This is a genomic window from Rubrivivax sp. A210 (genome assembly GCF_904426505.1).
Lineage (GTDB): Bacteria > Pseudomonadota > Gammaproteobacteria > Burkholderiales > Burkholderiaceae_C > Rubrivivax.
The window spans coordinates 1-53,033 of sequence record NZ_CAJGBN010000016.1 but is presented as its reverse complement, the minus strand read 5'-3'; the positions used below and the strand labels follow the sequence as shown (position 1 = coordinate 53,033).

Genomic DNA, 53,033 nt, shown 5'->3' with positions numbered 1-53,033 from the left:
ACGACCACGACCTGGCCAGCTTCGTGGCCATAGGCAGCGCGACGGTCAGCGAAGACGGCTCGAGCATCACCAGCGACCTGGGCGCCGGCGTCATCAAGGCCGGCTGGCACTGCGGGGGCAATCCCAACACCACCGGCAGCGCCGGCACCTGCCCCACTTGCAAGAAGTGCCAGGGGGCCAGCTGCGTACCGGTTGCCGGCACGCCAGCTTGTGATGACAAGGACGGCTGTACCGCCAATGACCGTTGCCAGAACGGCGCATGCAAAGGCGACCCGATACGCCTCAACTCCGTCGAAGCCGGTGTGAGCGGCGAAAGGCGGGTGTCTGCCAAGTCAGCATCCGGAAAGATCGACGAGTGCCCGTTGCCGCGCAATCCGTCGTTCTCGTTCTCGGCCGCGACGCAGCAGGAAAACTGCGTGCCGCGTTACAACTGGACTTTTGGCGACGGTACCTCGTCGACGGTACAGAATCCGACTCACGAGTTCCGCGCTGTCGGCACCTACCAGGTCTCACTCGTGGTGCAGTGCGAGGGCTGTGCCATTCAGCAGAAATCCGACAGCGTCTCGATACAGGTCGAGGAAGGCCGCACCTACAGCAGCATCGAGGCCGACTACAGAACCATGGCCACCAATGCGCGTTTCATCGGTTGGGATGTCGCTGCGGGCAATCTCGAACACTTCCTTGGTGCCAGCGGGAACCCGTTGGTCCTGAATTCGGGCTGGCTTCTGGGCTATGGCGCCATTACCGACGCAGTGGCCGTGAACCAGGGACGGTTCATCGACAACAACTTGGCTCCGACAATTGCCGGCCTCGCTCCTGGGCAGTCCGTGCAAGTCGTCGATCATTGGGACCGGCAGATATCGACCAATCCCTTTAGCGGCGAAATCTTCTACGCCAGCGGCAGCAGCACACTCACTTCGACCGGAACCTTTACCATCTCGAAGGCTGCCGACGGTACGGTGACCGTCACGGGAACCGTCGTCCACGACTGGCGCGATCCCTACGACTGGCATGACGGCCTCACGGCCCCGATACCAGGATTTGGCAATGTTCCGGACGCCGATGCAAACTGTCTGGTCGCGGCAGGTCGGGCGAAAACCTTCAACATGACATCTTCGTGGCAGCAGCGCGTCAACAGCGCGCCCGGGGGCGGAGGCTACACATGGTCCAACTAGCACGTCGACAAATCTTGGTGGGCCTGATGTGCCTGCTGACCTCGTTGTCGGGCGGTTGCGCGCCCTCGAACTATCCGCAATGCACCACAGGAGAGTTCGTGCCGCTCCGATTCGTAAACGCTGACCTTTCTTCGGCAACCGTTGTCTACATCGCCGACGAGCAGTTGCCGCAGGGCGAGGCCTTGGCCCGTTACCTCTTCGTGCTGCAGCGTTATCGCGTCGAAACACGTACTGCCGGTGCCGTGGTAAGTCTGCCATGCTTGGTCTGGCGCGATGGGGACCTGATGCACAACTACACCAAGAAGTCGCGTGACCAAGTTTGGCTTCAGGCGAACGGGTACAAGTTGAATTGATGGCTACGAAGACTTCGGCGCTGGTCACCTTTGTGTGGTCGGAAGTGTGCGGCCGGAAAGAAGGCGAACTGCCGTGAAGCGTTGCCGTCATTTCCTGCTGTGCGCGCTGGCCCTGTCGGCGCTGCCCTGCCAGGCCCAGCCGGCTGCCGAATTGCGCCTCGTCGATGGCCTGCCCGTCGATGTCGCCGAAGCCGAATTCACCAAGGCGCGTCCCGAGGCCAAGGTGCTCGCGCGGGTCAAGGGCAACCAAGCGGCCGCGCGCTACTTTCTCTACCAGACCCGCGGCGTGGCGCTGCTCGGCCGCCCGGTGGCCACGGTCGGTCGCGGCTTCGAGGGCGGTCGAGGTTGCGCCGTCGGGGTGAGCATGGGCGAGTTCACCGCCATAGAGGCCAAGGCCTTGCTGGGCGAATTCGGCAAGCGCTTTCGCGGCCTGGCCTCGCAGCGTGCCGATTCCCGCGGCAACCACTGGTCGTACTTCGACGCCGACGAATGGTTCGGCGCCGCGATGGTGGCGCCGGCCTCCGAATTGGGCCGCCAGGGCGTGACGCTGAGTTGGTCTTCGAAGAAGTGCGACGAGGCGCTGGCCGCCAGCCGCTGGCAGACCCGCCCGCGCTGAGGTCGAGCAGGAAGCGGGTAGGGCGCCGTCGGCCGACGGGTGCGGTGCGGTCACCGGCATGGAAGATTTTTGAGGGGCAAACGGCATGGTCAGCATTCTTGGCAGGCTTGGACGCAGGGCGCTGCGCGCGACGCTGGTGGCCGCTGCGTTGCTGGCGGCGCTGCCCTGGGCGCAGGCCCAGATCGACGCCTCGGCGCCGCGCTCCCACATCGGCCGAGAATTCGGCCTGCCCCGGCATCTGCAGGACGACCAGGAATTCGTCATTCCGCTGCCTCAGCTGCTGGCCCACGGCAAGCGCGTCTTCACCGCCAACTGGACGGCCGAGGAGGGCGGTGGCCGCCCGCTCACCAAGGGCAATGGTCGGCAGCTGTCCGACCCCAAGTCGCCGCTGACCGGCTCGCGCGGTTTCAACCGCATTTCCGGCCCTGACGCCAATTCCTGCGCCGGCTGTCACAACCAGCCGGGCGGCTTGGTCGGCGGCAGCGGGGACTTTGTCACCAATGTCTTCGTGCTCGGCCAGCGCTTCGATTTCGCCACCTTCGATCAGAAGGACCGCCTGCCCACGCGCGGCGCGGTCGACGAGGCCGGCAAGCCCGTGACCCTGGCCAGCGTGGGCAATTCGCGCCACACGCCGGGCATGTCGGGCGGCGGCTACATCGAGATGCTGGCGCGCGAGATGACGCGCGACCTGCAGCGCATCCGCGACGGCATGCGGCGCGGTGAGTCGCGCATCCTCATCAGCAAGGGCGTCGAGTTCGGCCGCCTGACGCGGCGCGACAACGGCCTGTGGGACGTGAGCGAGGTCAAGGGCCTGCCGCGGCAGAGCCTGATCACGGCCACGCCACTCGATCCGCCCACCCTGGTGCTGCGGCCCTGGCACCAGGCCGGCAATGCGGTGTCGCTGCGCGAGTTCACCAATACCTCGTTCAACCACCATCACGGCATCCAGACCATCGAACGCTTCGGCGCCAACCAGGATCCGGATGGCGACGGCTACGTCAACGAGCTGACGCGCGCCGACGTCACCGCCGTCACCGTCTTCCAGGCCGCGATGGCCGTGCCCGGCCAGGTGGTGCCCAACCAGCCCGAGGTCGAGCGTGCCGTGCTGCGCGGCCAGCGCCTGTTTGCCGAATGGGGCTGCAGCGGCTGCCATGTGCCGGCGCTGCCCTTGTCGCGCCAGGGCTGGACCTACAGCGAGCCCGGGCCCTACAACCCGCCCGGCAACCTGCACATGGGCGACGCGCCGCTGTTCAGCCTCGACCTCAGCGACCCCGCGTTGCCGCTGCCCCGCCTGGCGCCGGCCCAGCCCCGAGACGAGGTGCTGTGGGTACCGGCCTACACCGACATGAAGCTGCACGATGTGTCGGATGCGGCCGATGAGATGCCGCAGGAGGCGCTGGACATGAACTGGCCGGTGTGGGCGCCCAAGTTCAGCGGCGGCAACAGGCGCTTCATGACGCGCCGGCTCTGGGGCGTGGCCAACAGCGGGCCGTATTTCCACCACGGCCTTTTCACCACCATGCGCCAGGCGGTGCTGGGCCACGGCGGCGAAGCGGCGGACTCGCGCAAGGCCTTCCAGGCCGCGGCCGCGACTGACCAGGATGCGATGATCGAGTTTCTGAAGTCCCTGCAGGTGCTGCCGCCCGGCACGCCCGATCTTGTCGTCGATGAGCATTTCAAGCCCAAGCGCTGGACCCTCCAGGCCGCAGCCCCCTGAGGCCGGCTGCGGCGGCGCCGCACGGGCATGACTGCGCAGACCGCCTTCCGGCTGCGCGTCGTCGATGGCGGCGGCGTGCGCCAGGTCGTTGACCTCGCCGCGGCCGATGCCGCCGGCGCGGTGCGGCGCGCGGCCCAGCTGGGCCTGGTGGTGCTGGCCATCGAGCCGGCCACCGCGCCAGCCGCAAAGGCCGGGCCGGGCGGCAGCTTCTCGCTGCTGCTCTTCAATCAGGAGCTGCTGTCGCTGCTGGAGGCCGGGCTCAACCTCACCGAGGCCCTGGCCACGCTGCTGGCCAAGGAAAAGCAGGACGGCGCGCGCCGCCTGCTGCAGGCCCTGGCCGACGAGCTGTCGCGCGGGCGCAATTTCTCCGACGCCCTCGCCGGCCACGCCGAGCACTTTCCGCCGGTATTCGTGGCCATCGTGCGCGCGGCCGAGCGCACCGGCGACCTGCCGCGTGCGCTGTCGCGCTTCATCGCCTACCAGTTGCAGTTCGACCGCGTGCGCAAGAAGCTGGTCACGGCCTGCCTCTACCCGGCCCTGCTGCTGGCCGTGGGCGGCGCGGTGACGCTCTTCCTGCTGGCCTATGTGGTGCCGCGCTTTGCCAGCGTCTACGCCTCGGCCGGGCGCGAAATGCCGGCGCTGTCGGCCGGCCTGCTGCGCCTGGGCAGCTTCATCCAGGGCCATGCCTTGCTGCTGCTGGCGGCCGTGCTGCTGGCCGCCGCGCTGGCCGGCTGGCTGCTGCGGCGCGCGGGCTGGGGCGGGGCGCTCGGCCTGCTGCTGCGCCTGCCGGGTGTGGCGCCGCGTGCCGCACAGTTCCGGCTGGCGCGCTTTTACCGCGCCGTGGGCCTGCTGGTCTCGGCCGGCGTCGCGTTGCCGCGTGCGCTGGGCATGGTTGACGGCCTGCTCGCGCCGGCCGAGCGCCAGCGCCTGCTGCGCGCCCGCGCCCTCGTCGACCAAGGCCAGCCGCTGACGCAGGCGCTGGCCGCGCACGGGCTGGCCAGCGAGGTGGCAGCCTCGCTGCTGACGGTGGGCGAGCGCTCGGGCCAGTTGGCCGAGATGCTGGAACGCACGGCGCGCTTCCACGATGAAGACCTCGAGCGCTGGCTGGACTGGGCGACGCGGCTGATCGAGCCGGCACTGATGGCGCTGATCGGCGTCGTCGTCGGCGGCGTCGTGCTGCTGCTCTACCTGCCCATCTTCGAGCTGGCCGGGGGCTTGTGATGGCGCGCGTGTGGGTGGACGAGCCGCCGGCCATCTCGACGGCCAGCATGGCGGCGATCACGCCGGTCATCACGCCGGCCCAGGTGGCGCAGGCCCGCGCCGAGGCGGCGCGCGGCGGCCAGCCGCTTGTGGCCTGCCTCCAGGCGCTGTGCGAGTGGCACCAGCCGGCTTTCATGCAGGCCCTGGGCGAGCTGATGGGCTACCCGGTGCTGGAGATGGCGGCGCTGCTGCCGCTGCAGGCCCGCTTCGATCTCGTCGACTTCGGCGAATGCAGCCAGCACGGCCTGCTGGTATGCGGCCAGCCCAGCCCGCTGGCGGCCGCAGCAGACGACGGCGGCGTGCTGCTGGTGCTGGGAGACCCCTTCGACGGCGCCATCGAGAACTGGGCCCGTCAGCGCCTGGCCGGCCGCGGCGTGCTGCGGTTTGAAACGGCGTTGGCCCATCCGCTGGATCTGCAGGCCAGCCTGGCCCGGCTGGAACGACAGCTGCGCGCGATGGACGGCATCGTGCAGGTCGAGCATGACCCGGGTGATGCCGACCTCGCCGCGGTGATCTCGCTCACCAGCATAGGCCGCGACGACAGCGCGGTGATCAAGCTCGTCAACTCCACCCTCTACGACGCGCTCAAGATCGGCGCCAGCGACATCCACCTCGAATGCGACGCCGGCTGCCTGCATGTGCAGTACCGCGTCGACGGCGTGCTGATGCCGGTGACCACGGTGGCGGGGCAGGAGATGGCCGAGCAGATCGTCTCGCGCATCAAGGTCATGGCCGAGCTCGACATTGCCGAGCGCCGCGTGCCCCAGGACGGCCGCTTCAAGGTGCGCGTGAACCAGCGCGACATCGATTTCCGCGTCTCGGTGATGCCCAATATCTTCGGCGAGGACGCGGTGCTGCGCCTGCTCGACCGCCAGGCACTGACCGAGCGCGCCAGCGCGCTGCGCCTGGACAACCTGGGCCTGGATGCCGAGGCCATGGCGCAGATCAGGCGGTTGTCGAACAAGCCGCACGGCATGCTGCTGGTGACCGGGCCTACCGGCTCGGGCAAGACCACCACGCTGTACGCCACCATCAGCGAGATCCACAGCGGCCGCGACAAGATCGTCACCATCGAAGACCCGGTCGAATACCGGCTGCAGCGTGTGGTGCAGATACCCGTCAACGAAAAGAAGGGCCTCACCTTCGCGCGGGGCCTGCGTTCCATCCTGCGCCATGACCCCGACAAGATCATGGTGGGCGAGATCCGCGACAGCGAGACGGCCCAGATCGCGGTGCAGGCCGCGCTCACCGGCCATCTGGTCTACACCACGGTACACGCCAACAACGTCTTCGACGTGCTCGGCCGCTTCCTGCACATGGCGGTGGACGCCTACAGCCTGGCTGCTGCGCTCAACGGCATCGTCGCCCAGCGCCTGCTGCGCCTGAACTGCCCGCACTGCGCCGTGCCGGTGGTGCCCGACGCCGCCGCGCTGCAAGACCTGGGGCTGGACGCCGCGGCCGTGGCGGGCTGGACCTTCAAGGCCGGCAGCGGCTGCGGCCACTGCCGCGGCACCGGCTACAAGGGCCGCAAGGCCGTGGCCGAGGTGCTGACGGTGAACGACACGCTGCGCGAGCTGATGGCGCGCCCGGCCCCGGTGGCCCAGTTGCGCGAGCACGCCCGCCTGGCCGGCATGGTGCCGGTGCGCGAATCGGCACTGGCCTGCGTGGCGCGCGGCGAAACCACGCTGGAAGAGGTGCAGCGTGTCGTCGGCTAGGCGCGATGGCTTGCTGCTGGTGCTGCGTGCCGACGCGGCCGATGCCTGCTGGTCGCCCACGGGCGGCGCGGCGGAGGCCGATTGGCGGTCGCTGCACCTGCCGCTGGCCGCGGGTGGCAGCCTGGCCGAGATCAAACACGCGTTGCTGGACCCGCGCCGCGGCCCCGGTGCGGCACCGCGGCGCCGGCTCACGGTACTGCTGGCCAGCCCCTGGGGCGCGGCGGTGGCGCTGCCCTGGTCCGACGAATGGCTGGACGCCGACAGTGCGCGCCGCCAGGCCCGCGCCGAGCTGCAGGCGCGCGGCTTTGCCGCCGAAGCCGACGACGCCTATGCGCTCGACCAACGGCCGCCGCTGGGCCAGCCGCGCACGCTGTCGTGGGCGCCGCGCGCCCTGATGGCCGAACTGGAGGCCCTGGCCCAGAGCCTGGGGGCCGAGCTCGCCTCGGTGCAGTCCCTGGCCGTCGTCGCCGCGCGCTGGCTGCAGCGGCGCGAACGGCGCGCGCCAGCGGGCACGGTATCCGGCCTCATCGATGCGGGCGGCTTGCAATTGCTGGCGGGTGCGGGCGCGAGGGGTCTGGGCGAAGCGTTGGCCGAGGCCGCCGCTGGCCCTGCTCTGGCGCAGCGCGCTGCCACGCTGTGGCGGCGTGCGCGCGTGCGCTTTCCGGTGCTGGCGGCGGCGGCTGGTCTGCGCTTGCTGGCGCTGGACGAGGCGCCACCGTCGGCCGAGTCGACCGCGGTCGACGGCGTCGAATTCCTGCCCTGGCCCGTCGGCGCCGCCTCGCGCAGCGCGCTTGATCGCGCCCTGTGGCACGAGGCGCTGTCCGCGCCCGGCCTCGAACTGCGGCCGGCGGCAGCTGGCTCCGGTGCCGGTCAGCGTTCGGCCGCTGCGGCCTGGACGCTGGTGGCGCTGGCAGGCCTGGGTGCGGCAGCGGCCCTGGCCTGGTCGGCGCTGGCGCAGCAGGACCAGACGCGGCAACTGCTGCAGATGGCGCATCAGGCCGACACCGCCGCCGCGCCGCCACTTGCCCAGCCGCCCAGCGCCGCCGAGGCGGCCGAGTTGCGCGCCGTCGACGCCGCGGTGCGCCAGCTCAATCTGCAGCTGCCGGCCCTGCTGCGCAGCCTGCGGCCGCCGCGCGACATAGTCGTCACACTGCTGGCGCTGGACCTGGTCGGCCGCGAGACGGCCGCACCGGCCGGCGCTGCCGAGGCCGGCGCCGTCAAGCTGGTGGCCCAGGCCGGCAGCAGCCAGGACATGACGCGCTATCTGGGCTATCTGGCTGGCCGCCGCGGCGTCGCCTCGGCCCAGCTGCTGCGCCACGAGATCGAGGCCGCGCCGGCGGGCGCCGGCTTCTACCGCTTCGAGGTCGACCTGCAATGGCAGCGCTGAACCCGGCCCTGGCGCTGTCCCGCCTGCGCTGGCGCCTGCGGCGCTGGCTGGGCCTGCCCGCCTTCGGGCCGCTGGCCTTGCTGGCCGCGCTGGTTCTGTTGGGGCTGGCCGCGCTGGCCTGGCAGCAGGCCGCGGTGCGGCTCGAAGCAGCCCGCACCGCCCAGGCCGAGGCCCAGGCGCGACGGCAGCCGGCCGCGCCCGCCGCTGATGCCGGCCGCCAGGGCGCCAAGGCCTTTGTCGACAGCCTGCCGCCGCTGGACGAGCTGCCTGCCGTGCTGCAAGCCCTGCTCGACCTGGCCGACCAGCAGGGCCTGCGCCTGGTGCGTGGCAGCTACCGGCTGCAGCCCGAACCGGCGGCGCGCTTCGGCCGTTACCGCATGAACCTGCCGCTGCGTGGCGACGCGGTGCGCGTGCAGCGCTTCGTCGAGTTGGCCCTGTTGGCCCAGCCCGCGCTGGCGGTCGAAAGCATCCAGTTCAAGCGCCTCGAGGAGACCGGCCAGGTCATCGAGGCCCAGGTGCAGTGGGTGCTCTTCGTGCGTGGCGTGCGGCCCGAGGCCCTGCCGCCGGTCGCCGCCGAAGCGGCTGCCGACATCGCCACGCCGGCATCCGGAGGCCGCCTGTGAAGCCGCGCCGCCCGCTGCTCTGGGGTGGCCTGCTGGCCGGTGCCGCGGCCTTGCTGGTCCTGGCGCCGCCCGAGGACGGCGATGGGGGCGTGGCGGCCCAACTCACTGCGACGGACCCGGCCGCTGCGGGCCCGGCCCGCAAGACCGTGCGCCGCAGCGCCGGCGAATGGCCATCCGCGCGCCCTTCCCGCAGCGTGCGCTTGGCCGAGGCCGACGAGCCCGATCCGCGGCTGTGGTTTGGCGCCCGCGTCGCACCACCGCCGCCAAGGCCGGCACCCGCGCCGCCGCCCGTCATCCAGGCGCCGCCGGCCGCGCCCGCGGCGCCGCCGCTGCCCTACCGCCTGCTCGGCCGCTATGCCCAGGGGCCGCGCGAGGGCGTGGTGCTGCAAGGCCCCGACGGCGTGCTGATCGCCCACGCCGGCGACGCGCTGGGCGAGGACTACCGCGTCGAGACGCTGGCCGGCAATCTGCTGGTCATCCGCCACCTGCCGCTCAACCAAACGTTCACCATGGACATCGGCATCGCAAGATGAGCCTGCTTCAGACCCCCCTCCTACGCGGCCTGGCGGGCCTGCTGCTTGGCGCGGCCCTGCTCGCCGGCTGCGCCAGCCAGAAGCTCTTCGACGAGGGCAGGGCGCAGTTGCGCAGCGGCCAGGTCGACGCCGGCCTGGCCAAGCTCGAAGAGGCCGTGCGGCTCGAGCCCGGCAATGCCGAGTACCGCATCGCCCTGGCGGTCGAGCGGGCCTCGGCGCTGCAGCGCCTCTTCAACCAGGCCGAGGCGGCGCGCCGCGACGGGCGGCGGGCCGATGCCGAGCGCGGTTACCGGGAGGTGCTGCGGCTGGAACCCCAGCATGCGATGGCTCAGCAGGCGCTGGCCGCGATGGCCCAGGAAGACCGCCACCAGGCCCTGGTGGCGCAGGCCGAGGCCGCCTGGCGCGAGGGCGGGGCGGCCCAGGCCGGCGCGGCGCTGGAGCGGCTGCGCAGCGTGTTGGCCGCCGATCCGCGCCACAAGGCGGCGCTCAAGCTCAAGGAGCAGATCGACGATGCGCGCACGCGCGAACAGGCCGGCCCCACGGCGCTGGCCGAGAGCTTTCGCCGCCCCATCACGCTGCAGTTCAACGATGCGCCGCTGCGCCAGATCTTCGACGCCATCTCGCGCATCTCGGGCCTGAACTTCTATTTCGACAAGGACGTGCGTGCCGATGCCCGCGGCACCATCCTGGCCCGCAGCACCACGGTGGAAGACGCGGTGCGCCTGCTGCTGCTGACCAACCAGCTCGACCAGAAGGTGCTGGACGACAGCAGCGTGCTCGTCTACCCGAACACGGCGCAGAAGCAGAAGGACTACCAGACCCTGGTGGTACGCAGCTTCTTCCTGGCCAACGCCGACGTGAAGGCGGTTTCCAATGCCATCAAGGCCATCGTCAAGACCAAGGACCTGGTGGTCGACGAGCGCCTGGGCACCATCCTCATGCGCGACACCGCCGACGCCGTGCGCGTGGCCGAGCGCATCGTCGCGCTGCAGGACCTGGGCGACCCCGAGGTCATGCTGGAGGTGGAGGTGCTGGAGATCAAGCGCTCCAAGCTGCAGGAGCTGGGCCTGCAGTGGCCGGGCCAGCTGACGCTGTCGCCCCTGCCCGGCAGCGGCGACGCGACGACGCTGAACGACGTGCTCAATCTGCGCTCGACCACGGTGCGCGCCAATCTGTCCAGTGCCATCGTCAACCTCAACCAGCAGGACCAGAACGCCAACATCCTGACCAACCCGCGCATCCGCGTGCGCAACAAGGAAAAGGCCAAGGTGCTGATCGGCGACCGCATTCCGGTGATCACCACCACCACCTCGGGCACGGCCAGCTTTCTCAGCGAATCGGTGACTTACGTCGATGTCGGCCTCAAGCTCGAGGTCGAGCCCACCGTCTATCTCGACGACGAGGTCGCCATCAAGATGAGCCTCGAGGTTTCGAGCCTGGTGCGCGAGGTGCTCAGCAAGAACGGCACGCTGACCTACCAGATCGGCACCCGCGGCGCCAACACCGTGCTGCGCCTGAAGGACGGCGAGACCCAGGTGCTGGCCGGCCTCATCAGCGACGAGGCGCGCGCCGCCGGCAACCGCATCCCCGGCCTCGGCCAGCTGCCCATGCTGGGGCGGCTGTTCGGCAGCCAGAAGGACGACGACCAGCGCAGCGAGCTGTTGCTCTCGATCACGCCGCGTGTGCTGCGTTCGCTGACGCGGCCGGCGCTGGCTGCCGCCGAGTTCGAATCGGGCACCGAGAGCGCGGTCGGCGTGGCCGCGCCGCGGTTGCGGCGGGCCGAGGGCTTGGCGGCGCCGGCGGCCGGGCCGACTGCCGGCGGTGCTGCGCCACTTGCAGCGCCGGCAATCGCAACGCGCCCAATGGCCCCCACTGCTTCTACGGCGCCGCCGCCTGCATCCACTGCGCGCCCCGGCGCCGCCAGCGCCGGCTTCGCCTCGCTGGCGCCGGTGGCGGCGGCGCGGCTGTACTGGCAGGGCCCGGCCCAGGTGCAGGCCGGCCAGGAGTTCAGCGTCATCGTGCGCGGCAGCGGGGTCGGCCACTGGCAGCGGGTGATGCTGGACCTGGGCTACGACGCCCAGGCGCTGCAGCTGCTGGACGTGCGCGCCGGCGCCCTCTTCAGTCCGCCCGATGGCAACGGCAGCCTGCTGCGCCAGCCCGACGCCGGTGACGGCCGCCTGCGCGTCACCCTGGCCCTGCCGCCCGCCGCCGAAGGCGCGCCGCCGCCGCGGCCGGTGGCCGGTGTCGCAAGCGATGTGCTGATCCTGCAGTTCAAGGCCTTGCGCGCGGCGCAGGCGGCGCTGTCCATCAGTGCGGCCGATGCCTTGCCGGCCACGCCCGAGCTGGCGCTGCCGCCGCCTCACGGCCTGCGCCTGCTGCCATGAGGCCGCGTATGGCGCAGGCGACAAGGCCGCAGCGCGGCTTTACCTTCATCGAGCTGATGATGACGCTGGCGCTGCTGGGCGTGCTGGCCACGGTGGCCATGCCGCTGGCCCAGCTGATGCACCAGCGCCGCCAGGAACAGGCCCTGGCCGAGGCGCTGCGCGAGATCCGCCAGGCCATCGACGCCTACCGCCGCGCGGCCGACCAGGGGCGCATCGCCATCAAGGCCGGCGACTCCGGCTTTCCGCCTTCGCTGGAGGCCCTGGTCGAGGGCGTGCCCGACCAGCGCAGCGCAGCCCGCCAGAACCTCTATTTCCTGCGCCGCCTGCCGCGCGACCCCCTGGCCGCCGACCCCACGGTGGCGCCGGCCGAGACCTGGGCCCGGCGCAGTTCAGAGTCCCCGCCCGACGCGCCGCGCGAGGGCCGCGACGTCTTCGACGTGATGAGCCGCGCCACCGGCACCGGGCTCAACGGCATCCCCTACCGCGAATGGTGATGCAAGCGCCTGCAGCGCCGCGCCGGCGCGGCTTCACGCTCATCGAGCTGCTGGTGGTGCTGGCCATCATTGCGCTGCTGGGCGCCATCGCCATGCCGCGCTATTTCGGCTCGCTGCAGCAGGCGCGCGACCAGGCGCTGCAGGAGAACCTGCGCGTGCTGCGCATCAGCCTCGACCGCTACCGCGGCGACAAGGGCCGCTTTCCGCCCGAGCTGCAGGAGCTGGTGAGCGCCAAGTACCTGCGCGCCGTGCCGCTCGATCCCATCACCGAAAGCAGCGCCACCTGGGTGCTGGTGCCCGGCGAGGGCGACGACAGCGGCGTGGCTGATGTGCGCAGCGGCGCGCCGGGCAGCGGGCGCGACGGCCGCGCCTATTCGGAGTATTGACGTGCGCCCGCGCGGCGCCCCGGGGCCGCGCCGGCACATGGCCGGCCATGCCTTTCTCTTCACGCTGCTGCTGGTGGGGCTGATGGGCGTGGGCCTGCTGGTGGCCAGCGAGGTCGATTCGACGATCACGCGGCGCGAGCGCGAGCAGGCCCTGCTGCAGATCGGCCGCGAGTTCCGCGAGGCGCTGGCGCGCTACACCGCGGCGCGCGGCAGCGTCGCCGCCGGCCAGTATCCGCAGCGGCTGGAAGACCTGCTGCTCGACCCGCGCCACACGAGCCCGGTGCGCCATCTGCGCCGCCTGTATGCCGATCCGCTGAGCGGCAAGGCCGAGTGGGGCCTGGTGCGCGACGGCGGGCGCATCGTGGGCGTGCATTCGCTGTCGGCGCTGGAGCCGCTCAAGCAGGACGATTTCGACCCCGACGAGGCCGGCTTCAAGGGCGCGCGGCGCTACCGCGAATGGGTCTTCATGCACCCGGCGACGCGGGTGCCGCCGGCGGCGCAGGCGGCCTCGGCGCCGCTGGCGGGAGCGTCGCGGCCCTGAACGTCACATCCCTGCGTGCATCAGCAGGCGCCGGGCCTGCGCCGGCCTGACGGCCGTCACATCCCGGCGTAGTTGGGCCCGCCGCCGCCCTCGGGCGTGACCCAGACGATGTTCTGCGTCGGGTCCTTGATGTCGCAGGTCTTGCAGTGAACGCAGTTCTGGGCGTTGATCTGCAGTTTCTCGCCGCCCTTGTCGTCCGCCACGAACTCGTAGACCCCGGCCGGGCAGTAGCGGCTCTCGGGGCCGGCCCAGCGCGCCAGATTCACCGCCACCGGCACGCTTGCGTCCTTGAGCGTCAGGTGGGCCGGCTGGTTCTCTTCGTGGTTGGTATTGCTGATGAAGACCGAACTCAGGCGGTCGAAGGTGATCACGCCGTCGGGCTTGGGGTAGGCAATGCGCCCCACCTGGCCGGCCGCGTGCATGCGGCCGTGGTCGGCCTCGCGGCGGTGCAATGTCCACGGCGGGTTGCGGATGCCCAGCTTGGGCAGCAGCCACTGCTCGATGCCGGTCATCGCCATGCCCACCAGCTGGCCCTTCTTGAACCACTGCTTGAAGTTGCGGCTGGTCTGCAGCTCATCGAACAGCCAGCTGCGTTCGAAGGCTTCGGGATAGGCGCTCAGTTCGTCGCTGGAGCGGCCGGCCTTCAGCGCCGCCGCAGCGGCCTCGGCCGCCAGCATGCCGGTCTTGAGCGCTGCATGGCTGCCCTTGATGCGCGCCGCGTTCAACGTGCCGGCATCGCAGCCCACCAGGGCCCCGCCCGGGAACACCAGCTTGGGCAGGCTCAGGATGCCGCCGGCGACGATGGCGCGTGCGCCATAGCCTATGCGCTTGCCGCCCGCAATGTGGGCGCGGATGGCCGGGTGGGTCTTCCAGCGCTGCATTTCCTCGAAGGGGCTGAGCCAGGGGTTCTGGTAGTCCAGCCCGACCACCAGGCCCAGCGTGACGCGGTTGCCCTCCAGGTGGTAGAGAAAGCCGCCGCCATAGGTCTGCTCGTCCATGGGCCAGCCGGCGGTGTGTACCACCAGGCCGGGCCTGGCCAGCTCGGGCGGGATCTCCCACAACTCCTTGATGCCGATGGCATAGCTCTGCGGGTCGCGCCCGGCGTCCAGCCGGTAGCGGGCGATCAGCTGCTTGCCCAGGTGGCCGCGGGCGCCTTCGGCGAACACGGTGTACCTGCCGAGCAGTTCCATGCCGAGCTGGAAGCCGTCGTGCGGCTGGCCGTCTTTGCCAATGCCGAGATTGCCGGTGGCCACGCCGCGCACGGCGCCGTCGTCGCCATACAGCACCTCGGCGGCGGCGAAGCCGGGGAAGATCTCCACGCCCAGGGCCTCGGCCTGCTCGGCCAGCCACTTGACCACCGCGCCCAGGCTGATGACGTAGTTGCCGTCGTTGTGAAAGCAGTCGGGCACGAGGGCGTCGGGCGTGCGGCGCGCGTCGGTGGCGGTCAGCACCAGCAGGTCGTCGCCGGTCACCGGCTGCAGCAGCGGCGCACCGCGCGCCTTCCAGTCGGGGAAGAGTTCGGAGATGGCACGCGGGTCCATCACCGCGCCCGAGATGATGTGGGCGCCGGGCTCAGAGCCCTTTTCCAGCACCACCACCGAGAGATCGGGATCGATCTGCTTGAGGCGTATCGCCGTGGCCAGGCCGCCGGGGCCGGCGCCGACCACGACCACGTCGTATTCCATGGCCTCGCGGGGGCCGTACTGGGCCAGGATCTCGGCAGGGGTCATCAGGCGGTCTCCGCGCGGCGCGCAAGTCTTGGGGGCGGGCAATTCTAAGAGGCGCCCCGAGGCCGGCCCGCGGCGCCAGCTGCCTCAGCGCCGCAGCAGCGGCAGCGTCGCGATGCCGGCCAGCGTGCAGGCCAGCGAGCCCAGCACATGCGTGCCCACCGTGGCCAGCGCCCAGCCCAGGCGGCCCTGCTGAAGCGCCGTGACGACCTCGGCCGAGAAGGTGGAGAAGGTGGTCAGGCCGCCGAGGAAGCCGGTGATCACGAACAGCCGCCACTCCGGCGGCAGGGCCGGTGCCTGGGCAAAAAAAGCCATCGCCAGGCCGATCAAATAGCCGCCCACCAGATTGGCCGCCAGCGTGCCCGGCGGCAGTTGCGGCAGCAACTGGTTCAAGCCCAGGGCCAGGCCCCAGCGCAGCAGGGCGCCCAGGGCGGCGCCCAGGCCGACGGCGAGGATGGCGCTCAGCATGGGGCGCGATTATCGCGGTCCGGCGCGCCGGACCAGGGTTTGCACTTGGGTACCATGCCGGCAGGTCGCAACAGATGGAGCTTGGGCGATGGCGATGGATGTGGTGGATTTCGAGATCAAGGGCGCCGAGATGCAGTTCGTCGAGGTCGAGCTCGACCCCGGCGAGGCTGCCGTGGGCGAGGCCGGCAGCCTGTTCTTCATGGACGCCGGCATTGCCATGGACACCGTGTTCGGCGACGGCAGCGCCTCCACCGGCGGCCTGTTCGGCAAGCTGCTCGGCGCCGGCAAGCGCCTGGTCACCGGCGAATCGCTGTTCACCACGGTCTACACCAATCAGGCCAGCGGCAAGCAGCGCGTGGCCTTCGCCGCGCCCTATCCGGGCAAGATCATCCCCATGGACCTGCGCCAGCTTGGCGGCATGCTGATCTGCCAGAAGGATGCATTCCTCTGCGCTGCCCGCGGCGTCTCGCTGGGCATCGCGCTGCAGCGCAAGCTCTCGGCCGGCTTCTTCGGTGGCGAGGGCTTCATCATGCAAAAGCTCGAAGGCGACGGCCTGGCCTTCGTCCACGCCGGTGGCACGGTGGTGAGGCGCGAGCTGCAGCCGGGCCAGGTGCTGATGGTCGACACCGGCTGCGTCGTTGCCTACACGCCCACGGTGGACTTCGAGATCCAGTACGTCGGCAAGATCAAGACCGCGCTCTTCGGCGGCGAGGGCCTGTTCTTCGCCAAGCTCAGCGGCCCCGGCACGGTCTGGCTGCAGAGCCTGCCCTTCAGCCGCCTGGCCTCGCGCGTGTTCGCGGCGGCGCCGCAGCGTGGCGGCAGCAAGGAAGAGAGCACGCTGGGCGGCCTGGCCGTTGGCGGTGGCCTGCTCGGCGGCCTGCTGGGTGGCGATGACGAGTAGCCCGGCGCGCCGCGCCGCGGCGCTGCTGTTGTCCCTGTCCTCGATGCTGTTGGCCACGGCGCCCGCCCGCGCCGCCGCGCCCACCGTGCAGCTGGAAGACCTGAGCTGGACCGAGCTGCGCGAGCGCATCGCGGCCGGCAGCACCACGGCCCTGGTGCCGGTGGGCGGCACCGAGCAGAACGGCCCCCACATGGTGCTGGGCAAGCACAATGTGCGCGTGCGCTGGCTGGCCGCGCGCATCGCGCAGCAGCTGGGCGACGCCGTCGTTGCGCCGGTGCTGGCCTATGTGCCCGAGGGCCGCATCAAGCCGCCGGCCGGCCACATGCGCTGGCCCGGCACGCTGTCCATCCCCGAGCCGGCCTTCGAGGCCGTGCTGGCCGGCGCCGCGCGCAGCCTGCAGGCCCACGGCTTCTGCCATGTCTTCTTCCTGGGCGACCACGGCGGCTACAAGGCCAGCCTTGAGCGCGTGGCCGCCGCGCTCAACCGCGAGGGGGCCGCAGGCTCGCGTTGCCGCGCCCACGCGCTGGGCGAGTACTACCACGCTTCGCAGGCGGATTTCGAGGCGCTGCTCAAGTCGCGCGGCCACGCCGCTGCCGAGATCGGCCCCCATGCCGGCCTGGCCGACACCTCGCTGGCGCTGGCGGTCGACCCCTCGCTGGTGCGCATGGAGGTGGCGCGCGCCCGCCCGCGCGGCCGTGTGGATGACGGCGTGGCCGGCGACCCCCGCGCCGCCACGGCCGAGCTGGGACGGCTGGGCATCGATCACATCGTCGAGGTCTCGGTGGCGGCCATACGCCAGCGTCGCCTGGACACCAAGCCCTGACAAGAATTTGTACGAAGTCTGGAAAGAAGATGCTTGCCATGAAGAAGAGAACTGCCTTGTCCCTTGCTGCCGCCGCGGCGCTGTTGCTGCCGGCGCTGGCCGCCTGGTCGGTAGAGCCGCCGGCCGGCGTGCCCCCCGTGCCCGACGCGCGCAATGTCTACAGCGAGACCACCGCCGACAAGGTCAGGCCCGAGATCGCCGCCGACCTCGAGCGCGTCTACGTGCCCAACCTGCAGTCCAACGACGTCTACGTGATCGACCCCAAGACGCTCAAGGTGGTCGACCGCTTCAAGGTCGGCATCGGGCCGCAGCACATCGTGCCCTCGTGGGACATGCGCACGCTGTGGGTGACCAACAACGCCGAGGGTCGCAAGGACGGCAGCCTCACGCCCATCGACCCGCGCACCGGCAAGCCGGGCAAGGCGGTGATGGTCGACGACCCGTACAACATGTACGCCTCGCCCGACGGCAAGTCGGCCATCGTGGTGGCCGAGGCGCGCAAGCGGCTCGACTTCCGCGACCCCAAGACGATGGCGATGCAGTATTCGATCGAGGTGCCCGGCTGCCCCGGCATCAACCACGCCGATTTCTCCATCGACAGCCGCTACGCCATCTTCACCTGCGAGTTCAACGGCACGCTGGCCAAGATCGACCTCGTCGAACGCAAGGTGATGGGCTATCTCAAGCTGCAGATGCCGGCCACGCGCTTCAAGGAAAGGCCGGGCGCGGCGCGCACCAAGCCCGGCCAGGTGTGGGAGCCGGGCGAGACCGAGATCTGCACCGTCGAGAAGGGCATGCCGCAGGACATCCGCCTGTCGCCCGATGGCAGCCGCTTCTACGTGGCCGACATGCATGCCGACGGCGTGCACGTGGTCGATGGCGCCGCCTTCAAGGAGGTCGGCTTCATCGCCACCGGCCTCGGCGCCCACGGCCTCTACCCCAGCCGCGACGGCAAGAAGCTGTATGTCGTCAACCGCGGCTCGCACAAGATCCACGGCAGCAAGGCTGGTGATGGCGGCGTCGCGGTGATCGACTTCGCCACCGAGAAAGTGGTGGCGCGCTGGCCGGTGCCGGGCGGCGGCAGCCCCGACATGGGCAATGTCAGCGCCGACGGCCGCTGGCTCTGGCTGGGCGCGCGCTTCGACCACGTGGTCTACCGCTTCGACACCCAGTCGGGCGCGGTGGCCCGGGTCAAGGTCGGCACCGAGCCCCACGGCCTTGCGGTCTGGCCCCAGCCCGGCCGCTACTCGCTGGGCCACACCGGCAACGCGCGCTGAGCGCGGCGCGCGTGCGCGACATCGCCGACGCCCTGTGGCGGGCCGCCGCCTACTGCCTGCATCCCAAGGTGCTGCTGTGGTCGCTGCTGCCGCTGGCGCTGGCCGGCGGCGCCGTGGGACTGCTCGGCTGGGCCTATTGGGAGACCACGGTAGCGGCGGTGCGCAGCGCGCTCGAGCAGGGTGAACTGGTGCTGGCGCTGCTGCAGTGGCTGGACAGCGCCGGCCTGCAGCGCCTGCGCAGCCTGCTGGCACCGATGATCGTGGTCGCGCTCTCGGTGCCGCTGGTGCTGGTGCTGACGCTGCTGCTGGTGGCCTTTGTCGTGACCCCGGCGGTGGCGCGCCTGGTGGTGGCGCGGCGCTTCCCGGGGCTGCAGCGGCGCGAGGGCGTGAGCGGCTGGAAGGCGCTGCTGTGGCCGCTGGCCTGCACGGCAGCGGCGCTGCTGGCGCTGGCCTTGAGCGTGCCGCTGTGGTTCGTGCCGCCTCTGGTGCTGGTGCTGCCGCCGCTGATCTGGGGCTGGCTGACCTGCCGCGTGCTGGCCTTCGACGTGCTGGCTTCCTACGCCAGTGCTTCCGAGCGCCATGCGGTGATGCGCAGCCGGCGCTGGTCGCTGCTGGCCATCGGCGTGTGCTGCGGTTACCTGGGCGCGCTGCCCTCGCTGGTGTGGGCGGCCAGCGCCGCGGCGCTGATCTTCGCGCCGCTGCTGGCCGTGGTCTCGGTCTGGCTCTACACCATCGTCTTCGCCTTTGCCTCCTGCTGGTTTGCCCATTTCTGCCTTGCCGATCTGCAGCGGCTGCGTCTGTCAGAGGCCAGGCCCGCCCTTGTCGCCATCGAAGGAAGCGCCCCATGAGCAGCAGCACCACCGACATCGGCCTCGTCATCGTCGGCGACGAGATCCTCTCCGGCAAGCGGCGCGACCAGCACCTGCCCAAGGTGATCGAACTGCTCGCGGCCCGCGGCCTGCAACTGGCCTGGGCGCGCTATGTCGGCGACGACCGCCCTCGCATCACCGCGGCGCTGCGCGACGCCTTCGCCAGCGGCGGCCCGGTGTTCAGCTGCGGCGGCATCGGCGCCACGCCCGACGACCACACGCGCCAGTGCGCCGCCGCGGCCCTGGGTGTGGAGCTGGCGCTGCACCCGCAGGCGCGCGATCTGATTCTCGAGCGCATGCGCGACGTCGCCGCCGAGCAGGGCACGCCCTACGAGCCCGAGCGCGAGGACAACCAGCACCGCCTGAACATGGGCGTGTTCCCGGTCGGTGCCCAGATCATTCCCAACCCCTTCAACAAGATTGCCGGCTTCTCGGTGGCCGAGGTCCATTTCGTGCCCGGCTTCCCGGTGATGGCCTGGCCGATGATCGAAGGGGTGCTCGACACGCGCTACCGTCACCTGCACGGCGGTGGCCGCAGCGTCGAGCGCTCGGTCATCGTCTTCGGCGCCATGGAGGCCAGCCTGACGCCGCTGATGGAGGCCATCGAGGCGCAATTCCCCGGCGTCAAGGTCTTCAGCCTGCCCAGCGTCGACCACCCGCAGTGGGGCCGGCATATCGAGCTGGGCGTCAAGGGCGCCGTTGACCCGGTGGCGGCCTTTGCCGAGCTGCGCTCGGGCCTGCAGCGCTTTGGTGCGAAGCTTGGCCCCGAAATGGTGCGGTAAGGCCTGGGCGAATGCACTTCATTGGTGCCTGTTTCTCGTCATGGATCGTTGCCTGCCCGCTCCCGGGTCAGTCGTCCCAGGGTCGGGGCGGGCACGCTTTCTGCTAAATTGCCAGGTGCTCCGGAGCCGCCATTGCAAGGCCGGGTCCGCCGCCTACAAACCACCCCCTCGAGCCCCGCTAGGAGATATCTGAATGGCAAAGACCGTTGCCGACGTGATGAAGATGGTGAAGGACAGCGAAGTCAAGTTCGTTGACTTCCGCTTCACCGACACCCGCGGCAAGGAACAGCACGTTTCCGTGCCTGTGTCGCATTTCGACGAGGACAAGTTTTCTTCGGGCCATGCCTTCGACGGTTCGTCGATCGCCGGCTGGAAGGGCATCGAGGCCAGCGACATGCTGCTGATGCCCGATCCCAACACCGCCAACATCGACCCCTTCTTCGAAGAGCCGACGCTGATCCTGAGCTGCGACGTGCTCGAGCCTGGTGACGGCAAGCCCTACGAGCGCGACCCGCGCAGCCTGGCCAAGCGCGCCGAGGCCTACCTCAAGAGCAGCGGCATGGGCGACGCGGCCTTCTTCGGCCCCGAACCCGAGTTCTTCATCTTCGACGAGGTGCACTGGAACATCGACATGACCGGCTGCTTCGTGAAGGTGACTTCCGAAGAGGCGCCCTGGAGCACCGGCCGCGATTTCGAGAGCGGCAACATGGGCCACCGCCCGGCCGTCAAGGGCGGCTACTTCCCGGTGCCCCCGGTCGACAGCTTCCAGGACATGCGCAGCGAGATGTGCCTGATCCTCGAATCGCTGGGCATCCCGGTCGAGGTCCACCACCACGAAGTGGCGGCCCCGGGCCAGAACGAGATCGGCACCAAGTTCAGCACCCTGGTGCAGCGCGCCGACTGGCTGCAACTGCAGAAGTACGTGATCCACAACGTGGCCCACGCCTACGGCAAGACCGCCACCTTCATGCCCAAGCCCATCGTCGGCGACAACGGCAGCGGCATGCACGTTCACCAGAGCGTCTGGAAGGACGGCGTCAACCTGTTCGCCGGCGACGGCTATGCCGGCCTGAGCGATTTCGCCCTGTACTACATCGGCGGCATCATCAAGCACGCACGGGCGCTGAACGCCATCACCAACCCCGGCACCAACAGCTACAAGCGCCTGGTGCCCGGCTACGAGGCGCCGGTCAAGCTGGCCTACTCGGCCAAGAACCGCTCGGCCTCGATCCGCATCCCGTATGTGGCCAGCCCCAAGGGCCGTCGCATCGAGGCGCGCTTCCCCGATCCCCTGTGCAACCCCTACCTCGGCTTCTCGGCCCTGCTGATGGCGGGCCTGGACGGCGTCGAGAACAAGATCCACCCGGGCGAGGCTGCCAGCAAGGATCTCTACCACCTGCCGCCGGAAGAAGACGCGAAGATCCCGACCGTGTGCTCGAGCCTCGAGCAGGCGCTCGAGTACCTGGACAAGGGCCGCGCCTTCCTCACCAAAGGTGGCGTGTTCACCGACTCCTACATCGATGCCTACATCGACCTGAAGATGTCCGAGGTCCAGCGCTTCCGCATGACCACGCATCCGCTCGAGTTCGACATGTACTACTCGCTGTAATCGGGGATACCTCGGCTTACCGGAAGGGGCGGATCCGCAAGGGTCCGCCCCTTCTGTCTTGTGCGGGCGGCACGGCTGCTGCGCCACAATGCGGACATGGCTGCACACGAGCACTTCTTCCCCCTCGCGGCATGGGCCCTGGCAGGCGCCCTGGCAATGGGCACAGCCGGCGCGGCGCGCGCCGATGACCACCCCAAGCCGGTCTACCGCTGTCCCGGCCCGCCCGTGCTCTATACCGACGCGCTGTCGGCCCAGGAGGCGCGCGACAAGGGCTGCCGCACCATCGAAGGCGCGCCGGTCACGGTGATCCAGGCGCCGCCGCGGCCGCCTCGCAATGGCGCCGCACCGGCGGCCAGCGCACCGCGCACTTCCGATGCGCGCGTCGACCCGGCCGCGCAGCGCGCCCGCGACAGCGATGCGCGCCGCATCCTGGGCGATGAACTCCGGCGCGAGGAAGAACGCCTGGCTGCGATGCAGCGCGAGTTCAACAACGGCGAGCCCGAGCGCGGCGGCGACGAGCGCAATTACCAGCGCTACCAGGATCGCGTGGCCGAGATGAAGGCGGCCATCGCGCGCAAGGAGTCGGACGTCGCGGCCATCAAGCGCGAGCTTGCCAAGCTGCCGCAGTGAGCACCCCAGGGCCCTTGCCCGGCTTCGAGTGCTTCGACATGCTGGCCACCATGGTGGCCCTGGTCGACCCCGAGGGCCACTGCCTGCAGGCCAACTCGGCGCTGGAGAACATCCTGGCGGTTTCACGCCGCACCCTGAGGCGTGGCAGCGTGCTGGACTGGCTGGTCGACCCGACGCAGATGCGCGAGACCCTGGCCCTGGTGGCCAGCAACCAGGTCTCGACCAGCCGCTTCGACGCCCTCATGCGGCGCCTGCCGCTGGGCACGGGCGAATTGCCGGTGCATGTGATCGTCAACCAGACCGAGTGGCCTGATCGCGTGCTGGTGGAGATGCTCGAGATCGAGCAGCAGACCCGGCTCGACCGTGAAGAGCGCACGCTCGGCCTGGCCCAGGCCAACAAGGAACTGGTGCGCAACCTGGCCCACGAGATCAAGAACCCGCTCGGCGGCATCCGCGGCGCGGCCCAGCTGCTGGCGATGGAGATCGACTCCAAGGAGTTGATGGAATACACCGGCGTCATCATCCATGAGGCCGACCGCCTGCAAGCCCTGGTGGACCGCCTGCTCGCGCCCCACCGGCGCGCCCAGATGGTGGGCGACGTCAACATCCACGAGGTCTGCGAGCGCGTGCGCTCGCTGATCCTGGCCGAGTACCCGCGCGGGCTGGACGTCGAGCGCGACTACGACACCTCCATTCCCGAGTTCCGCGGCGACCGCGAGCAGCTCATCCAGGCCGTGCTGAACATCGTCCACAACGCCACCCAGGCCCTGGCCGAGCGCATCGGGGCGGGCGATGCGCGGTTGCAGCTGCGCACGCGCGTGGGGCGCCAGGTCACCTTCGGCCGCCGCCGCTTTCGGCTGGCACTGGAATTGCATATCGAGGACAACGGTCCAGGCGTGCCCGAAGCCATCCGCGATCGCATCTTCCACCCCCTGGTGTCGGGGCGCGAGGGCGGTTCAGGGCTAGGCCTGACGTTGGCGCAGACCTTCGTGCAGCAGCACCACGGCACGATCGAATGCGACAGCGCACCCGGACGCACGGTTTTCAAGATCCTGATCCCGCTGCCTTGAAGGGCTCGCCCCGCGCATGAAACCCATCTGGGTCGTCGACGACGACCAATCCATCCGCTTCGTGCTCGAGAAAGCCTTGGCGCGCGAACAATTCAGCGTGCGCTGCTTCGCGAGCCCGAAAGAAGTGGTCAAGGCCCTCGAGGACGATTCGCCCCAGGTGCTGGTGAGCGACATCCGCATGCCCGGCGGCAGCGGCATCGACCTGCTGGCCGCGGTGAAGGCGCGCCACCCGGGGTTGCCGGTCATCATCATGACCGCCTACTCCGACCTCGACAGCGCCGTCAGCGCCTTCCAGGGCGGCGCCTTCGAATACCTGCCCAAGCCCTTCGACCTGACCAAGGCGGTGGAGCTGATACGCCGCGCCGTCGACGAGAGCCTGCGCGAAGAGGTGGCCGATGCGGCCCAGGCCCAGGCGCCCGAAATGCTGGGCCAGGCGCCGGCGATGCAGGATGTGTTTCGCGCCATCGGCCGCCTGAGTCAGAGCAATGTCACGGTGATGATCACCGGCGAGAGCGGCACCGGCAAGGAACTGGTGGCGCGTGCCCTGCACAAGCACAGCCCACGCGGCGACGCCGGCAACAAGGGGCCCTTCGTGGCCATCAACACCGCGGCCATCCCCAAGGATTTGCTCGAGAGCGAACTCTTCGGCCACGAGCGCGGCGCCTTCACCGGCGCCCAGGCCACGCGGCGCGGTCGCTTCGAGCAGGCCGATGGCGGCACGCTGTTCCTGGACGAAATCGGTGACATGCCCTTCGACCTGCAGACGCGCCTGCTGCGCGTGCTGTCGGACGGCCAGTTCTACCGCGTCGGCGGCCACCAGCCGCTCAAGGCCAATGTGCGGGTGATCGCGGCCACGCACCAGAACCTGGAAGAGCGCGTGCGCCAGGGCGTCTTCCGCGAGGACTTGTACCACCGCCTCAACGTGATCCGCCTGCGCCTGCCGCCGCTGCGCGAGCGGCGCGAAGACATCCCGATGCTGACGCGCCTCTTCCTCGGCAAGAGCGCCCGCGAACTGGGCGTCGAGGCCAAGCGCATCACCGAGTCGGCGCTGGCGCGGCTGGCCGACTTCGACTTCCCCGGCAATGTGCGGCAACTCGAGAACCTCTGCCACTGGCTCACAGTGATGGCGCCGGCCCAGGTGGTCGAGGCCAAGGACTTGCCGCCCGAGATGCTGGATGCGGCGCCGGCCCCTGCGCCGGCCGCGACCTCGTCAGACACCGTCGAGGCGCCCGCCGGCCAGGCCCAGCCGGTGGCTCAGGCTGTGGGCGAGTCCGTGCCGCCGCCCTGGCTGGCCGATCTCAAGCGCGAGGCCCGGCGTCGGCTCGACGCCAACGAGCCCGAGGTCTGGGACATCCTGAGCAAGCAGTTCGAGCGCGGCCTGATCCAGACGGCGCTCGACCTTACGCGAGGCCGCCGCATCGAGGCCGCGCAGCGCCTGGGCATAGGGCGCAACACCATCACGCGCAAGATCCAGGAACTGGGGCTGGAAGACTGAACCTGGGCAGGCGAGGGCGCGGCCCTCAGCCCAGCGTCACGATCACCGGCGCGTGGTCGCTGGGCCGCTCGTTCTTGCGCATGGGTTTGGCGATGGTGCAGGCCTGCACGCGAGCGCGCAGCGGCTCGCTGACCAGGATGTGATCGATGCGCAGGCCCTGGTTCTTGCGGAAGGCAAGATTGCGGTAGTCCCACCACGACCAGCTCTTGGGCGGCTGCTCGAAGAGGCGGAAGGCATCGACCAGGCCCAGGCTGACCAGGCCCTGGAAGTGGGCGCGCTCCTGCGGCGTGCAGAGAATCTGGCCGGCCCAGGCCAGCGGGTCGTACACATCGCGGTCTTCGGGCGCGATGTTGAAGTCGCCCATCAGCACCAGATCGGGGTGCTGCACCAGCTCGGCGCGCACGAAATCATGCAGTGCGGCCAGCCACCGCATCTTGTAGGCGTACTTGTCGCTGTCGGGCGCCTGGCCGTTGGGGAAATAGGCGCCAATCGTGCGCACCCCGCCTACCGTGGCCGTGATGACGCGCGCCTGCTCGTCGTCGAAGCCGGGGATGTTGTGCAGCACGCCGGTGGCCGGCGCGCGGCTGAGCAGGGCGACGCCGTTGTAGGTCTTCTGGCCGAAGAACTGCACCGCGTAGCCGGCGGCCTCGATCTCGGCAGCCGGGAAGCGGTCGTCGGTGAGCTTGGTCTCCTGCAGCACCACCGCGTCCAAGGGTGCGTCGGCCGGCTGCATGGCCAGCCATTCAAGCAGCTGCGGCAGGCGCACGGCGAGGGAATTGACGTTCCAGGTGGCGAGTTTCAAGGCGAATTCCAGGTTGTCGACGGCATGGGCTTGGCTTCATCCCCGCGCGGCCCGCAGGCATGGCAAGCCGTGGCTGCGAATGCGGCCCCGCCGGCCCCAAGGCCAGGGGAAGTCCGGCAGCCATCGTACAAGGCGCCGGCTGCGCCGCCCGGGCCGGCTCGCCCCTGCTGCTCAAGTTGGCGCGCGCAATGCCGATGCATGCTGAACACCACGCCGAGGCTGTCGCCCACTGTCAGGACTCCTGGCCGCAAGCGCTGCGATGAATGAAGTTTTCCAAGCGCCTGTTGCTCCTGTCGGTCATCCCGGCCTGTGTATTGATCGTCGCGGCGCTGGCCGGCGTGGCGGCCTTGCGAGCCGCCGAGACGCGTTTTGCCGATGTCTTCGAGAAGGACCATCCGCTGTCGCAGGCGGTCACGGAGATGTACGGGCACGGCTTGCAGACGGGCCAGGCCCTGCGCAACATCCTGCTGGACCCCGGCAATCCGACGGCCTACAAGAACCTGGAGTCGGCTCTCAAGGCCTATGAGGCGGCCGAGAAGGTGGCCGCGCCGCTGGCGGCGGGCACGGCGGCTCAGGCCTTGCTGGACAAGGTTGCCGAGGCCCGCGGCCGTCAGAAGCTGGCCCGTGACCGTGTGCTGGCGCTGGCCAAGACCGACATGGCGGCGGCAGTGCTGCTGCTCAACAAGGAAGAGACGCCGGCCTGGCGCGAGATGCGCGCGGGCTTGCTCGACGCAGGCAAGCTGGCCCAGGCCGGCCTGCAGGCCACGCGGGACAGGGCCTTGGCCGAGACCCGGCGCGCGGTCATCCTGGGCCTGGCCGCGACGCTGCTCGGCGCCACGTTGGCGCTGGTGTTTCCGGTGCTGATCCGGCGTACGCTGACCACGACACTGGGCGGCGAACCCGAGGTCGCTCGCGACCTGGTCGAGGCCGTGGCGGCTGGCGATCTGACGCGCGAAGTGCCGCTGCGACCGGGCGACACCAGCAGCCTGCTGGCGCACCTGGCCGGGATGCGCGCGGCGCTGGCGCGAACCCTGGGCGAACTCAGCTCGGCCGTGCTGCAATTGAATCTCGCCAGCCGCGAGATCGCCACCGGCAATGCCGACCTTTCCAACCGCACCGAGCAGCAGGCCAGCAACCTGCAGCAGGCCACCTCAAGCATGCAGGAGATGAGCAGCCAATTGCGCCAGAGCGCGGATTCGGCCCGCCAGGCCAGCGAGCTTGCGGCCACGGCGTCGGACGTGGCGGCCAAGGGCGGGCGCGTGGTCGGCGAGGTGGTGCTGACCATGGACGCCATCAGCGGCAGCAGCCGCAGGATCGCCGAGATCATCGGCGTCATCGACGGCATCGCCTTCCAGACCAATATCCTGGCCCTCAACGCGGCGGTCGAGGCCGCGCGGGCGGGCGAGCAGGGGCGTGGCTTCGCGGTGGTGGCTGGCGAGGTGCGCACGCTGGCCCAGCGCAGTGCGCAGGCAGCGCGCGAGATCAAGAGCCTGATCGCCGACAGCGTGGAGAAGGTGGACACCGGCAATCGCCTGGTCGTCGACGCGGGCAGCACGATGAAGGACATCGTGGCGCAGGTGGAGCGCGTGTCGAGCCTGATCAAGGAGATCACGGTCAGCACGCAGGAGGAAAGCAGCGGCATCGGCCAGGTCAACCTGGCGGTCAACCAGCTCGACCAGATGACGCAGCAGAACGCCGCACTGGTGGAGCAAAGCGCGGCCGCCGCGATGAGCCTGCGCGAGCAGGCCGAGAGGCTGCAAAGGGCGGTCTCGGCCTTCAAGCTGGTGGGTGCGAGTCAGGCTGGAGCTGCCTTTCGCTAGTGCGGTGGGCTCGCAGCTCGCAGATGAAGCTGCTAGACCCTTCGCCGCCATTTCGTGGGCGGCAGAACTGGCCAGCCGCCAGCTGTGACCCAATCACAAGCAGGGTCGGGGCGCGTCGCACCCGGTTTGGATTCCCGCTGGTGTCGGAGAATCGGCTATCGTCAAGCGTTATGTCAAAGTCGATCTACATTCCTGCGCTCGATGGGCTGCGTGCCGTCGCAGTGATTGCAGTAGTTGCACTTCATGGCGCGCCAACATATTTGACCGGAGGCTTCATTGGCGTCGATATGTTTTTCGTCATTTCTGGCTTCCTGATCACCTTACTCTGCTGCCAAGAGTTTGCCGCGCACGGCAATTTCGATTTCGGCAAGTTCTATTTGCGTCGAGCAATAAGACTCTGGCCCGCACTGTTTCTGATGTTGGTGGTTGTCGTCTTCATTCATGGAGCTTTGTCGCCGGCCGCAGCGTCGAACGACTTGGTTGATGCTGGTGTCGCGTTGGTCTATCTGTCGAATTGGCAGCGGGCTTTTCATTGGACTCCCGACAGCATATTTGGACACACTTGGTCCCTGTCGATCGAAGAGCAGTTTTATTTAATCTGGCCGCCCATGCTCGCCGGCCTGTTCATCCTTGCTCGAAAGCTCAATAAGAGCACTTCGCTGGCAATTGCGGTGGCTGCGTTGACGCTGGCGTTCTGCGTCATGATTTGGCGAGCGAAGTACATCCTACTGAATACCAACATTGAAGCGGCGGATCGTCTTTACAATGGACTCGATGGACACTCCGATGGTCTTCTACTTGGCTGCGCATTGGGCGCCCTTTATGCGAAGGGAGCATTGCGATTGATTTCGGGGTATTTCGGCGCAGCGGCTGGAGCTTTGCTGTTATTGTCTATCTTTGTGTTGAGAGAACATCATCTTTGGATGATCGTGGCGGGCTATGCGGTCGTGGCAACGGCCTCAACATTGATCGTCTGGCACATAGTCACAAATCAACAAGGCGTCGCCTCCAGGTTACTATCCCAGCGTGGCATTGTTTTCATTGGCCGAATTTCCTATGGCATCTATCTTTGGCACTACCCAATCTTCTGGATGTTCAGGGAGGCGCATGTCCCGAAGGCTTTGCTGGCTACCGCAGGAGTGTTCCTTTCACTCGTGGCTGCCTGGGCCTCTTTCGTCTTCGTCGAGCAACCGCTATCGCAGCGACTCAGGCCATTCGCAGTTCGTCGTGGTCCGACTTGAGTCGAGGCTTCCGACAGCGAAACGGCTTTGCCCAGCCGTTACCTATTGCCTGATATGGGTGAGGCCACTTGGTGTTAATGCGCATGGCCTTCGGAAGCTTCTGGGTTCTCGTCAGTGCGTATACGCAACTTGCGCAAGCCCGGATGCAACGGGTTGATGCACGTTTGCGCTGACCGACGTGCCGCTGGACGGGACGGGCGTGCGACCATTCCCGCGTGATCGGTCCGCCCACCCTCCGCCGCGCGGCCTGCGCGCGCTGCCTGCGCCCGCAGGCGAACTGCCTGTGTGCGCTGGTGCGGGCTACCTCCCATCGCACCGAGGTGCTGGTGCTGCAGCATCCGCAGGAACAGCGCCAGGCCAAGAACAGCGTGGCGCTGCTGCGCCTGTCGCTGGCGCACTGCGAGGTGGTCGTCGGCGAGCGCTTCGCGCCGGCGGCGCTGCAGGCCTTGCTGCAGCGCCCCGGGCGGGACACGCGGCTGCTCTACCCGGACGTGCCGGCCGCGCCCGCGCCACCGGCACCGCGGGCGACGGCGGGTGTGCCCGTGCGGTTGGTGGTTCTCGACGCGACCTGGCGCAAGAGCCTGCGCATGTTGCTGGAGCATCCGGCCCTGGCCGCGTTGCCGCGGCTGTCGCTGGACGCGCCGGCGCCGACTCTCTACCGCGCGATCCGCGCGGCGCGGCAAACCGATCAGGTCTCGACGCTGGAAGCCACCGTGCAGGCGCTGGCGATGCTGGAGGCCCCCGCCTTCGACGCCGCGCCGCTGCTCGACGCCTTCGGCCGCTTCGTCGCCGGCGTGGCGGCCCGCCAGCGGCCCCCGGTGGCCTCGGGCCTGGCCTAGCGTTCCGCCTCCAGTCAAGGCTTGGACGGCAGGGTCGCCTTGACGAGGCGAGGAATCTCGCCGCCGCAGACGGTCTGGTTCCTGGCGTATTCCTCGGGGCTGTCGAACAAGGCCTGGGCCAGCATCAGGCGGTCGAGTTCCTGCTTGGCGTGGGACAGGATGGCCGCTGAGCCCGCCCCCTTCCCCCAGGGATAGTGCAGTTCCCGAAACTGCCGCGCGATGTCGCGGTGGATGCGTACATGCGCCTGCTCGTGGTTCATCACCCTGGCGTAGGCGCAGGTTCCAGGCTGGAACTCGCTGGCCACGCGCAGCACGGGCTTGGCGTATTCGAGCTGCACGACGACGCCCTCGCATGAAACCTGCGGCACGACGGCCAACTTGGTCTCGACCGTGACGTGGCCAAGTTGCGTGCCCTTGCCGCCGGCACCGGCGCCGAGCTTGGTCACCTCGGACGCGGACTTGGTGTTGTCGATCTCGGGGTCGGCGAACCAGGCCGCGCTGAACCGCACCGCCTTGTCGCAGGCGGGAAGTCCGGCCGCGTGGGCTTGGACGCAGGCGGTGATCAAGAGCAGGGCGGGAAGGGGGCGCATACCGATTCGACTCCGGCGGGGCTGCGTCTTGCCAGGGGCCACAAGGAGTTTCGGCATCGGCGGGCCCGTGCCCCAGGCCCGCAGGCGTGAAATCCTTGCGGTCCCGGCCTTGCGGCGGGCCGCGGCGGCTTTCGCGTTGATACTGCGGTCCCGCTTCCGCCGCCCCGCCGCCCGCACCGTGCCCTCGGAACCCGCCCGCTACCGCCCCATCTCGCCCCGCCGCCGCCTGCTCATCCTGGCGCTGGCGGTGGCCACGGCGGTGAGCATCGTGCTGCTGCTGGTGGGCGAGCCGGGCGGGGCCCGGCTTGCGCAGCGGCCACCGCCGCCGGCCGGGCCGGCACTGTGTAGCGAGGGCCAGAGCAGCGGCTGCGTTGGCGGCCTGGCGCGCGTCATCGTGCCGGCACCGGCCGCCTCGCGCTAGGGCGCGGCGGCCAGCCGGCCGCTCAGGGCGCCGACTGGTAGTTGGCCGGGATCCACTGGTAGCCGCGGCCGTCGGCGCGCAGCTTGCCGATGCCGGGGAAGGCCACATGGGCCACGGCGACGTAATAGCCCTTCCTGGCCGCGTCAGCGTAGTTCTTCTTGCGCTGCGGGGCGGCAGCCTTGGCGTCGACGTCGAACTGGATCGTCACCGCCGGCATCGCGAACTGCACTGCAGCCACATGCATCAGGTCGCCCCAGACGACGAGCCGGTTGCCTTCGCTTTCGACGATGTAGAGGCTGTGGCCGGGCGTATGGCCGTGGGCTGCCATGGCGCGTATGCCGGGCACGAGTTCGACGCCCTCGCCGCCGCCATCGAAGGGCTTGAGCCGGCCGGCCGCGGCATAGGGATTGAGCGAGGCCATCGCGCCCTGGAAGAAGCCCTTGGCGTCGGCCGGTGCCTTGTCGAGATTGGCCTGGCTGAGCCAGAAGTCGCCTTCGCGCCCGTCGGCACGCACGATGGCATTGGGGAACACCGGCTTGCCGTCGGCTGCCAGGCCGCCGACGTGGTCGGGGTGCATGTGGGTGACGTAGACCTCGTCGACCTGTTCCGGCTGGTAGCCCGCGGCCTTGAGGTTGGCCACCAGCTTGCCCAGCGTGGGGCCGAAGAGGCCGGCGGCGCCGGCGTCAATCAGCACCAGCTTGCTGCCGGTGTTGACGAGGTAGCCGTTGACCGACGTCTCCACCGGCGTCTTGAGGTAGGCGCGCGCCAGCAGGCCGTTGACGCGGTCAGCCGTGGTGTTGGTAAGCAGCTTGTCCACCGGCAGGGCCACCGTGCCGTCGGACAGCGCGGTGACCTCGAACTTGCCCAGCATCATGCGGTACCAGCCCGGGGCCTGAGTCTTGAGCAGGGGTGCGTCGGCCAGGGCGGGCAGGGTGGTGGCCGTGAGCACGGCGCTCAGGCCGGCAATGACGATGCGGCGCAAGATGGGCATGGGCGGAACCTCCTGTTTTTGGTGGCCGCAACCATAACCCAAGGCCGGCCGCCCTGCAGGCGCCGCCGTTGTCGCTCAGTCGGGTGTCATGCGCCCGGCAGCACGCGCAGCAGCCACTGTTGCAGTGCCTGCACTTCCTCCATGCAGACCGAGTGTTCCATCGGGTACTCATGCCAGTCCAGCGGCTGGCCCCGGGCCTGCAACTGGTCGCGTGCGGCGGCGCCGCGCGCCAGTGGCACCACGCCGTCGCGCTGGCCGTGGGCCAGGAAGACCGGGGTTGCGGCATTGGCCGCGTGGTGCTCGGCGGCCAGCAGGTCGGCCAGCGGCAGATAGCCCGACAGGCCCGCCAGCCCGGCCAGGCGCTGGGGGCAGCGCAGGCCGGCGCCCAGCGTGATGGCGCAGCCCTGCGAGAAGCCGGCGAGCACGATGCGATGGGCTGGCATGCCGCGGGCCACTTCGCGGGCGATCAGCGCGTGTACGGCGGTGAAGGATTCGCGCAGGCCGGCAACGTCCTCGCGCCGCTGCAGGTCGGTGCCGAGGATGTCGTACCAGGCGCGCATCCTGGCGCCGCCGTTGAGGGTCACCGGCCGCTCGGGAGCGCGCGGGAAGACCCAGCGCAGCGGGCCCAGGGCGGCGGGCCGGATTTCGTCGGCAAAGGGCAGGAAGTCGGTGCCGTCGGCGCCCAGACCGTGCAGCACGATGACGGTGGCACGCGGCTCGCTGGCGGGGTGGACTTCTATCGTTTCGAGGGCGTTCATGCGGGGCGCTCCGGGCGTGTCAGTAGTTCAGGCCCATCGCCGTGCGCACGTCCTTCATGGTCTGCCGTGCCACCGTGCGTGCGCGCTCGGTGCCCATCTCGACGATCCAGTGAACCTGCTTGGGGTTGGTCAGGTAGGCCTCGGCGCGCTCGCGCCAGGGCTGCTGTTCCTTGACGATGGCGTCGATGACCGGCTGCTTGCAGTCCAGGCAGCCGATGCCGGCGCTCTTGCAGCCCTCCACCACCCATTGCTGCGTCGCTGGGTCGCTGTAGACCTTGTGGAACTGCCACACCGGGCATTTGGCGGGGTCGCCGGGGTCGGTGCGGCGGCCGCGGGCGGGGTCGGTGGCCATGCCGCGCACCTTCTTCGTCACTTCGGCCGGCTCGTCGCGCATCAGGATGGCGTTGCCATAGCTCTTGCTCATCTTGGTGCCGTCGGTGCCGGGCAGGCGCAGCACCTCGGTGTGCAGGGCCTGGGGTTCGACCAGCACGGTCTGGCCACTGCCCTTCAGGTGGCCCAGCAGCAGCTCGCCGTCGTCGCTGCTCCAGCCGGCGACGGCGGCCGCGGCCTTCCTGACCATGCCCTCGCCCTTGGCCAGGGCCTCGGCGCTGCCGGTCTCGCCGAAGGCCTTGCGCTGGCGCTCGTAGTAGCGCGCGTCGTCCTTGGGCAGCTTGGCCAGGGCGGCGGCCACGCGGGCGTCATGGTCGCTGCCACGGCCATAGAGGTTGTTGAAGCGGCGCGCCACTTCGCGCGTGAGTTCGACGTGCGAGCTCTGGTCCTCGCCCACCGGCACATAGGTGGCCTTGTAGATCAGGATGTCGGCCGCCTGCAGCAGCGGGTAGCCGAGGAAGCCGTAGGTGGCGAGATCGCGGTCCTTGAGCTTCTCGATCTGGTCCTTGTAGGTGGGCACGCGTTCCAGCCAGCCCAGCGGCGTGCCCATGGCCAGCAGCGTGAACAGCTCGGCATGCTCGGGCAGGCGGCTCTGGATGAAGAGGGTGCAGGCCTCGGGGTCCAGGCCGGCGGCGATCCAGTCGATCACCATGTCGTAGACATAGCGCTCCATGACGCCGCGCTCTTCGTAGTGCGTGGTCAGCGCGTGCCAGTCGGCGACGAAGAAGAAGCACTCGTGCTCCTGCTGCAGCCGCACCCAGTTCTTGAGCGCGCCGTGGTAGTGGCCGAGGTGCATGGCGCCGGTGGGGCGCATGCCGGAAAGGACGCGTGATCGCATGGCGGGCAGGGCGGGTGGGGAAGGGCGCGATTGTCTCAGGCGCCGGAGCGGGCCGCGACAGCGCCTAAACTGCCGCACCGCATGAAGCCCCGCATGAAACGCATCGTCATCCTCATCTCAGGTCGCGGCTCCAACATGGAAGCCATCGTCCAGCGCTGCGCCGAGCAGGGCTGGCCGGCCCAGGTGGCCGCGGTCGTCGCCAACCGCGCCGACGCCGCCGGCCTGGCCTGGGCCGCCGCCCGCGGCATTGCCACCGCCGTGGTCGAGCACCGGGCCTACGCCGCACGCGCCGATTTCGACGCCGAACTGGCGCGCGTGATCGACGATTTCGCGCCCGATCTGCTGGTGCTGGCCGGCTTCATGCGCATCCTGGGCGAGGCCTTCGTGCGGCATTACGAGGGCCGGCTGCTCAACATCCATCCCTCGCTGCTGCCGGCCTTCACCGGCCTGCACACCCACCGCCGCGCGCTGGAGGCCGGCTGCAAGGCGGTGGGCGCCACGGTGCATTTCGTGACGCCCGAGCTCGACCACGGCCCCATCGTGATGCAGAGCGTGGTGGCGGTGCATCCGGGCGATGACGAGGCGGCACTGGCCGCCCGCGTGCTGGCCACCGAGCATGTGATCTACCCGCTCGCGGTGCGCTGGTTCGTCGAAGGCAAGCTGGCGGTTGCCAACGGCCGCGTCGTGCAGACAGCCGGCGCTTCCCAGGTACTGCTCTGATGCATCCCAACGCCTTGCTGGACCTCACCGCCGAGCTGCTGCGCGCGGTGCTCAGGCTCGACCAGCCGGCCGACGCCGTGGTCTCGGCCTTCTTCCGCCAACATCGGGCGCTGGGCACGCGCGAGCGCCACACGCTGGCCGAAACGGCCTACACCGTGCTGCGCCAGCGCCTGCTGTTCCAGCACATGGCGCAAAGCGGCAGCGGCCCGCTGGAACGCCGGCTGGCCATCCTGGCCTGGCAGGGTGGCGAGGTCTATCTGCGCGGCGCGCTGTCGCCGAACGAGCAGACTTGGCTGGCCGAATTCCAGCGCATCGACCGCAGCACCCTGGCCGAGAAGCTGCGCCACAACCTGCCCGATTGGCTGGCCGCGCCGCTGAAGGCCACGCTGGGCGACGGCTTCTGGCCGCTGGTCGACGCGATGTCGGCCCAGGCGCCGCTGGACCTGCGCGTCAACCTCGTCAAGGCCAGGCGCGAAGACGTGGTCGCCACGCTGGCCGCCGCCGGCATCGTCGCCACGCCCACGCCCTATTCGCCCTGGGGCCTGCGCGTGCAGGGCAAGCCGGCACTCAGCAAGCTGGATGTGTTCACCGGCGGCGCGGTCGAGGTGCAGGACGAAGGCAGCCAGCTGCTGGCCCTGCTCACCGACCCCAAGCGCGGCGAGATGGTGGTCGATTTCTGCGCCGGTGCCGGCGGCAAGACCCTGGCCTTGGGCGCGGCCATGCGCAACACCGGGCGCCTGTATGCCTTCGATGTCTCGGGCCACCGGCTCGACGCGCTCAAGCCGCGGCTGGCGCGCAGCGGGCTGTCCAATGTCCACCCGGCGCAGATCGCCCACGAGCGCGACGAGCGCATCAAGCGCCTGGCCGGCAAGATCGACCGCGTGCTGGTCGACGCGCCCTGCTCGGGCCTGGGCACGCTGCGCCGCAACCCGGATCTGAAATGGCGCCAGTCGCCGCAGGCCGTGGCCGAACTGCGCGTCAAGCAGGCCGCCATCCTGGCCGGCGCGGCGCGCCTGCTCAAGCCGGGCGGGCGCCTGGTCTATGCCACCTGCAGCCTGCTTGCCGACGAGAACGAGGCCGTGGCCGAGGCCTTCAGCGCCGAGCGTGCGGCCGATTTCCTGCCGCTGCCGGTGCAGGCCCTGCTGGAGGCCGCGCACGTAGAGCGCGCCGCCGAACTGGTGGCCGGGCCCTGGCTGCGCCTGTGGCCGCATGTACACGCCACCGACGGCTTCTTCGCTGCGGTCTGGCAAAGACGCTGAAAGGCTGCGCGGACCCCGGGATGACCCCAGGGCAGCGGTGCAGAAAGAGTCCGTCCGGAAAAGGTCACCCCCCTACAATGCTGGGGACGTAATTCCAATCCCAGGATGTTTCGATGGATCTGCTGTGGCTCGCGCATGACGCGCTCGTCGAATGGCTCGCCCACGGCGTGCTCGCCGCCTCCTGGTGGCAGGTGCTGCTGATCGCACTGGGCACGACCCATGTGACGATAGCCGCGGTCACGATCTTCCTGCACCGCTCGCAGGCGCATCGCGCGCTGGAACTGCATCCGCTGGTGATGCATTTCTTCCGCTTCTGGCTTTGGCTTTCCACCGGCATGGTGACCAAGGAGTGGGTTGCCATCCACCGCAAGCACCACGCCAAGTGCGAGACGGTCGATGACCCGCACAGCCCCCAGATCCACGGTATCAAGAAGCTGCTGCTCGACGGCGTCGAGCTCTACCGCAGCGAATCGCGCAACGCCGAAACGGTGGCCAAGTACGGCCACGGCACGCCCGACGACTGGGTGGAGCGCCATCTCTACAGCCGCTACACCTGGCAAGGCCTGGGCCTGCTGCTGGTGCTCGATCTCTTCCTGATGGGCGCCGCCGGTGCCGCCGTGTGGGCGCTGCAGATGGCCTGGATTCCCATCACTGCGGCCGGCATCATCAACGGCCTTGGCCACTGGTGGGGCTACCGCAACTTCGAGGCCGCCGACGCCTCCACCAACATCTCGCCCTGGGGCATCGTGATCGGCGGCGAAGAACTGCACAACAACCACCACACCTACCCGACCTCGGCCAAGCTGTCGGTCAAGCCGCACGAGTTCGACATCGGCTGGCTCTACATCCGCTTGCTCGAAATGGCGGGCCTGGCCAAGGTGCGCAAGACGCCGCCGCGGTTGGCACTGGGTGCGGTCAAGGCGGTGGCCGACGGCCAGACGCTGGAAGCCATCATCGCCAACCGCTACGAGGTGATGGCCCACTACGCCGCCGAGCTCAAGCGCGCGGTGGCCGCCGAGCTTGACCGCCTCAAGGCCCAGGGCGCCGAGAACAGCGCCCGGTTCAGCAATATGCGCCTGGCCAAGGCCTGGCTGCACCGCGACGACGACAAGATCCCCAGCGGCGTCAAGCCCGGCCTGGCCGAGGCCTTGGGCGAGAGCCCGCGCCTGGCCCAGCTGGTGGCCATGCGCGAGGAATTGCGCGCGCTGTGGACCCGCACCAATGTCTCGGCCGAACAGCTGGTGGCCGACCTGCAGGCCTGGTGCCGCAAGGCCGAGGACAGCGGCATTGCCGCGCTGCAGGAGTTCTCGCTCAAGCTGCGTGCAGCCCACGCCTGAGCCGGCCACTCCCCACAAGCGACCCGCCACCGGGCGGGCTTCCGTGTGAGCATGGGCGGGCGCGCTGGGTGCGCGAGGGCCGGGGCGCAGGCGGTGCCCGGGCCATGGGCCGGGTGCCGGTATCCAATCGCGATGCCGCGGGTCTGTGCAAGGGGAGGGACGGTGCGCCCGTCGCATGGGTGGCGGGCACCAGGCCGGACCCGCAAGGAAGAATTCCTTTGATGCCGCACAGTCCCGCAGGCCGGAGCGCGCCTTGACGCTGATGCGCCGCATCGCGCTGCTGATTGCCGCCCTGTTGCTGCTGGCGCTGGGCGGCGGCCTGGTGCTGCACAGCCTGAGCGTGCGCACGGCGCTGCAGGGCCAGCTGGATCAGCGCAACCGCGAGGCCGCCGCCGCGCTGGCCCAGGTGTTGTCGCAGCAGCAGGGCGATCTGGCGGCGATGCAGTTGCTGGCCGCTTCGCAATTTGACCTCGGCCACTACCACCGCCTGGTGCTGGCACGCGAGGACGGCCGCCACCTCATCGCGCTGGAACAGCCGCCGCGGGCCGGGCGGGCGCCGGCCTGGTTTGTGGCGGCGTTGCCGCTGATCGCCGAGCCCGGCCGCGCCCTGGTGGGCGATGGCGGGCGCGACATCGGCACGCTGCGGGCCGAGGCCCAGACCGCCTGGGCCCATGATGCGCTGTGGGAGGCCGCCACCCACACCGTCGGCCTGCTCAGCCTGCTGGCGCTGGCCGCCGCCATTGCCTGCGCGCTGGTGCTGCGCCTGTGGCAGCGCCCGCTGCTGGCCACGGTGGCGCAGGCGCAGGCGCTGGAGCAGGGTCGCTTCATCGAGGCCGACGAGCCCGCGCTGCCCGAGCTGCGCGATCTCACGCGCAGCATGAACGCCACCGTGCGGCGCCTGCGCATGGTCTTCACGACCCAGGCCACGCAGCTGGCGGTGCTGCAGCAGCAGGCCCAGTTCGACCTCGTCACCGGCCTGCCGCAGCGTCCGCAGTTCCTGGGCCGTCTGGATGACCAGCTGGCCGGCCCGGGCGGGCCCGGCGGCGCCCTTATCCTGGTGCGCGTGCTGCGCCTGGAATCTCTCAATCAGCGCCTGGGCCATGACAACACCGACCGCCTGCTCGGCGCCATCGCCAGCCTGCTGCTGACCTATGTCGAGCGCGTGCCGGGCACCTTTGCCGGGCGGCTGAACGGCAGCGATTTCGCGCTTTGCCTGCCGGTGCCCGGCGTCGCCGACGAGACCGCCGAATCGCTGTTCAACGCCCTCGCCGCTGCGCCCGCGCTGCACGCCGGCAGCGCCGAAGTGGCGGTGGGCGGCGTCGATGGCCTCATCGGCATCACCAGCGGCGCGGCGCTGGCGGCGGCCGATGCCGCCCTGGCCCATGCCGAATCGGGCCGCGGCTGCGCCGTCGAGCAACTCGGCGATTCCGCCGCCGACCCCGCCGGCGCCCACGCCTGGCACGAGCAGATCGCCAGCGCGCTGGCCCATGACCGCGTGCGCCTGGCTGCCTTCCAGGTGAAAGATCGCCACGGCGGCCTCATCCACCTGGAATGCCCGCTGCGCGTGCAGTTGCGCGACGACGGTCCCTTTGAAGCCGCGAGCCGCTGGCTGGCGCTGGCGCGGCGCACGCGCCTGATGCCCCAGGTCGACCTGGCCGCGCTGGCGCTGGCGCTGGAGGCCATTGCCGCCGACCAGCAACCGCGCGCCGTACACCTGTGGCTGCCCTCGCTGGCCGAGCCGGGCTTTGCGTCCGCGGTACACGCACGGTTGTCCAACGCGGCGCGCGCCGCCGCCCTGCTGTCCATTGAATGGGGCGAGGGCGCCCGCCCGGCCGACTGGCTGGCGGTGGCCGACACGCTGGCCGTCTGGCGCCGCCTGGGCGTGCGCATCGGCGTCGAACACGCCGGCGCCACACCCGAGGATTTGCCGCGGCTGCAGGAGGTGGGCATCGACTACGTCAAGGTCGACGCGCGGCATCTGCGCGGCGTGGCCAGCGACGAGGCGGTGCGCGCCTACGCCCAGGGCCTGGTGTCGCTGATCCACGGCATGGGCCTTACCGCGTTGGCCGAGGGCATTGCCGACGCCGGCGATCTGGCGCTGCTGTGGGAGCTGGGATTCGACGGCGCTACCGGGCCGGCCCTGGCCTGACGATCAGGCGATGGCGCCCTCGTGCAGGGGGTAGCCTTCGCCGCGCTGGCGGTCGGCGAAGAAGTGTTCCAGCGTCTGCCTGACGGTGCGGAAGGCGATCTCGTCCCAGGGGATCTCGTCCTCGCGGAAGAGCCGGGCCTCCAACGTCTCGGGCCCCGGCGCCAGCGTGGTGTCTCGCATGCGGGCGCGGTAGAAGAGGTGGATCTGGCCGGCACGCACGACGTCGATCACGGTGTAGAGACCCTCCAGCTCGACCCGGGCGCCGGCTTCCTCGTCGGTCTCGCGCAAGGCGCCGTCGGCGCTGGTCTCGCCAAGCTCGAGAAAGCCCGCCGGCAGCGTCCAGAAGCCGTAGCGCGGCTCGATGGCGCGGCGGCACAGCAGCACCTGCTCGCCCCACACCGGCAGCGTGCCGACCACATTGATCGGGTTCTCGTAATGGATCTCGCCGCAGGCCGGGCAGAGGGCGCGCTCGCGGTTGTCGTCGGGCGGCACGCGGTAGTCGACCGGGGTGCCGCAGACCCGGCAGTGCCTGATGCGGCGGGGGATGGACATCGGGGCGCAGTGTAAGGCGAGGCCATGGCAGCGGCGTGCCATCAGCGTGGCATCATCTCCGCACCCCGTGTCGGACGCCAGGAAATCAGCCCATGAGCCATGTCTTCACTCCCCCCGCGGTCGTCAGCGTGCCGGTGGCCGGCGGTGGCGGCGAGTTCCCGGTGCACCGCATCTATTGCGTCGGCCGCAACTACGCCGAGCACGCGGTCGAGATGGGCTTCAGCGGCCGCGAGCCGCCTTTCTTCTTCATGAAGCCGGCCGACGCGGTGGTGAGCGTGGCCGATGGCGAGACCGGCACCATCGCCTACCCCTCGCTCACTGCCGACCTGCACCACGAGATCGAGCTGGTCGTGGCCATTGGCCGCGGCGGCAGCGACATCGCGGTGGCCGATGCGGCCTCGCACATCTGGGGCTATGCAGTTGGCCTGGACATGACGCGGCGCGATTTGCAGGCCCAGGCCAAGAAGCAGGGCCGGCCCTGGTGCATCGCCAAGGGCTACGACCAGAGCGCGCCCATAGGCCCCATCCGGCCCATTGCCCAGACCGGCGAGCTGGCGAGCGGCGAGATCAGCCTGGCCGTCAACGGCCAGCCGCGCCAGCGCGGTGACCTGAAGGATCTGATCTGGAATGTCAGCGAGACCATCGCCGCCATCAGCGCCGCCTGGAAGCTGCAGCCCGGCGACCTGATCTACACCGGCACGCCGGCCGGCGTGGGCGCGGTGCAGCGGGGCGACGTGATGCTGGGCGCGATTGCCGGCCTGGGCACGCTGAGCGTGGCCGTGCGCTAGGCAGGGGGCCGGCCATGATGGAGCTGTACAACTTCTGCCGCTCGTCGGCCTCCTACCGCGTGCGCATCGCGTTGGCGCTCAAGGGCCTGCCCTACGACTACAAGCCGGTGCATCTGACCAAAAACGAGCATTTCACCGAGTCCTATGCCGCCGTCTCGGCGGCGCGGCTGGTGCCGCTTCTGCGCGACGGCGAGCGCGTGCTGACGCAGTCGGTGGCCATCATCGAATACCTCGACGAGACCCATCCCCAGCCGCCGCTGCTGCCGGGTGACGCCGCCGAGCGCGCCCGCGTGCGCGCGCTGGCGTTGGACATCGCCTGCGAGATCCACCCGCTCAACAACCTGCGCGTGCTGCGCTACCTGGTGCGCGAGCTGAAGATCGGCGACGACGAGAAGAACCGCTGGTACCGCCACTGGGTCGAGACCGGCCTGGAGGTGATCGAACGCCAGCTCGCAGCTCAGCCTTCCACCTTCTGCCACGGCGATGCGCCGACGCTGGCCGATTGCCTGCTGGTGCCGCAGATATTCAACGCGCGCCGCTATGACTGCCGGCTCGACCATGTGCCGCAGGTGATGCGCGTCTTCGAGGCCTGCATGAAGCTGGACGCATTCGAGCGCACGCGGCCCGAGAACTGCCCCGATTTCGTCGAGTGAACGGCCTGCCTTTGTTGCGGCCCGCGGGCTTTGCGGCCCCCGGCGTGGGCGCGGCCATGAGCACGCGAGCGGGCGGCGTCAGCGCCGGCCCCTGGGCCAGCCTCAACCTGGGCGCGCATTGCGGCGATGATGCCGCCGCGGTGGCCGAGAACCGCGCCCGCTTCGCGGCTGCCATTGCCGCACGGCCGGTCTGGCTGCAGCAGGTACACGGCTGTCGCGTCCTCGAACTGACGCCGGCCAGCGCGGCGCAAGACCTGCCGCCGGCCGACGCCGCCTGGACCACCACGCCGGGCCTGGCCTGCACGGTGCAGGTGGCCGATTGCCTGCCGGTGCTGTTGGCGGCGCGCGATGGCCGTGCGGTGGCGGCGGCCCATGCCGGCTGGCGCGGCCTGGCCGGCGGCGTGCTCGAGGCCACGGTGGCGGCGCTGTGCCGGGGCGCCGGGTTGCAGCCCGGTGACCTGCTGGCCTGGCTGGGGCCCTGCATAGGGCCGCGCCAGTTCGAGGTTGGCGCCGAGGTCTTGCAGGCCTTTGGCGACGATCCGGCGGCGCCGGATCGGCGGCGCTTCATGCCGCGTTCGCGGCCCGATGACTCGCCGCGCTGGCTGGCTGATCTGCCAGGGCTGGCGCGCGAAAGCCTGCAGGCTGCCGGGGTCGAGGCCGTCAGCGGCGAAGGCCGCTGCACGGTGGAAGAGGCTTCAGCCTTCTTCTCGTTCCGGCGCGACGGCGCCACCGGACGCCTGGCCGCCGCCATCTGGAGAGGCTGAACGCTCGGCCGCGCGCCGCATGCGCCGGCGCGTGGGCGTGCCCATGATGTAGAGCACGATGGCCAGCGGCAGGACACCGTAGAGCAGGAAGGTGAAGACCGCGCCGAGCACGCTGCCCTGGGGCGATTGCGCTTCGACCACGGCCATCATCAGCACCACATAGATCCAGGCGATGGCGACGATGCTCATGCGGTGAGGGTGTCCATGCGTACGTAGAATGAAGCGCGAAGACCGAGTGCGAGTCATCGCGAAGTCAGGCGCCGACCTTACAACGCGCGCTGGCGGTTTCGAACCGCGCCCGGCGCGCCCCCAGCGTGCCAAGGCACAGGAGACAAGAAGATGGTCAGCAAGCGTACCCCGAAAACCCCAGCCGCCGCCGCCACTACTGCGCCTAACACCGCCCCCGACACGGCCCAGGCTTTCAGCTCCGCCGTGGGCGATGCGCTGAAGTCGGTCTCGGGGCTCAAGCTGCCCCTGGCGCAGCTGGCCCAGATCCAGAACGACTATCTCAAGAGCGCGGCCGACGTCTGGAACCAGTCGCTGCAGCGCCTGCAGACCGAGGGCGAGGCCAAGACCAAGCCCGCCCCCATCGCCGATCGCCGTTTCGCCGCCGGCGCCTGGGCGGCCAATCCGGCCACCGCCATCGCCGCCGAGCTCTACCTGCTGAACGCGCGCACCATGATGCAGATGGCCGACAGCGTCGACGGCGACGCCAAGACCAAGGCACGCGTGCGCTTCACGGTGCAGCAGTGGATAGACGCCACCAGCCCGAGCAACTTCCTCGCCCTCAACCCCGAGGCGCTGCAAAAGGCCATAGACACCAAAGGCGAGAGCATCGCCGCCGGCATGCAGCACCTGCTCGAAGACCTGAAGAAGGGCCATGTCTCGCAGACCGACGAGAGCGTGTTCGAGGTCGGCCGCAACGTCGCCACCACCGAAGGCCACGTGGTGTTCGAGAACGAGTTCTTCCAGCTCCTCGAATACAAGCCGCTCACCGCCAAGGTCTACGAGCGGCCCTTCCTGTTCGTGCCGCCCTGCATCAACAAGTACTACATCCTCGACCTGCAGCCCGAGAACTCGGTCATCCGCTACTCCGTCGAGCAAGGCCACCGCACCTTCGTGATGAGCTGGCGCAATCCGGATGACTCCATGGTCGGCAAGACCTGGGACGACTACATCGAGAACGGCCCCATCGCCGCCATCCGCGCGGTGCAGGCCATCACCGGCCAGGACACCATCAACACGCTGGGCTTCTGCGTCGGCGGCACCATCCTGTCCACGGCGCTGGCGGTGCTGGCGGCACGCGGCGCACGCCTCGGCAAGGCCGATGCACGAGAGTTCCAGCCGGCGGCCTCGGTGACGCTGCTGACCACGCTGCTCGATTTCGAGGACACCGGCATCCTCGACATCTTCATCGACGAGACCATGGTGCAGGTGCGCGAGCTCACCATCGGCCCCGACGCGCCCGGCGGGCCCGGCCTGCTCAAGGGCAAGGAGCTGGCTGCCACCTTCAGCTTCCTGCGCCCGAATGACCTGGTCTGGAACTACGTCGTCGGCAACTATCTCAAGGGCGAGACCCCGCCGCCCTTCGACCTGCTCTACTGGAACGGCGATTCCACCAACCTGCCGGGCCCGATGTATTGCTGGTACCTGCGCCACATGTACCTGCAAAACGAGCTCAAGGTGCCGGGCCGGCTCACGGTCTGCGGCGTGCCGGTCGACCTCGGTGCCATCGAGTCGCCGTTCTTCATCTACGCCTCGCGCGAGGACCACATCGTGCCCTGGGCTGCGGCCTACCGCTCGGTGCCGCTGCTCAAGGGCAAGCGCACCTTCGTGCTCGGCGCCTCGGGCCACATTGCCGGCGTCATCAACCCGCCCGCCAAGGGCAAGCGCAGCCACTGGACCAACGACCGGCTGCCGGCCAGCGCCGAGGCCTGGTTCGAGGGCGCCACCGAGGCCCCCGGCAGCTGGTGGCCGGCCTGGTCGGGCTGGCTGGCGCCGCTGGCCGGCAAGCAGGTGGCCGCGCCCAAGGTGCCCGGCAGCGCCAAGTTCAAGCCCATCGAGGCGGCCCCCGGCCGCTACGTCAAGGTCAAGGTCTGACACCCACGCCCGTCAGGACAGGCTGCGGCAGCATCCGTCGCGGCCCGTCGAGCGTTAAGCTTCAACTTTCATTCAACCCAGGAGACAAGAAATGAGTCAGAAAATTGCCTACGTCACCGGTGGCATGGGTGGCATCGGTACCGCCATCTGCCAGCGCCTGCACAAGGAAGGCTTCAAGGTCATCGCCGGCTGCGGCCCCAGCCGTGACCACGTCAAGTGGATCGACGAGCAGAAGGCCCTGGGCTACGAATTCCACGTCTCGGTGGGCAACGTCGCCGACTGGGAATCCACCGTGCAGGCCTTCACCAAGGCGCGCGAGGAGCACGGCCCCATCGACGTGCTGGTCAACAATGCCGGCATCACGCGCGACCGCATGTTCCTGAAGATGACGCCGGAAGACTGGCATGCCGTCATCGACACCAACCTCAACAGCATGTTCAACGTCACCAAGCAGGTGGTGCCGGGCATGGTGGAGCGGGGCTGGGGCCGCATCATCCAGATCAGCTCGGTCAACGGCGCCAAGGGCCAGGCCGGCCAGACCAACTACTCGGCTGCCAAGGCCGGCATGCACGGCTTCACGATGGCCCTGGCCCAGGAAATGGCCTCCAAGGGCGTGACCGTCAACACCGTGAGCCCGGGCTACATCGGTACCGACATGGTGCGCGCCATCAAGCCCGAGGTGCTGGAGAAGATCGTCGGCACCATCCCGGTCAAGCGCCTGGGCACGCCGGAAGAAATCGGCTCCATCTGCGCCTGGCTGGCCGGCCCCGATTCCGGCTTCACCACCGGCGCCGAGATCGCCTGCAACGGTGGCCTGCACATGAGCTGATCCGGCCTCACGGTCGCCAGCAAGGGCAGCGCAGGCTGCCCTTTTCCGTTGTCGCGGCCACCTCAGGCCCCGACCCGCTCCATCCACTCATCCGTCAGCACCAGCGTCGCGCGCTGGCGGATGTCGGCCGACGAGGCGCCGACGCGGATCTCGTAGCGGCCGGGCGCGGCCACCCAGGCGCAGCGCGCCTCGTCGAAGGCGGCGAAAGCGCGCATGCCCAGGGCCAGGCTCACCGCTTGTGTCTGGCCGGGCGCCAGGCTCAGCTTGGCAAAAGCCTTCAGCTCCTGCGGCGGGCGCGGCAGGGCCGGCTCGACGGCATGCACATAGAGCTGCACCACCTCGCTGCCGGTGCGCGTGCCGGTGTTGCGAACGGTGAGCGTGGCCTGCAGCGCCTCGCCGGGCCGCAACCTGCTGCGGCTCAGCACCAGGGCCTCGTGGGCGAAGCTCGTGTACGACAGGCCATGGCCGAAGGCGAAGCGCGGTGCAATGCCGCGCGCCTCATGGTGGCGGTAGCCGATCAGCAAGCCCTCGCCATAGGCGACATGGCCGTCCACGCCGGGGTATTGCGCCGGATCACCGAAGGCCACGGTGTCCTCGATGCGCGCCGGCCAGGTCTGGGGCAGGCGGCCACCGGGGTCGGCGGCGCCCAGAAGCACGTCGGCGATGGCGTGGCCGCATTCCTGGCCCGGGTACCAGGCCTGCAGCACGGCGCTCACATCCTCCAGCCAGGGCAGGAGCAGCGGCGAGCCGCTTTGCAGCACGACCACGGTGCGCGAGTTGGCCGCGGCGACGCGGGCGATCAGCTCATCCTGGCGGTGGGGCAGGGTCATGCCCGGCCGGTCCAGGCCCTCGTTGTCCCACTCGGCATTGAGGCCGGCGAAGACCAGGGCGACATCGGCTGCGCGTGCGGCCTCGACGGCGGCAGCGATGTCAGCCTCGCCGAGCACGCGCGCCGCGCCGACGCGCAGCACTGCAAAGGCCGGCGGCGGGCCGCCGCCGCCGGGTGGGGTGTTGCAGAACTCGAGATTCAGTTCCACCACTTCGCCGGCGCGCAAGTGGCGGCGGTGCACCACCTCGTCGCAGCCGAAGGTGAAGTAGGTGTCGCCACGCCGCCAGTTTGTCCAGGCGTCGAGCACCGGCTCGCCGTTGAGCGTGGCGCGGGCCAGGCCGGCCGAGATCAGCGAGAAGGCATGCTCGCCGTCGGCGTCGGCCACGAATCGCAGCGTGGTGCGGGCCGAGAAGACCTGGCCCTCGACCAGGCCCGGCGGCATGGTGCCTATCCACTGCACCTCGCTGTTGGGCAGGGTCTGGGTGGCGAAGGCGGGGCCGGCGAAATCGCTGCCAGCGAAGATTTCAACCGTCATGGGCTGGGCCAGCACCGGCGTCCAGCGGTGGATGTCGGCGCCCGCGTGCTGGCTGAAGGCCACACCCGGGCAGGCTTCGCGCAGCGCGTCGGCGGGCGCGACGCGGTAGTGCGCGTTCACATTGGCGCTGCCGCCGCCCATGATCTGTGCCACGGTGGCGGCGCGGCCTATCAGCGCCACGGTCTGGCCGGGGCGGGGTGCCAGCGGCAGGACCGCGGCCTCGTTCTTCAGCAGCACGCAGCCCTCGGCGCCGAGGCGGCGGATCAGCGCCCGGTGCTCGGGCAGGTCGTCCGCGCGCTCCGCCGGTATCACCGGGTCGGCAAAGCTGCCCAGGCGCTCGGCCAGGCGCAGCACGCGGGCTGCGCAGGCGCGCACGGCCGCGGCGGGCAGGCGGCCTTCTTGCACCGCGGCCACGAGAAGCGCGCCGCGCACGCGCGTCGGGCCGGGCATCTCCAGGTCGCAGCCGGCCAGCACGCCCTGCACGGTGTCCAGCGTGGCCATCCAGTCGCTCATCACCAGGCCGTCGAAGCCCCATTCGCCGCGCAGCACCTCGTGTACCAGGCGGCGGTGGTCGGCCATGAAGACGCCGCCCACGCGGTTGTAGCCGGTCATCACCGCCATCACGCCGGCTTCCTTCACGGCGCGCTCGAAGGGCAGCAGGTAGAGCTCGCGCAGCGCGCGCTCGGGGATGTCCGAGCTGATGCTCATGCGCTGGTATTCGCTCTCGTTGCCGACGAAGTGCTTGATGGTTGCCGCCACGCCGGCCGACTGCACGCCTCGCACACAAGCCACGGCCAGCTCGGACGCCAGCCAGGGGTCTTCGGAGAAACACTCGAAGTTGCGGCCGTTGTAGACCGTGCGCTGCAGGTTGACGGTAGGCGCCAGCAGCACGCGTGCGCCCTTGAGCCGCGCCTCGCGGCCCAGCGCCGCGCCGGCCTGCTCGACGAGCGCCGGGCTCCAGCTCGCCGCCAGCGCGATGCCGGCCGGAAAGCAGGCTGTGCGCGGGCCGTCCTTGAAGACGGCGCCGCGCGCACCATTGGGGCCGTCGCTGAGCTTGATCGCCGGCACGCCCAGACGCGGCACGGCCACCGTGGTCCAGAAGTCGGCGCCGGCCAGCAGGCTGGCCTGCTCTTCCAGCGTCATCGCGTCGAGGAGATGGTCCAGAGGCGGGTTGGGGCGCACGGGCATCTCCTCGGGCGGAAAGGCCGGCAAGGATAGCCCCGCGATCAGGCGCCGGCCCCCAGGCCCGGGTCGGTGACCGGGTCTTGGACCGGGTTCAGAACCCCGCTTCGCGCAGCCAGACCGCGCGCAGCGCGCGCCAGGCCTGGCCGGCCAGGCTTTGCTCGGCGCCCTGCAGCCGCACATGGCCGCGCCACGCGCGCAGGGCCAGCGGCGGTGCTGCATCAAGTTCCAGTTCGACCCGGTACTGCGCGCGCAGCGGCACCCAGCCGGCGGCGGTTTCACGCGCGTCGATGAGGCCGCCGTGGGCCTGCACCAGCACCGCCTCGGGCAGGGGCACGCTGGGTTGCGGCGCGACGCTCGCCACGCGCGCCGGCCAGCGACGCAGCGGCTCGGCATCTACGCCCAGCGCGGCGGTCTGGCCGGCCTGCAGCGCCCGCGCCGTCTCTTCGTCGACATAGGCCACGGCCAGCCAGCGCGCCGCGCCGGCCAGCTGCAGCAGGTTCTGGCGTGCCGGCGGCGACATCTGGCCGGCCGCCAGACCCGGCAGCATGTCGACCACCACGCCGTCGAAGGGCGCGCGTGGCGCGTAGCGTGCGAGTTCGGTCTCTATCGCCGCCGCCTCGTCGCGCGCCATGCGCAGTTCCGACTGCAGCGAGGCCCAGCGGCCCTGCTGCTCGCCGCCCAGCGAGGCCGCGGCGACCTCGGTCTCCAGTCTGTGCAGCGTGGCGCGCACGCCGGCGGCCTGGCGTTCCAGGCCCGGTGTCGAGGCGCGCAGCAGCACCTGGCCGGCCTGCACCGCCTGGCCGGGTTGGACGTGCAGTGCCGTCAACAAGGCTGGCGCTGGCAGTTGCAGCGCCAGATGCTGAGCCGGCTGCAGCAGGGCGGCGCCGGTGACGGCGCGCTGCCAGGGCAGGCAAAGCGCCGCACCCAGCAGGGCCAGCCAGAGCGCCGAAAGCCAGGCGCGCGGCCGGCCGTGCCATTCCTGCCAGCCCTTGCGCCAGACGGCCAGCTCGCGCAGCACCGGCATCGAAATGAACCAGGCCAGCTCCACCGCCATCAGGAACAGGCCGAGCAGCTTGAAGCCGAAGGCATAGACCGTCAGCGCGATGCCCAGGTACAGGCCCAGGCGCCAGGCCCAGGTGACGAGGCCGAAGGCGATGAGGGCGCGGCGCAGCGGCGGCTCGAAGTGTTCCGGCGGCGGCGCCTGCCAGCCCAGCAGGGCCGCGCGCAGCGCGTGGCGGGTGAGGGCGAAGGAGCGCTCATGCAGATTGGGCAGCTCCAATGCGTCGCAGAGCAGGAAATAGCCGTCGAATCGCATGAAGGGGCTGAGGTTGACGAAGACCGTGCTCAGCCAACTGGTGGTGCTGAGCACGAAGGCCGCGGTGCGTGCCGGCCCTTCGGGCAGCAGGCCCCAGGCCAGCGATGCCCAGGCGGCGATGGCGAGTTCGGTGCGCACGCCGGCGGCGGCGATCTGCATGCGGGCGCGGGCGCTGGAGAGTTTCCAGGCCTCGGTGGTGTCGGTATAGGCCATCGGCCACATCACCATGAAGGCCACGCCCATGGTGGGCACGCGGCAGCCGTGGTGCTTGGCCACCAGGGCATGGCCCAGCTCGTGCGCCAGCTTGACCGCGATCAGGGTTGCACCATAGAGCAGCAGGCCCTGCCAGGACAGCAGGTCCAGCCACTGCGCGCGCAAGGCTTCGGCGTGCTGCAGCATGCCGAACAGGCCACCCACCAGCGCCAGCACGGTGGCGGCCGTGAACACGCCGCTGCCCAGGCCGCGCAGCAGCGGCAGCAGCTGCTGCAGGCCGCGGTCGGGCCGCAGCAGCGGGATGCGGAAGAAGAGGTAGTGGTGCAGCAGCCAGCGCGCGGCGCCGCGCAGGCCCTGCTGGCCGGTGACCGTTGCCCGTGGCGGTGCCGGCGCCTGGGCGAGTTCCTCGCGCAACGCCAGCGCAAGCACCTCGCCAACGTCGTCGGCGTCGACCTGCAGCGCGCTGTGCTGGTTCACCGCCTCGGCAATCAGTTGCGCATCGCCCAGCCACCAGCGGCGCAGGATCTCGAAGGTCGTCCAGTCGATGCGCAGGAAGCGGTGGCGCACCGGGTCGTGCAGTGTCCAGGTGGGATGGCCGGCGCGGTCGGCCGGGCCCTCGTGCAGGCGCAATTCCTCGCGCAGCGGCGGCCAGGGCATGGCGGCGGCAGCGTTCATGGCCTACCAGCCGGTGGTCTCGCGCAGTGCTGCCAGCGGCCGGCGCAGCAACCAGTAGGCCAGGGGCACGCTGGGGCCCTCCAGCCGCACCGTGCCGCGGGCCCCCAGCCTCTCTGTCACCGGGCCTTCCAGCGTGCCACGCAGGCGGTAGCCCAGGCCCAGATCGGCGCGCTGCTCGGCCTCATAGGCAAAGAGGCGCAGCTTTGCATGCACCGGCTCGCCGGTGCGGCCGGCGAGGTGCAGCGCCATTGCCGTGCCCGGCGGCAGCTCGATGGCGTCGCCGACGGCCAACCAGGCTTCCAGCTCCTGGTCTTGCGGTTCGGCCAGTTTCAGGATGGCCTCGCCGGCGACCACGCTGCGGCCGGGCCAGCTGCCCGGATCCTGGATCAGGGCAACGCCGTCCTGCGGCGCCACCAGCACCGAGCGCCGCAGCTGCTCAGTCAGATAGGCCACCTCGGAGCGGCGCTCTTCATGGCGGCCCTGGGCGGCGGCGAGCTGGGACTTGGCGCGCGGGTCCAGCAGCGCCTGCTGGCTGATCTGGCGCCACTCGGCCTCGGCCGTCATCAGGGCCTGGCGCGCCACCTGCAGCCGGCCCTGCCAGCCTGCGTCGTCCAGCTCGGCCAGCACCTGGCCGGCCTTCACCGGCTGGTTGGGCTCGACGCGCAGCGCCCTCACCGTGCCCTCGACCAGGGCGCGCACCACCAGAGGGTGGCGCGGCACCAGTTCACCCGGCGCGCGCACGGTGAGCGTGACGGGCCAGGCGAGCATCGCCAACATCATCAACAGACCACCAGCCCACAGGCGCAGCCGTGATGTCCGGCGCAGCGCGCGCCACCGTGGACCCCAGCCGCTGGCGGCCTGGGCGGCGGCAGTGGCCAGGCCGTCCTGCTGCAGCCACAGCGCCCACCAGCGCGCCAGCGCCTGCGCCTCGCGCTCGGTCCAGGGCAGATCGCGCAGCAGCAACCAGCCGGGGGCGACGCGGTCGGTGGCTGAGGCCGCCGCATCAGCTGTCCCTGCCGGAGCTGGCAGCCAGAGCGCGTGGGCCGGCCAGTACTCGGCCCAGGGCGCTGCCAGCTCGGCGGGCAGGGCCTCGGACTGCAGGGCGCCTGCCGGCCGCGCTGCCAGCACCGGCAGCAGGCGTTCCAGCCATTGCGCGTAGGGGCCCAGCCTGTCGATCTGGCCCACGCCCGAATGGCCTTGCACCCCGCCGTCGGCCCACAGCAGGGCCTGCTGGTAGGGCCAGGCCTCGCGGCTGCGATTGAGCAGCACGAAGCGACGTTCGGCCGCGCTGGCGCCGGGCTTGCAGGCCTGCAGCAGCGCCAGCGTGGACGCGGCGTCGTCGGCGAGCAGCGGCGCCGCGTCCATCATCGATCAGCCGCGCACCAGTGCGGCGCGGGCCGGTGCGCCGCTGCGCAGCAGTTGAAGGCTGAGCCCGCCGCCGCTGCGGCCGCGCTGCAGATCGCTCAGCTTGATGCGCATCATCGCCGTCGCCTCGCGGCCCTGGCTGTCGCGCGCAACGATGCGGATCACGACATCCTGGCGCCACTCGTCGGGCAGTTCGCCTGCGAGTGTGCCGGCCTTGCCGTCGAAGCGCAGCCAACCGGGCAGCGGCTGGCCGTTCGCGAGCGTGGCCTGGAGCATCACTGTCTCGTTGATGTTGGTGTGGATGAAGGTGTCGGCCGGCACCTGCAGATTGAGCGCGGTGCCGGGCTTCACCACCTGGTCGTCGAGACCGCGGAACAGGCGCAGCGAAGGTTCGGGCGCCGGGTTGACCATGATCTGGAAGCCACTGGGGCGGGTGTAGATGTCGCCGACATTGGAATCCAGCGCGGGCGGGCCTTGCGGCGGCAGGCGTTGCGCGTCGGGCGGCGGCTCGGTGTAGAGCAGCCAGCCCGGACCGCCATCGGTCAGGGCGGCCACTGGCTCGAAGGCTACCGGCGCGGCGGGGGCGCTGCTGGGCGCCTCGGCCGGTGCCGGGGCAACGGGCGCGGGCAGCACGGCCGGCACCGATTCGCGTACCACGGTCAGCGGCGCGGCGGCACTGAGCTGGCCATCGGCGGCCACGGCACGCACGCTGAAGGTGTAGGGCCCGAGGGCGCCGGGCGCGGCACCTGCGGCATCGCCGGTAAGCGCCATCAGGTCGACATCGGGCACCGACCAGCGGCCGTTGGCATCGGCCACGGTGGTGGCCAGCAGCGCGCCGGCCGGGCTGTAGAGGCGCAGAGTCTGGCCGGGTGCGGCGCTGCCGGCGAGGGTGACGACACCGAGTTCGGTGTGCAGGTCGCGGTCGGACGCGCCGGTGTCGAAGGCCGCCGGCAGCGAGATGCTGGGCAGCGGCATGACGTTCATGTCCACCCAGGCCAGCGTCAACCCGCCCTGGCCGTCGGAGACCGAGACCTGGAAGCGGTCAGCACCGCTGTAGCCGGCGGCCGGCACGTAGCGGTACTGGCCGTCGGCGCCGAGTGTCACGGTGCCATGGGCGGGTGCCTGGGCGAGGGCGTATTGCAGCGTGTCGCCATCGGCGTCGGTGGCGGCTGGCAGGCGCCCCACCCAGGGGCTGTCCTGGAACAGCGCCAGCGCACTGTCGGGCAGGGCGGGTGCGTCATTGACCGACGTGATGGCGAGCGTGGCCGAGCCCGCCACCGACTTCGGATCGGCATTGCCATCGGTCGTGCCGTTGTCAGTGATGGTGTAAGCGAAGGCCACCACGCCGTTGTCATTGGCTGCGGGCGTGTAGGTCCAGGTGCCGTTGCCGTTGTCGACGAGGCTGCCGTTGCCGCCAGTGATGGCCAGGTTGCTGGCAACCAGCGCATCGCCTTCGATGTCGCCGGCATTGCCAAGGAGCTGGGCCTGGGTGATGAGGCGGGCGCCGCTGTCCTCGGCGATGGCCGCCAGGGTCACGGCCGTTGTCGCAGGCGCATCGTTGACGGGCGTGATGTCGAGCGTGGCGGTACCTGCCACCGACTTGGGATCGGCGCTGCCATTCGTGGTGCCGTTGTCGGTGATGGTGTAGCTGAAGCTCACCGAAGCGTCGTCGTTGGCGGCAGGGGTGTAGGTCCAGGTGCCGTTGCCGTTGTTGACCAGGGTTCCATTGCCGGCGTTGATGGCCAGGTTGCTCGCAACCAGCCCATTGCCTTCGATGTCGACGGCATTGCCAAGGAGCTGGGCCTGGGTGATGAGGCGAGCGCCGCTGTCCTCGGCGATGGCCGCCAGGGTCACGGCCGTTGTCGCAGGCGCATCGTTGACGGGCGTGATGTCGAGCGTGGCGGTGCCTGCCACCGACTTGGGATCGGCATTGCCATTGGTCGTGCCGTTGTCGGTGATGGTGTAGCTGAAGCTCACCGAAGCGTCGTCGTTGGCGGCGGGCGTGTAGGTCCAGGTGCCGTTGCCGTTGTCGACGAGGCTGCCATTGCCGCCAGTGATGGCCAGGTTGCTGGCAACCAGCGCATCGCCTTCGATGTCGCCGGCATTGCCAAGCAGCTGGGCCTGGGTGATGAGGCGAGCGCCGCTGTCCTCGGCGATGGCCGCCAGGGTCACGGCCGTTGTCGCAGGCGCATCGTTGACGGGCGTGATGTCGAGCGTGGCGGTGCCTGCCACCGACTTGG

Annotated in this window: 48 protein-coding genes; 35 read left to right on the top strand and 13 right to left on the bottom strand. The window is 70.2% G+C overall.

Features of this window, described 5'->3' with window-relative positions:
* The 13 genes from JMV16_RS12740 to JMV16_RS12680 form a co-directional block, all read left to right on the top strand.
* Positions 1-1,175: PKD domain-containing protein (locus JMV16_RS12740; protein WP_201494658.1), on the top strand; the 1,175-nt coding region annotated here is incomplete at its 5' end.
* 26 nt (positions 1,176-1,201) lie between these two features.
* Positions 1,202-1,528 carry a hypothetical protein gene (locus JMV16_RS12735; RefSeq protein WP_201494657.1) on the top strand — a complete coding sequence of 109 codons (327 nt, stop codon included), beginning with the start codon at positions 1,202-1,204 and terminating at the stop codon, positions 1,526-1,528.
* A 73-nt stretch (positions 1,529-1,601) separates the two neighbouring features.
* Positions 1,602-2,144 (top strand): hypothetical protein, encoded by a 543-nt coding sequence (locus JMV16_RS12730; RefSeq protein ID WP_201494656.1) that lies wholly within the window; start codon positions 1,602-1,604, stop codon positions 2,142-2,144.
* Positions 2,145-2,229: 85 nt separating this feature from the next.
* The gene (locus JMV16_RS12725; RefSeq protein ID WP_201494655.1) at positions 2,230-3,861 is read left to right on the top strand and encodes a di-heme oxidoredictase family protein; all 1,632 of its coding nucleotides are present in this window, start codon (positions 2,230-2,232) and stop codon (positions 3,859-3,861) included.
* A 27-nt stretch (positions 3,862-3,888) separates the two neighbouring features.
* Positions 3,889-5,082 carry a type II secretion system F family protein gene (locus tag JMV16_RS12720; RefSeq protein ID WP_201494654.1) on the top strand — a complete coding sequence of 398 codons (1,194 nt, stop codon included), beginning with the start codon at positions 3,889-3,891 and terminating at the stop codon, positions 5,080-5,082.
* A complete protein-coding gene (locus tag JMV16_RS12715) occupies positions 5,082-6,836 on the top strand; it encodes a GspE/PulE family protein (RefSeq protein WP_236580497.1) in 1,755 nt (584 codons plus the stop codon). Before JMV16_RS12720 ends, JMV16_RS12715 begins: the two co-directional genes overlap by 1 nt.
* Entirely contained in the window at positions 6,823-8,223 is a 1,401-nt protein-coding gene (locus tag JMV16_RS12710; RefSeq protein ID WP_201494653.1) for a hypothetical protein, read from the top strand. Before JMV16_RS12715 ends, JMV16_RS12710 begins: the two co-directional genes overlap by 14 nt.
* On the top strand, positions 8,211-8,846 hold the full coding sequence (locus JMV16_RS12705) for a hypothetical protein (RefSeq protein WP_201494652.1): 636 nt from the start codon (positions 8,211-8,213) through the stop codon (positions 8,844-8,846). The genes JMV16_RS12710 and JMV16_RS12705 overlap by 13 nt, the downstream gene beginning before the upstream one ends.
* Entirely contained in the window at positions 8,843-9,379 is a 537-nt protein-coding gene (locus tag JMV16_RS12700; RefSeq protein WP_201494651.1) for a hypothetical protein, read from the top strand. The genes JMV16_RS12705 and JMV16_RS12700 overlap by 4 nt, the downstream gene beginning before the upstream one ends.
* The gene (locus JMV16_RS12695; protein WP_201494650.1) at positions 9,376-11,763 is read left to right on the top strand and encodes a general secretion pathway protein GspD; all 2,388 of its coding nucleotides are present in this window, start codon (positions 9,376-9,378) and stop codon (positions 11,761-11,763) included. The genes JMV16_RS12700 and JMV16_RS12695 overlap by 4 nt, the downstream gene beginning before the upstream one ends.
* Positions 11,760-12,257 (top strand): type II secretion system protein, encoded by a 498-nt coding sequence (locus JMV16_RS12690; protein WP_236580496.1) that lies wholly within the window; start codon positions 11,760-11,762, stop codon positions 12,255-12,257. The genes JMV16_RS12695 and JMV16_RS12690 overlap by 4 nt, the downstream gene beginning before the upstream one ends.
* The gene (locus JMV16_RS12685) at positions 12,257-12,643 is read left to right on the top strand and encodes a type II secretion system protein (protein WP_201494649.1); all 387 of its coding nucleotides are present in this window, start codon (positions 12,257-12,259) and stop codon (positions 12,641-12,643) included. Before JMV16_RS12690 ends, JMV16_RS12685 begins: the two co-directional genes overlap by 1 nt.
* 1 nt (position 12,644) lies before the next feature.
* Positions 12,645-13,184, top strand: coding sequence for a type II secretion system protein (locus tag JMV16_RS12680; protein ID WP_201494648.1), 540 nt, complete (start codon positions 12,645-12,647; stop codon positions 13,182-13,184).
* A 56-nt stretch (positions 13,185-13,240) separates the two neighbouring features.
* Here the strand turns inward: JMV16_RS12680 and JMV16_RS12675 are convergent, their stop codons facing one another.
* The gene (locus JMV16_RS12675) at positions 13,241-14,914 is read right to left on the bottom strand and encodes an electron transfer flavoprotein-ubiquinone oxidoreductase (RefSeq protein WP_201494647.1); all 1,674 of its coding nucleotides are present in this window, start codon (positions 14,912-14,914) and stop codon (positions 13,241-13,243) included.
* Between the two features lie 84 nt (positions 14,915-14,998).
* Positions 14,999-15,379: a fluoride efflux transporter CrcB gene (crcB, locus tag JMV16_RS12670; RefSeq protein WP_201494646.1), complete on the bottom strand. Its 381-nt coding sequence runs from the start codon at positions 15,377-15,379 to the stop codon at positions 14,999-15,001.
* A gap of 88 nt (positions 15,380-15,467) precedes the next feature.
* Here crcB and JMV16_RS12665 point away from each other — a divergent pair, with 88 nt between their 5' ends.
* The 9 genes from JMV16_RS12665 to ntrC all read left to right on the top strand — a co-directional run bounded on the left by JMV16_RS12665 (position 15,468) and on the right by ntrC (position 24,835).
* On the top strand, positions 15,468-16,280 hold the full coding sequence (locus JMV16_RS12665) for a TIGR00266 family protein (RefSeq protein WP_201494645.1): 813 nt from the start codon (positions 15,468-15,470) through the stop codon (positions 16,278-16,280).
* Entirely contained in the window at positions 16,270-17,103 is an 834-nt protein-coding gene (locus JMV16_RS12660; RefSeq protein WP_201494644.1) for a creatininase family protein, read from the top strand. The genes JMV16_RS12665 and JMV16_RS12660 overlap by 11 nt, the downstream gene beginning before the upstream one ends.
* 38 nt (positions 17,104-17,141) lie before the next feature.
* The gene (locus tag JMV16_RS12655; RefSeq protein ID WP_236580495.1) at positions 17,142-18,380 is read left to right on the top strand and encodes a YncE family protein; all 1,239 of its coding nucleotides are present in this window, start codon (positions 17,142-17,144) and stop codon (positions 18,378-18,380) included.
* A gap of 11 nt (positions 18,381-18,391) precedes the next feature.
* Positions 18,392-19,228, top strand: coding sequence for an EI24 domain-containing protein (locus tag JMV16_RS12650; protein WP_201494642.1), 837 nt, complete (start codon positions 18,392-18,394; stop codon positions 19,226-19,228).
* Positions 19,225-20,031: a competence/damage-inducible protein A gene (locus JMV16_RS12645; RefSeq protein WP_201494641.1), complete on the top strand. Its 807-nt coding sequence runs from the start codon at positions 19,225-19,227 to the stop codon at positions 20,029-20,031. The genes JMV16_RS12650 and JMV16_RS12645 overlap by 4 nt, the downstream gene beginning before the upstream one ends.
* A gap of 193 nt (positions 20,032-20,224) precedes the next feature.
* On the top strand, positions 20,225-21,640 hold the full coding sequence (gene glnA, locus JMV16_RS12640) for a type I glutamate--ammonia ligase (RefSeq protein ID WP_201494640.1): 1,416 nt from the start codon (positions 20,225-20,227) through the stop codon (positions 21,638-21,640).
* Positions 21,641-21,736: 96 nt separating this feature from the next.
* Complete coding sequence (locus JMV16_RS12635; protein WP_310737102.1) at positions 21,737-22,270, top strand: hypothetical protein; 534 nt, start codon at positions 21,737-21,739, stop codon at positions 22,268-22,270.
* 38 nt (positions 22,271-22,308) lie between these two features.
* A complete protein-coding gene (glnL, locus tag JMV16_RS12630; protein ID WP_201494660.1) occupies positions 22,309-23,340 on the top strand; it encodes a nitrogen regulation protein NR(II) in 1,032 nt (343 codons plus the stop codon).
* Positions 23,341-23,356: 16 nt separating this feature from the next.
* A complete protein-coding gene (gene ntrC, locus JMV16_RS12625; RefSeq protein WP_201494639.1) occupies positions 23,357-24,835 on the top strand; it encodes a nitrogen regulation protein NR(I) in 1,479 nt (492 codons plus the stop codon).
* A 25-nt stretch (positions 24,836-24,860) separates the two neighbouring features.
* On the opposite strand, the gene xth is transcribed toward ntrC, so the two are convergent.
* On the bottom strand, positions 24,861-25,637 hold the full coding sequence (xth, locus tag JMV16_RS12620; RefSeq protein WP_201494638.1) for an exodeoxyribonuclease III: 777 nt from the start codon (positions 25,635-25,637) through the stop codon (positions 24,861-24,863).
* 263 nt (positions 25,638-25,900) lie between these two features.
* Between xth and JMV16_RS12615 the strand changes: the two genes are divergently transcribed.
* From JMV16_RS12615 to JMV16_RS12605, 3 genes are all read left to right on the top strand, one after another.
* On the top strand, positions 25,901-27,457 hold the full coding sequence (locus JMV16_RS12615) for a methyl-accepting chemotaxis protein (protein ID WP_201494637.1): 1,557 nt from the start codon (positions 25,901-25,903) through the stop codon (positions 27,455-27,457).
* 170 nt (positions 27,458-27,627) lie between these two features.
* The gene (locus tag JMV16_RS12610) at positions 27,628-28,698 is read left to right on the top strand and encodes an acyltransferase family protein (RefSeq protein WP_201494636.1); all 1,071 of its coding nucleotides are present in this window, start codon (positions 27,628-27,630) and stop codon (positions 28,696-28,698) included.
* A gap of 215 nt (positions 28,699-28,913) precedes the next feature.
* The gene (locus JMV16_RS12605; protein ID WP_201494635.1) at positions 28,914-29,537 is read left to right on the top strand and encodes a tRNA-uridine aminocarboxypropyltransferase; all 624 of its coding nucleotides are present in this window, start codon (positions 28,914-28,916) and stop codon (positions 29,535-29,537) included.
* Between the two features lie 14 nt (positions 29,538-29,551).
* On the opposite strand, the gene JMV16_RS12600 is transcribed toward JMV16_RS12605, so the two are convergent.
* The gene (locus tag JMV16_RS12600; RefSeq protein ID WP_201494634.1) at positions 29,552-30,127 is read right to left on the bottom strand and encodes a hypothetical protein; all 576 of its coding nucleotides are present in this window, start codon (positions 30,125-30,127) and stop codon (positions 29,552-29,554) included.
* A 178-nt stretch (positions 30,128-30,305) separates the two neighbouring features.
* Between JMV16_RS12600 and JMV16_RS12595 the strand changes: the two genes are divergently transcribed.
* Positions 30,306-30,548 carry a hypothetical protein gene (locus tag JMV16_RS12595; protein WP_201494633.1) on the top strand — a complete coding sequence of 81 codons (243 nt, stop codon included), beginning with the start codon at positions 30,306-30,308 and terminating at the stop codon, positions 30,546-30,548.
* A gap of 22 nt (positions 30,549-30,570) precedes the next feature.
* On the opposite strand, the gene JMV16_RS12590 is transcribed toward JMV16_RS12595, so the two are convergent.
* The 3 genes from JMV16_RS12590 to JMV16_RS12580 all read right to left on the bottom strand — a co-directional run bounded on the left by JMV16_RS12590 (position 30,571) and on the right by JMV16_RS12580 (position 33,525).
* Positions 30,571-31,539 carry an MBL fold metallo-hydrolase gene (locus JMV16_RS12590; protein WP_201494632.1) on the bottom strand — a complete coding sequence of 323 codons (969 nt, stop codon included), beginning with the start codon at positions 31,537-31,539 and terminating at the stop codon, positions 30,571-30,573.
* 86 nt (positions 31,540-31,625) lie between these two features.
* Positions 31,626-32,297 carry an alpha/beta hydrolase gene (locus JMV16_RS12585; RefSeq protein ID WP_201494631.1) on the bottom strand — a complete coding sequence of 224 codons (672 nt, stop codon included), beginning with the start codon at positions 32,295-32,297 and terminating at the stop codon, positions 31,626-31,628.
* A gap of 19 nt (positions 32,298-32,316) precedes the next feature.
* On the bottom strand, positions 32,317-33,525 hold the full coding sequence (locus tag JMV16_RS12580) for a tryptophan--tRNA ligase (RefSeq protein ID WP_201494630.1): 1,209 nt from the start codon (positions 33,523-33,525) through the stop codon (positions 32,317-32,319).
* Positions 33,526-33,618: 93 nt separating this feature from the next.
* Here JMV16_RS12580 and purN point away from each other — a divergent pair, with 93 nt between their 5' ends.
* The 4 genes from purN to JMV16_RS12560 all read left to right on the top strand — a co-directional run bounded on the left by purN (position 33,619) and on the right by JMV16_RS12560 (position 38,990).
* Positions 33,619-34,245, top strand: a complete 627-nt coding sequence (gene purN / locus JMV16_RS12575; RefSeq protein WP_201494629.1) for a phosphoribosylglycinamide formyltransferase — start codon at positions 33,619-33,621, stop codon at positions 34,243-34,245.
* A complete protein-coding gene (locus tag JMV16_RS12570; RefSeq protein ID WP_201494628.1) occupies positions 34,245-35,504 on the top strand; it encodes an RsmB/NOP family class I SAM-dependent RNA methyltransferase in 1,260 nt (419 codons plus the stop codon). The genes purN and JMV16_RS12570 overlap by 1 nt, the downstream gene beginning before the upstream one ends.
* Before the next feature lie 113 nt (positions 35,505-35,617).
* Positions 35,618-36,841, top strand: coding sequence for a fatty acid desaturase (locus JMV16_RS12565; protein WP_201494627.1), 1,224 nt, complete (start codon positions 35,618-35,620; stop codon positions 36,839-36,841).
* 262 nt (positions 36,842-37,103) lie between these two features.
* A complete protein-coding gene (locus tag JMV16_RS12560; RefSeq protein WP_236580498.1) occupies positions 37,104-38,990 on the top strand; it encodes an EAL domain-containing protein in 1,887 nt (628 codons plus the stop codon).
* A gap of 3 nt (positions 38,991-38,993) precedes the next feature.
* Here JMV16_RS12560 and JMV16_RS12555 read toward each other — a convergent pair whose 3' ends face one another.
* A complete protein-coding gene (locus JMV16_RS12555) occupies positions 38,994-39,542 on the bottom strand; it encodes an NUDIX hydrolase (protein WP_201494625.1) in 549 nt (182 codons plus the stop codon).
* Between the two features lie 92 nt (positions 39,543-39,634).
* Here JMV16_RS12555 and JMV16_RS12550 point away from each other — a divergent pair, with 92 nt between their 5' ends.
* From JMV16_RS12550 to pgeF, 3 genes are read left to right on the top strand one after another with little or no spacing between them, the layout of a single operon-like run.
* A complete protein-coding gene (locus tag JMV16_RS12550; protein WP_201494624.1) occupies positions 39,635-40,330 on the top strand; it encodes a fumarylacetoacetate hydrolase family protein in 696 nt (231 codons plus the stop codon).
* A 17-nt stretch (positions 40,331-40,347) separates the two neighbouring features.
* Complete coding sequence (gene maiA, locus JMV16_RS12545) at positions 40,348-40,983, top strand: maleylacetoacetate isomerase (protein WP_201494659.1); 636 nt, start codon at positions 40,348-40,350, stop codon at positions 40,981-40,983.
* Between the two features lie 56 nt (positions 40,984-41,039).
* Positions 41,040-41,747 carry a peptidoglycan editing factor PgeF gene (gene pgeF / locus JMV16_RS12540; protein WP_201494623.1) on the top strand — a complete coding sequence of 236 codons (708 nt, stop codon included), beginning with the start codon at positions 41,040-41,042 and terminating at the stop codon, positions 41,745-41,747.
* Here the strand turns inward: pgeF and JMV16_RS12535 are convergent.
* Entirely contained in the window at positions 41,679-41,936 is a 258-nt protein-coding gene (locus tag JMV16_RS12535) for a hypothetical protein (RefSeq protein ID WP_201494622.1), read from the bottom strand. The genes pgeF and JMV16_RS12535 overlap by 69 nt on opposite strands.
* A gap of 150 nt (positions 41,937-42,086) precedes the next feature.
* Between JMV16_RS12535 and phaC the strand changes: the two genes are divergently transcribed.
* Together phaC and phbB are read left to right on the top strand one after the other, a co-directional pair.
* Complete coding sequence (gene phaC, locus JMV16_RS12530; protein ID WP_201494621.1) at positions 42,087-43,847, top strand: class I poly(R)-hydroxyalkanoic acid synthase; 1,761 nt, start codon at positions 42,087-42,089, stop codon at positions 43,845-43,847.
* Positions 43,848-43,938: 91 nt separating this feature from the next.
* Positions 43,939-44,676, top strand: a complete 738-nt coding sequence (gene phbB / locus JMV16_RS12525) for an acetoacetyl-CoA reductase (RefSeq protein ID WP_201494620.1) — start codon at positions 43,939-43,941, stop codon at positions 44,674-44,676.
* Positions 44,677-44,738: 62 nt separating this feature from the next.
* On the opposite strand, the gene JMV16_RS12520 is transcribed toward phbB, so the two are convergent.
* The 4 genes from JMV16_RS12520 to JMV16_RS12505 all read right to left on the bottom strand — a co-directional run.
* Positions 44,739-47,222, bottom strand: a complete 2,484-nt coding sequence (locus JMV16_RS12520) for a beta-glucosidase (protein ID WP_201494619.1) — start codon at positions 47,220-47,222, stop codon at positions 44,739-44,741.
* Between the two features lie 94 nt (positions 47,223-47,316).
* Positions 47,317-49,428 (bottom strand): HlyD family efflux transporter periplasmic adaptor subunit, encoded by a 2,112-nt coding sequence (locus tag JMV16_RS12515; protein WP_201494618.1) that lies wholly within the window; start codon positions 49,426-49,428, stop codon positions 47,317-47,319.
* Between the two features lie 3 nt (positions 49,429-49,431).
* Entirely contained in the window at positions 49,432-50,793 is a 1,362-nt protein-coding gene (locus JMV16_RS12510) for an efflux RND transporter periplasmic adaptor subunit (RefSeq protein ID WP_201494617.1), read from the bottom strand.
* 6 nt (positions 50,794-50,799) lie between these two features.
* On the bottom strand, positions 50,800-53,033 hold a 2,234-nt coding region (locus tag JMV16_RS12505), incomplete at its 5' end, for a cadherin-like domain-containing protein (protein WP_201494616.1).

Excerpts from the sequence above, each read along its gene's own strand:
- JMV16_RS12735 (WP_201494657.1), top strand. The coding sequence starts at position 1,202 with ATGTGCCTGCTGACCTCGTTGTCGGGCGGTTGCGCGCCCTCGAACTAT.
- JMV16_RS12725 (WP_201494655.1), top strand. The coding sequence starts at position 2,230 with ATGGTCAGCATTCTTGGCAGGCTTGGACGCAGGGCGCTGCGCGCGACG.
- JMV16_RS12720 (WP_201494654.1), top strand. The coding sequence starts at position 3,889 with ATGACTGCGCAGACCGCCTTCCGGCTGCGCGTCGTCGATGGCGGCGGC.
- JMV16_RS12715 (WP_236580497.1), top strand. The coding sequence starts at position 5,082 with ATGGCGCGCGTGTGGGTGGACGAGCCGCCGGCCATCTCGACGGCCAGC.
- JMV16_RS12705 (WP_201494652.1), top strand. The coding sequence starts at position 8,211 with ATGGCAGCGCTGAACCCGGCCCTGGCGCTGTCCCGCCTGCGCTGGCGC.
- JMV16_RS12695 (WP_201494650.1), top strand. The coding sequence starts at position 9,376 with ATGAGCCTGCTTCAGACCCCCCTCCTACGCGGCCTGGCGGGCCTGCTG.
- JMV16_RS12690 (WP_236580496.1), top strand. The coding sequence starts at position 11,760 with ATGAGGCCGCGTATGGCGCAGGCGACAAGGCCGCAGCGCGGCTTTACC.
- JMV16_RS12685 (WP_201494649.1), top strand. The coding sequence starts at position 12,257 with ATGCAAGCGCCTGCAGCGCCGCGCCGGCGCGGCTTCACGCTCATCGAG.
- JMV16_RS12675 (WP_201494647.1), bottom strand. The coding sequence starts at position 14,914 with ATGACCCCTGCCGAGATCCTGGCCCAGTACGGCCCCCGCGAGGCCATG.
- crcB (WP_201494646.1), bottom strand. The coding sequence starts at position 15,379 with ATGCTGAGCGCCATCCTCGCCGTCGGCCTGGGCGCCGCCCTGGGCGCC.
- JMV16_RS12665 (WP_201494645.1), top strand. The coding sequence starts at position 15,468 with ATGGCGATGGATGTGGTGGATTTCGAGATCAAGGGCGCCGAGATGCAG.
- JMV16_RS12660 (WP_201494644.1), top strand. The coding sequence starts at position 16,270 with ATGACGAGTAGCCCGGCGCGCCGCGCCGCGGCGCTGCTGTTGTCCCTG.
- JMV16_RS12655 (WP_236580495.1), top strand. The coding sequence starts at position 17,142 with ATGAAGAAGAGAACTGCCTTGTCCCTTGCTGCCGCCGCGGCGCTGTTG.
- JMV16_RS12645 (WP_201494641.1), top strand. The coding sequence starts at position 19,225 with ATGAGCAGCAGCACCACCGACATCGGCCTCGTCATCGTCGGCGACGAG.
- glnA (WP_201494640.1), top strand. The coding sequence starts at position 20,225 with ATGGCAAAGACCGTTGCCGACGTGATGAAGATGGTGAAGGACAGCGAA.
- JMV16_RS12635 (WP_310737102.1), top strand. The coding sequence starts at position 21,737 with ATGGCTGCACACGAGCACTTCTTCCCCCTCGCGGCATGGGCCCTGGCA.
- glnL (WP_201494660.1), top strand. The coding sequence starts at position 22,309 with ATGCTGGCCACCATGGTGGCCCTGGTCGACCCCGAGGGCCACTGCCTG.
- ntrC (WP_201494639.1), top strand. The coding sequence starts at position 23,357 with ATGAAACCCATCTGGGTCGTCGACGACGACCAATCCATCCGCTTCGTG.
- JMV16_RS12615 (WP_201494637.1), top strand. The coding sequence starts at position 25,901 with ATGAAGTTTTCCAAGCGCCTGTTGCTCCTGTCGGTCATCCCGGCCTGT.
- JMV16_RS12610 (WP_201494636.1), top strand. The coding sequence starts at position 27,628 with ATGTCAAAGTCGATCTACATTCCTGCGCTCGATGGGCTGCGTGCCGTC.
- JMV16_RS12600 (WP_201494634.1), bottom strand. The coding sequence starts at position 30,127 with ATGCGCCCCCTTCCCGCCCTGCTCTTGATCACCGCCTGCGTCCAAGCC.
- JMV16_RS12590 (WP_201494632.1), bottom strand. The coding sequence starts at position 31,539 with ATGCCCATCTTGCGCCGCATCGTCATTGCCGGCCTGAGCGCCGTGCTC.
- JMV16_RS12585 (WP_201494631.1), bottom strand. The coding sequence starts at position 32,297 with ATGAACGCCCTCGAAACGATAGAAGTCCACCCCGCCAGCGAGCCGCGT.
- JMV16_RS12580 (WP_201494630.1), bottom strand. The coding sequence starts at position 33,525 with ATGCGATCACGCGTCCTTTCCGGCATGCGCCCCACCGGCGCCATGCAC.
- purN (WP_201494629.1), top strand. The coding sequence starts at position 33,619 with ATGAAACGCATCGTCATCCTCATCTCAGGTCGCGGCTCCAACATGGAA.
- JMV16_RS12570 (WP_201494628.1), top strand. The coding sequence starts at position 34,245 with ATGCATCCCAACGCCTTGCTGGACCTCACCGCCGAGCTGCTGCGCGCG.
- JMV16_RS12565 (WP_201494627.1), top strand. The coding sequence starts at position 35,618 with ATGGATCTGCTGTGGCTCGCGCATGACGCGCTCGTCGAATGGCTCGCC.
- JMV16_RS12560 (WP_236580498.1), top strand. The coding sequence starts at position 37,104 with ATGCGCCGCATCGCGCTGCTGATTGCCGCCCTGTTGCTGCTGGCGCTG.
- JMV16_RS12555 (WP_201494625.1), bottom strand. The coding sequence starts at position 39,542 with ATGTCCATCCCCCGCCGCATCAGGCACTGCCGGGTCTGCGGCACCCCG.
- JMV16_RS12550 (WP_201494624.1), top strand. The coding sequence starts at position 39,635 with ATGAGCCATGTCTTCACTCCCCCCGCGGTCGTCAGCGTGCCGGTGGCC.
- maiA (WP_201494659.1), top strand. The coding sequence starts at position 40,348 with ATGGAGCTGTACAACTTCTGCCGCTCGTCGGCCTCCTACCGCGTGCGC.
- pgeF (WP_201494623.1), top strand. The coding sequence starts at position 41,040 with ATGAGCACGCGAGCGGGCGGCGTCAGCGCCGGCCCCTGGGCCAGCCTC.
- JMV16_RS12535 (WP_201494622.1), bottom strand. The coding sequence starts at position 41,936 with ATGAGCATCGTCGCCATCGCCTGGATCTATGTGGTGCTGATGATGGCC.
- phaC (WP_201494621.1), top strand. The coding sequence starts at position 42,087 with ATGGTCAGCAAGCGTACCCCGAAAACCCCAGCCGCCGCCGCCACTACT.
- phbB (WP_201494620.1), top strand. The coding sequence starts at position 43,939 with ATGAGTCAGAAAATTGCCTACGTCACCGGTGGCATGGGTGGCATCGGT.
- JMV16_RS12515 (WP_201494618.1), bottom strand. The coding sequence starts at position 49,428 with ATGAACGCTGCCGCCGCCATGCCCTGGCCGCCGCTGCGCGAGGAATTG.
- JMV16_RS12510 (WP_201494617.1), bottom strand. The coding sequence starts at position 50,793 with ATGGACGCGGCGCCGCTGCTCGCCGACGACGCCGCGTCCACGCTGGCG.